This window comes from Paraburkholderia sp. C35 (genome assembly GCF_003121405.1).
GTDB lineage: Bacteria > Pseudomonadota > Gammaproteobacteria > Burkholderiales > Burkholderiaceae > Paraburkholderia.
In genome coordinates this window covers 1-57,671 of sequence record NZ_QBUY01000050.1, presented here as the reverse complement: position 1 = coordinate 57,671, position 57,671 = coordinate 1, and the positions used below count along the sequence as shown (strand labels likewise).

Here is a 57,671-nt window from a genome sequence, read left to right as displayed (position 1 = left end):
GTCCACGGATTCCAGCCGCTCGTATGGGTGACGGTGCCCTGTCCCCAGCGCCCGTAGAAGTTGGCCTGGTTGATGTTGACATTGTTCCAGCCCGCGTAGCCGCCGCCCCAGTACGGTCCCCAGTATGGCGACGCGCAGCCCCAGATAGCGCCCGCCGCGAAGCCGAATGCGAAGCCTTCGACTGCACCCAGCGCGAAACTCGCGCCATAGCCATAGGTCTGCGGATAGCCGTAGTAGTACGCGCCGACGTAAGGCGGATAGACGTAACCCGTGCCGTAGACGACGGTGCCTTCCGGATCGATCACCACACCGAGATAGCCAGGCGTATAGCCGACGACGACCGCATCCGGCGTGACCGAGTAGATGCGTACGTATGTCACGTAGTGAAGCGGCGCATCGGCGGGGATCGTGTAGATCGCGGCGGGCACCTCCGTCGCGACCTTCCAGCTGCCCGTTGGTGAGGACGCCACAAACCAGACGCCGTTGGCGACCGCGTAAAAATGGCGCGCGTCGAGTTCGATGACAGGCGTAGCGGTGTTGATGGCGTATCGAAGCGAAGTTCCGGGGATGGGCTCGAAGCGCGGCGCGCCGTCGTACGAAACGGTGAGGTGCGCCTGCTGGCGTGACACCGTGGCCGTCTGCGGGATGGTCGCTGCGATCGCAGCTTCTTTCGCTTGCGGCGTACCCGGCACGGATACCAGCACATTGGCCTTCGGATCGTTCGCCGGAATCTTCGCGAAGTCGGCGGGGAGCTGGCTGCCCGGAACGTAGCGCCATGGTCCGTTCGTCGTCGCGGACTGAAACCAGCGGCCCGAGACGAGCACGTAATAGACGTTCGTGGTGGGATCCACGAACACCGCGTGATCGGTATTGGCAACGGTCAGCAACCCCGTGCCATCGACAGGTTTCAGCTGTGCCGGGCCTTGCGTCACGATCAGTTCCGTCGGGTGGGTCGCGACCAGCAGGGCGGGTGCCTGTGCAGCGCGCTTGCCGTTGGACGGCAGCATCGGATCCGCTGGATGTGCCGAAGCCGATTGCTGCGCGGCCTGCGTCAGCGATTGCGGCGGTGTTGCGAGTGCTTGCCACGGGCCCTGGGTGGCTTGCGCGCTGAACCAGAATCCTGCTGCCTGAACATACAGTGTGCCGTCGGTGTCGCGTAGCAGCAGTGCGCGGCTGTTGAGCGCGCGCTGGACGCCCGTTCCTCCGACGGGTTGCCACGCGGGCGCACCGTCGATCAGTACCAGCACGGTAGGCTGTGCGGCGAACACGATCTGCGGCGGATCGTTGTTGACGACCACGCTCATCGTGTTCGACAGACCTTGCGAGGCCGCGTAGCTCGTCTGCAGTTCGTCGAGCGATACGTCCAGGCCCGTCGCGGGCAAGCGTGCGATCAGCGACTGGCGCACGCTGTCGGCGAGACCGGCGTTCGTCGGCACATCGACACTGTCGATTGCGATGCTGGTCAGGCGAACCCGCGCTCGCTTCGTGTCGATTTTTGCAGTCGCCGAGAAATGCGCCACACCGAACGTGGGCGAGCCGTCGATCGCGCCAACGGCAACGGCCGCACGCCCCGCGATGTGATTTCCATCCCACGTTTCGATCTGCGGCTGATACATCTCGACCCGTTCACCACTCGCCTGAAAACTGCGAGGCCACTCAGCCTGTGTTGATGCCGATACCGCGGGCGCCGCCGCATACGATTGAGGAACCTCCCATGCCAGCGCCGTGAGCGCCAGTATCGAAGCCACGAGGTGCGGCCATGGCAACCTGGCGCCGTGCCCGCTTTGAATCATTGCAACCATCTTCGATACCCCCCATCAAGGCAGCGCGACGTGCGCTCAAAGAAAAAAAGCCGCCCCCGAAGGGGCGGTGAAAGCTGGCGGAGACCAGAGAAGACCGATGAAGAAAGTGAGACGATCAGAAGCGGTGACGGATGCCTGCGGAGACGACGTACTGGCTCTTGCTCGTCGACGGCGTTGCCGTGCCGTTGACCTGCGTCAGATTCGTGCCGACCTGGTTATCTGCGCCGATCTGCATGACGCTTTCCGCGTAGAGGTCGGTGCGCTTGGACATCGCATAGTCGGCCAGAACGCCGAACTGATTCCAGTGCGCCGCGCGGTTACCCGTCGGCGAGGTTCCCGGGGTGTTGCGCAAGCCTTGCGTGTACGTGTACGCAGCGCCGAGGCTCATGGCGGGAGTCAGGTTGTATTTCGCGTTGACTTCGTAATTGTTGTAGCGCACCGAGCTGTCGGCGATGTTGTCCTGATAGCGGGTTTGCGTATAAACCGCACCCAACGTCGCCGGTCCGATCGCGTAGCTGGCGCCGAGACCCCACGTGCGCTGGTTCTCGATACCCGGCAGATTCGTCATGGCGAACGTCGGCAGGTTCTGGACTGCGCCCGAGCTATTGGCGGCGTTCAGCCCTTGAATCTGCAGATAGGCTGTCGCGAATTGCAGACCTGCGTACTGATAGCCCGCACCGACGCTATAGGCGCGATTGTTCGTGAAGCCGCCCGCCTGGTTGGAGAAGCCGTACAGGGCGTTGAGCGAGAAGCCCATATAGTTCGGGCTCTGATACTTGACCGAGTTGCTGATGCTGAACGTGCTGTTCAGATTGTCGTTGTCGCCACGGTGTGCGAAGTACGTGCCGCCCCAGGAGCCGGTGGCGGAGATCGGGCCGAGATAATCGGCGACTGAATCGTACTGGCGACCCAAGGTCAGCGTGCCGTAATCGGCGGATGCCAGTCCGACGTACGCCTGGCGATTGAAGAAGCTGCTGCTGGCGAGGCTGCCATTGGTCACGTTAAAGCCGCTTTCGAGGTTGAAGACGGTCTTGATGCCGCCACCCAGATCCTCCGTGCCGCGCAGACCCCAGCGGCTTTGCTGGAGATTGCCGCCCGTCATCCCGAACATCGCCTTGCCGTCCGTCAGGCCATTCGGCGACGTGGGCGAATTGCGCGTGGCTTCGTTGCTCACGTATGTCAGGCCGACGTCGACGATGCCATACAGCGTGACGCTGTTCTGTGCGTGTGCGCTGCCCGCAAAGGCTGCCGATGCAGCCGCGAAAATCAAGGTGGTTTTTTTCATGTGGATGTTCAGTGTGGAGCCTGCCAGTTCGATGGGATTGCCATGTCAGCGATGTGCGAGAGGCCGCTGTGTTACCGGCAGACTCGCGGCCTGAATCGCTCATGCCGGATGAACTATAGGGCGGCGATTTCCGTTCAACTACGGCGATTGTTTGAAAACAGATTTTTAGTAATTCGAATTAAATTGTTTTTAAAATTTAAGTTGATGTATTTTCAAATAAAAGTTATCTCTTTATTTAATGTAATTGATGAATGAACGTTATTTAATGTTGTGGTAGCGCAACATCCGCTAGGCTGATGGTTGATAATTGATTTAATGAGGTAGATTTTGTTTGTTTCATGAAATAAGGCATCCGAAGTTATTTTTTATTGGTGTGAATATGTTGAACCAGTTGCAGGCAATACGAATATTCCTAAGAGTGGCTGAAAACAATTCATTCAGCCGCGCGGCAACGAGTCTTAATCTTTCCAATGCCGTTGTGACGCGCTACGTCGCATTGCTTGAGGCGCATCTCAACGCCCGCCTGGTCAATCGCACGACCCGCAGCGTCTCGCTGACGGAAGCGGGGCGAGTCTATGCGCGCGGTTGCAGGCAACTGCTGGATCTGGTCGATTCGATGGAGTCAGCGGTAACCGACGGCGAGGGCGAGCCGACAGGCACGCTCAAGCTGGCGGCCACGGCATCGTTCTCGGTGGCGGCGCTCGCGCCGTTGCTGCACCGCTACCGGTTGCGACATCCGAAAGTGAAGCTGGATCTCACGCTGCTCCACCAGACGGTCGATTTCGTCGAGGAAGGGTTCGATGTCGGCATCGTCGCGTCGTGGCAGGTGAACGGCAGCACGGTGGTGAAGCGGCCGTTGCTGTCTGTCGGTCCTGTGGTGGTGGCTTCGCCCGGCTATGTGGAGCGGTACGGCGTGCCCGCTTCGCTCGACCAGCTCGCGTCGCACAGTTTCCTCGGGCCTTCGCGCGAGATGCACGGCACCGACTGGACCTTCGCAGCCACCGACGGCAGCGAGGAAACGCTGAATCTCGATGCGGTGTGCACGGTCAACAGCATGATCATGCTTCGGCAACTGGCGCTCGCCGATATGGGCATCGCAATCCTGCCCGAAGACTACGTGGTGGGCGACATCGCTCACGGCACGCTGCTGAGAATGCTGTCCCAGTATCGCGTCACCACCGGCACCAAGGAGCTTTCGCTCGTGTATCCGGGGCGGCGTCACGTGTCGGCCAAGGTGCGCAGCTTCGTCGACTTTACCGTCGAGTACTTCCGCCGCGGTTTTGTCACCCGCACGCCGCACGTCGTCGCCTTGCCGAACTGATCGGCGCGGTGCCTGTCTGGCATGTGCATGGGCATTCATGCGTTGCAGCATCAGCACGTCCGCACGCAGGAAGGGCTTGCCAGGTTGATTTTGCTTCGGTATGGTCGCACTGTTCCACAACGCAGCACGGGAGAGATCGTCCACCGCGACGACGCCGACGGAGCAACCGCCCCGGAAACTCTCAGGCAAAAGGACCGTGCAGCTGGAACATCTGGAGAGCGGCGCCACGCGCGCCCACCGAAGGGGAGCCTCCGCCGTTTGCGGCGCGCAGGCGAAACTCTCAGGTACATGGACAGATGGGGCATCGGCGCCGGCAGCGGTATCTGCACGAAGCGCGGCCGGCGATGCTCAACGAACACTGGACCATGTCATGTCACGAATCGCCATCATCGGCGCCGGGATCACCGGCGTCACGACTGCTTACGCCCTTGCGCAGCGCGGCCATCGCGTCACCGTCTTCGAGCGTCACCGCTATGCGGCCATGGAAACCTCGTTTGCGAACGGCGGGCAACTGTCGGCGAGCAACGCGGAAGTCTGGAACAGCCGCGCCACGATCATCAAGGGGCTGCGCTGGATGTTCACGCGCGATGCGCCGCTCCTGATGAACCCGCGCCCCAACTGGCACAAGTACAGCTGGATCGGCGAGTTCATGCGGCAGATTCCGCACTATCGCGCCAACACTATCGAAACGGTGCGCCTCGCGATTGCGGCGCGCGAGCATCTGTTCGGCATTGCTGCGCGCGAAGGTATCGACTTCGATCTCGAACAGCGCGGCATCCTGCACTTCTACGCGTCGCGCAAGGAGTACGAGTCTGCGCTGAAGGTCAACGCGCTGCTGCGCGAAGGCGGACTCGAACGGCACGCCGTCACGCCGGCTGAAATCCGTTCGATCGAACCGTCGCTGCATGGCGAATTTCATGGCGGCTTTTTCACGCCATCGGATTCGACGGGTGATATCCACATGTTCACGCGCGGTCTCGCCGACGCGTGCGCGCGGCACGGCGTCGAGTTCCGTTACGAGTGCAGTGTGCAATCGATTCAGGAGGATCGCACCGGGCGCCTCGTCATCGCCAGCGAGACGCAGGGGCAGCGCGACGCAGCCGCGTTCGACAGCCTCGTGATCTGCGCGGGTGTCGGCAGTCGCGCGTTTGCTTCGATGGTGGGCGATCACGTGAACGTGTATCCCGTGAAGGGCTATTCGATCACCGTGTGTCTCGACGATGCGAACAGCCAGCAGCACGCGCCTTGGGTCAGTCTGCTCGATGATAGCGCGAAGATCGTCACGAGCCGGCTCGGTGCCGACCGGTTTCGTGTGGCCGGCACGGCCGAACTGAACGGCTTCAATCGCGATATCCGCTCGGACCGGATCGAGCCGCTGATCAGATGGACCCGCGAGCATTTTCCTGGTGTATCGACGGCGCGCATCGTGCCGTGGGCAGGACTGCGCCCGATGATGCCGGGCATGCTGCCGAAGGTGGGACGCGGCAGGCGTCACGGCGTGTTCTACAACACGGGGCACGGCCATCTTGGCTGGACGCTCTCGGCTGCCACGGCGGAAGGCGTCGCTCAGGCCGTGACGGCGGCTTCGGCGTAATGCACAGATCGCTGACAATAGACGCATAACTGTCACAAACACGGGCGACGCGCGTTGCATGACATCGGCATTCCGCGCTCGCCCGATCAGACTCCCAGCGTACCGGCAGTGCCATCGTCGATGCACGCCAGGATTTGTACTCGCTGCAATTTTCCCGCTGCTTTTCTATAAATGAATCAGGACGAACGGGTCATCCGTTCGCGTCCCTGATTGTCCATTGCGGGCAAACATGCAACTCGTTCTCACGTCGACTTCGATCCATCCCAACAAGCATAACGGGTCGATTCCATCCGTCCGCGCGCGCGGCTGGATCGCCATGTCACATGCTGTGCGTCGACGCTCCCGGTTCTGTTTCTTTTCGGATTCTTCGGTGTGCTACGTCACAGTCGCCGGCTGCTGCGCGCGAGATTATTTCTTCACAGTGCCAGGCATCACGAACGCCATGGAGGTGCGCTGTGTCTCACTCGATCCCAACCCGCACACGGTTTTGCACGGCCGTGACGACGGCGTATCTCATCGCCGGCATCACTGCCTGTTTCTGCAGCGAAGCTCACGCGATTGCCGCGTCTGCTGCCGCGGCTTCGACGCCTTCGCCGCCATCGTCACCTGCGAAAGACAAGCGCATGCCGGCGACCAACGCCAGCACGCCGATGGACTTTCCGGCCATCGTCGAGCGTTACGGCCCGGCTGTGGTGAACATCCGGGCGATCGTGCCGGACAGGCCGCAGGCGCCGTCGGCTGCTTCATCGACATCGGCGCCGAGTACGGGCTCGGAATTCATCGACGCTGACGATCCGCTGTTCGCATTCGTCAAGGAAGCGCTGCCACCGTCGAAAGATGGGCAGGGCAGTACGGCGCGCGCGGTATCGGGTGTCGGCTCGGGTTTCATCGTTAGCGCGAACGGATTGATCCTGACGACGGCGCACGTGGTAGATGGCTCCGATGACGTGACGGTGCGTCTGACCGACCGGCGCGAGTTCAAGGCGCATGTGATTGCCGTCGATGCGCAAAGCGACGTCGCCGTGATCCAGATCGACGCGACGAAACTGCCGGTGGTCAAGCTGGGCGATTCGTCGCGCGTCAGGGTCGGCGAGCAGTTGTTGACGATCGGCTCGCCGGACAGTTACCAGAACACGGTGACAGCGGGCATCGTCAGTGCGACGTCGCGCACGCTGTCCGACGGCACGACGTTTCCGTTCTTCCAGACCAACGGCGCGTTGAATCCCGACAACTCGGGTGGCCCGGTGTTCAACCGTGCGGGCGAGGTGGTCGGCATTCACGTTCAGGTGTACGCCGACGGCGACCGCTTCCAGAGTCTCACGTTCGCGATTCCGATCAGCATGGCGAACAAGGTGCGTGCGCAGTTGCAGGCGCAGCATGCTGCTCCTGATGGCGACGCGCACGGCGCATTTGGGATGCAGGTGCAGGACGTCGATCCCGGTCTTGCGGGCGCGTTCGGCTTGCCACGTGCGGCGGGTGCGCTGGTGATCGCCGTCGAGCCTGGCAGCCCGGCTGCTACCAGCCGACTCAAACCGGGCGACGTGATCGTGCAGATCGGCGACAGGCCGGTCGAGCACGGCGCGGACCTCGCCGATCAGGATGACGCGGTGCCGATGGGCACGAAAGTGCCGGTGAAGCTGATTCGCAATCGCAGGCAGATGACGGTGATGGTTAGCGTGACGGCGTCGGGGCAATATGCGAGTAACAGTGTGAGCGACGTGGGTCCGCTCGATCATCTTGGTTTGAGCATGCATGCTCTGACTGACGAGGAGCGACGTACGACGGGTTTAGCCGAGGGCTTGATGGTCGACGATGTGTCAGGGACGGCGGGGCACGCGGGCATCAAACCGGGCGATGTGGTGTTATCGTTGAATGGGACGCTGGTCGCGTCGCAGGATGAGCTTGCTGCGCTTGCCGGGAAGGCTGGGAGGAAGGCTGCGTTGTTGATTCAGCGGGATCATGTGAGGAGTTTTGTTACTGTTGAGTTGAGGTAGGTGTTTTGTTTTCTGGCTTTTGGGCTTTTATTTTGTGGTGGCGTCCGCTCTTTGTTAGTGGTCCGCCTGGGTTGCCCCTGTGCGGGGCAGCACCTACTTTTCTTTGCCGCGGCAAAGAAAAGTAGGCAAAAGAAAGCCGCTGAACACCACCCGCTACGGTCCTTGCCTGCGGGTCCCCAGCCGGTCCTATCCCTCATGCGGCATCGATTCTCTTGATGCCCGCCGCCAGCGCTCTTTAAGAGCGCCTCACCCGCTTTACACTCCCGCGTCTCAGCGGGCTTTACCAGTGAGTCCCAAGCCGCCCAGGTGGCAAACGGTGTGTTGGCCGTCGCGCCTTATACGCTCCACTCCGGACTGAAAAGCAAAGGCGGTGTCTCTTGTAGGATCGCCGACGCATAAGGTACGACAACCTACACACCGTTTGCCACCTAGGCTGCAGTGACGGGTCGCTGCCGCTGGTTGCGCTACGGGTGATTGAAGCGGGGGAGGCGCTTACTCGAAGCGTCAGCAACGAGGATGAAGAAGGGAGATGTCGTGTGAGGGATAGGACCGGTTGGGGGCCCGCAGGCAGCAACTAGCATTGGCGGTGTTAGCCCGCTTTCTTTTGCCTACTTTTCTTTGCGGCGGCAAAGAAAAGTAGGTGCCGCCCCGCACAGGGGCGACGCCTGAAGCACGAAGGCAAATCGCGGATGCCAGCAAACGAAAGAAGAAAAACCAAAAAACCAAAAAACCAAAACCAAAAAACCAAAAAACCAAAACCTCAAAACGAAGTCCCAATCTGAAACTGAAAAACCTGATACTTATCATCCGCATGTCGAACAATCGGAAACCCAACCGACAACTTCAACGGCCCGATCGGCGAAATCCATTCAAGCCCAGCCCCATAGCTATACCGCAACCCATTAGCCCCGGTACTACTTCCTTCATTCCCCCAAACATTCCCCGCATCGACAAACGTAAACACCCGCAACGTACGATCCCACCCAGTCCCCGGCAACGGGAAAGTCATCTCCACATTCGCCACAACCATCTTCGATCCACCGATCGAATCCCCCGTCGACGAATCTCGCGGACCCAGCGAACTCGACTCATAGCCGCGCACCGATCCAATCCCGCCCGCGTAGTAGTTCTTGAAGATCGGATATGCCTTGCCCGCAAAGCCATTACCGTAACCCGCCTGCAGGTTCATCCCGAGAATGAAGCCGCGCGCGAACGAATAGTAGTACTGGCTCTGCACGTCGGTCTTGTAGTACTCGGTTTCACCCGCAGGCGTGCCCACTTCACCATTCACCTGCAACATATAACCACGGCTCGGCACGAGTGCACTGTCACGCGCATCGCGTGACCAGGCCGCTGTCAACGGCACGTTGTTGACGACACGGCCAAACTCGCTGACATAGTCGAGATAGGCTTGCGGCGTCGATGAATCGGTATTGAAACGGTCCTGCTCGATGCCAAGACCAAAGTACACCGTATCGACTTCAGAAAACGGAATGCCGAACTTCAGATCCGCACCAAGCGAGACAATGCGAAAGCTCTCGTCATTGCTGTAGTACAGCGGATAGTTGGTGCGGTAATAGACATCGGAAATGCGCTTGATGCCATCCACCGTGAAATACGGGTCCGTCTGCGTGACGGACAACGTGCGATACGTTTTCGCCGTGTTCACGTTGACGCCGAGACTCGTGCCTGAACCGAATACATTGTCCTGCGTGACACCCGCCGACAACACCACCTTGTCCGATGAAGAAAAGCCCGCGCCAAGCGTGATCGCGCCCGTCGGCTTTTCCGTGACCTTGACATCGACATCCACCTGATCGTTCGAACCAGGCACGGGCACGGTCGTCACGTCCACATCGGTGAAATAGCCGAGACGGTTCACGCGCTCCTTCGACAGCGCAAGCCGGTTCGAGTCGAACCACGCGCTTTCCAGCTGGCGCATCTCTCGCCGTATCACTTCGTCGCGCGTGCGCGTGTTGCCTTCCACATTCACCTGGCGCACATACACGCGCCGGCCGGGATCGACTTGCAGCGTGAGATCGACGGTGTGTTTGTCCGAATCGATTTGCGGCACGGCATTTACCGTCGCGAACGCGTAACCATATTCGCCGAGCCGGTCCACCACTGCTTTTGTCGTTGCGCGCAGTTTGTCTTCGGAGAACTTGTCGCCGGGCTTGATGCCGACCAGTGGTTTCAATTCCGCTTCGCGATCGAGCAGATTGCCCGCGAGCCGGATGCCCGTAATCGTATAAGGCTCGCCCTCGTGCACGTTGAGCGTCAGATACATCTCCTTCTTGTCGGGCGTCAGCGAAACCTGTGTCGAGTCGATCCTGAACTCCAGATAACCGCGATTCAGGTAGTACGAACGCAAGCGGTCGAGATCGGCACCCAGCTTCTCTTTCGAATACAGATCGTTCTTCGTGTACCAGGAAAACCAGTTCGGCGTCGACAATTCCATTTCGTCGCGCAGCGTGCTTTCCGAAAACACGTGATTGCCGATGAAATTGATCTGCCTGATCTTCGCATTCGGACCTTCAATGACGGAGAAGAGTACCGATACGCGTCCGCTATCCACAGGCGTGGTCGTGGTTTGTACTTCTGCAGCGTAATAGCCGCGCGTCAGGTACTGACGCTTGAGTTCCTGTTCGGCCTTGTCGATCAGCGCCTTGTCGAAAGGGCGGCCGCGCGAGAGGCCGACTGCTTTCAGCGCCTTGACGAGGGTGTCTTTCTCGAACTCGTGAATACCGGCGAAATCGATGTCCGCAATCGCAGGCCGCTCGATGACGTGCACGACTACGACATCGCCATCCAGCGATACCTTCACGTCATTGAAAAGGCCCGTATCGTAGACCGCGCGCACGGCCTGCGAGGCCTTGTCGTCCGTGAACACATCGCCGCGTTTGATCGGCAGATTCGCGAGCAGCGTTCCCGCTTCAATGCGCTTCAGGCCGTCGAGCCGGATGTCCTTGACGATCACGGAATCGTCCGCATGCGCGATCGATGGCGTCAGCGTCGTCGCGCACAGGGTGAGTGCGCTGGCGAGACAGATAGTTGATGCTCTTTGTTTCATCGAAGATCTTGTTGGAGGCGGAACGCGACTGACTACGAAAAGCCGCGAGTATAGGAATGCGCCTCTTGCTCAGGGTTACTTCAAACTTTCTGAATATTTGTTGCCGCTTGAAAGGAACAGCATGGCAATGCGCAGCGGCGCGTGCTGCCGTGGCGACAGCGCGAAAGGCGGGAAAGGTGCAGCTAAGAATCGGTAGGGCTGTGGTAACGCGTCGAGAGCGAAGGTGGCGTTATCGTGCCGACTCCAACTACCTGAGTCCTCCGCCATGCTCGAACATATCGATCCCGTCGTACTGGTTGCTGTGTTGCGCGCCAGTTCCTCGCCGCTCTTCTCCGGCTGGCTCGCCAGAGCGTCTTCCTATGAACCGTGGGTCGAAGACACGCGAGTGCATCGTCTGAGCGAGACGGGCGTGAAGATTGGGACGCATGCAGGCACGGGCGAGGTGCGCCATGTCTGAGCCGACAACCCATGTGGTCAATTCGATCGCCGATCTGCAGATGACGGAAGACGGCATGTATCTGCTGATACATGGCAATCAGCCCGCGACAGCCATTCACCGTTCCGTGCTCGATCAGTTGCTGGTCGCACTGCCGAATGCGATCGAGCACTCGGATCGCATTATCAATGGCAACGCGCATACGGCGTTTGCGTATCAGAGTTACGGCTGGGAGATCGGACGGTTGAACGGTACGCAGACGGCTGTGATCCGTTTCAGGCTCGCGGGCAACATGGGCATTTCTTTCTCGCTGCCATGTGAGCAGATTGCTCCGCTAATCGAGGCCTTGAACGGTGTGGCCGCCTCTGTGGGCGCCACCGTTGCGCCAGTCAGAAGCGACGCCGTGACGTTGCAGTAAGACGCTCTGGACGCATCTTCATTCGGGCCGGCGTCCGCCCGTCAATCAGACGCCACGATTCCGCTTTGATATTCCGTCGAGAAGTCCAGGGCCTTGTTATCAGGCCCATTGCTGCATGGGTGCTTTGCCTGCTCGCGCCGATGCACGCGTACGCACAGCTTGCAGGCGATGCCGCTAACGCCGAACGTCTCACCGATGCATGGAGCTTGCGCCTCGCGCCGCAACTCGCCGAAACATCGAATCCACCTGACACCAGACCCGCGACCATTGCACTGGGGAACGCCGTCACAGGCACCGTCGATACCGACATCTCGCTCAAGGGCGCAGCCGAGTTGCGCCGCTATGGTTTCGTAGTGAAAGGCGACGCACTGCATTACGACGTCGATAGCGATATGGCAGATGCTTATGGCCGCGTGGTGATCATTTCGAAAGGCGATGTATTTACCGGGCCTTTCAGCCAGTTGCGCGTGAATGCGAACGAGGGCTTCATTGCACAGCCCAAATACCGGTTCTATCTGAACGGCGGATGGGGCAGCGGCAAGCGCGCAGATCTGCTCGATAACGAGCGTTCGAAGATCGTGGACGGCACGTACAGTACCTGCGCATGCGAGACGAACCCCGCTTGGTATATCCGCGCATCGCAGTTCACGATGGACAGTGGCGCAGACGAAGGCGTTGCGCACAATGGCGTGCTGTACTTTCAGAACATTCCATTGCTCGCAAGCCCGTGGCTGTCGTTTCCACTTGACGGCGCACGACGCAGCGGCCTGCTGTCGCCGACGTGGTCGATAAGTTCGAAGAACGGCGTGGACATCACGGTCCCTTACTACTTCAACATCGCGCCTAACTACGATCTGACCATTGCACCGCGTTACATGTCGAAGCGCGGTGAAATGCTGAGCGCGGACTACCGGTATCTGACCGACAACTCATCCGGTTCGCTGTCGGTTGCTTACCTGCCTGACGACATCACGACCCACGAGCGCCGTTATTCGATCGATTTCGATCATACGTGGCGTATCGGTTCGGGCTTTGCTGCGTATGTGAACTACAACCGGGTATCGGATGCGAATGTATCCACCGACCTCGGCTCGGGTAGCGCATTTCCGACCAGTTCGACCACGCTGTACCAGCAGGAAGCGGGGCTCACGTACAACGACGGCCCGTGGTCCGTGCTCGCGCGCGAGCAGCACTGGCAGTCGTTTTCCAGCGACACGACGTATAACCGCGAGCCGCAGGTCAACGTGCGCTACAACCGCTACAACGTCGGCGGGTTCGATTACGGTTTCGAAGCGGACGCGACACGCTTTACGCTTTCATCTGAAGATGCGACGCAAGGTACGCGTTTTGTTTTCAATCCTTTTGTCAGCTATCCGATCGTGCGGCCAGGCTGGTTCTTCACGCCGAAGATCAAATGGCATTTCGCTTCGTACGATCTCACGTCGATTGCATCCGATGCGCCCGCTGGACAGCCGCGCAACGTGAATGTCAACGTGCCGACCTTGAGTCTCGACTCGGGCATGACGTTCGAGCGCGCGGTGCGTCTCTGGGGCGGATCGTATATCCAGACGCTCGAGCCACGGCTCTATTACGTCTATACGCCTTATCGCAATCAGACTTACGCACCGCTCTTCGATACGACAGAAGCCGATTTCGGCCTCGGTGAGCTGTTCACCGATAACGCGTTTGCAGGTAACGACCGTGTATCGGATGAAAGCCGCGTGACGGCTGCACTGACGTCGCGGCTGATCGACGCTGCAACGGGTGACGAGCGCGCGCGCTTCGTGATTGCGCAGCGTTACGATTTCGTGCAACCGCGTGTCACGCTCTACGACACGGAAAGCACGGCCAACGTCGCGCGGACCAGCCTGATAGTGGGCAGCTCGATCAAAGTCGGTCCCGATCTCAATCTGCAGAATGCGCTGCAGTACAGCCAGGCGAACAACTATCTGACGCAAGGCTCGATCGGCTTCGCGTGGTCCCCGGCGAAGGCGCACGTGCTCAATGTTGCGTACCGTTACACGCGTGCCAACACGACGCTGGATTTTGAGCCTGTGAACCAGTTCATCGTGTCGGGGCAATGGCCGCTCGCGAAGAACATTGCCAGCGTCGCACGCATCAATTACGACATGAGCACGCATCGTCTGATTGCGGGCCTGCTCGGGCTGCAATACGACGCGCAATGCTGGTCGCTTGCGCTTGGCATGGAGAAGTACACGAATGCGACGGGCAGCACGTCGCCGAGCACAGGGACACGCGTGTTGATGCAGCTTCAGCTGAAAGGGCTGTCACGCGACGATCGCGGGTTGCTCGATCAGTTCAAGGCGGACGTGCCCGGCTATTCGTCGCCGGGAGAGGAAGAGCCGCCTGTGTCGCGGTTTAGCGAATATCAATAACGGAGCGTGAGCCAGGAAATATCGTGTAAGACACAGCCAAACCGCAAACCCGAAATGCGACCTGAATTTGATGCAGTATGTGACGCTTCGTGAAGACGTCATCCCATCATGCAAGTTGTCGTTTGCCTGACCTCGTTCAATCGCACCGATTGCGCGCGTATTTCGATGGAGATCATCAAGCTGAACTGGCCACGCAAGTGGCCAGTCGTGCATGCGTGCGCGGATTCCGGCTATGCACGTTACATCGAGGACATTCTGGTGAGGCGCGAGCCGAAGCCACTTACGCGTGGCGCGCACGATCTGCTCGCCGCATCGATTGAAGCAGCCGTCTCGCAACTCAACGCGGATTACGTCGTTCACCTCGAAGCCGATACGTGGATTTTTGACCAGAACGTCATCGTGCGATATCTGGAAAGGCTCGAGAAGTCGCCGCATGCGCTCATTGCGGCGTCATCGTGGAGCGCCGATCGCATACCCGAGTGGGCGCGCTCGCATGACCCGCGCAAGCGAATACGGGCGCGCCTCGCGCCGTGGTTGAGGCGTTGCGGATTGCGCTACGGCATACGCGACGGGCACTCGCTATCGACGCAGTTCTTCATTGCGAAGTGCTCGCCCGTGATGATCGACGTGATACGCTCGTTGCGACCTTCTGACGGCGACATCCTCGAGAAACTGCTGTACGAAGGCGTGGTTCGCCGCGTCGGACGCCGGGCTGTACTCGGCATGAACGAGCGCGAACCCGTGCATCCGAATTTCAGGGATGTGTGCGAGCCGTTGAGCCTCGTATGCCATCACTGGCCAAGTGCCGCCGATGCGCCGCACCGCGATCCTTTCGACCGGTTGCAGGGCAAGAAGGAATGGTTGCAAGCCGCGTGTCTGCGCACGCATGGGCCGCACATGAAGCGTCTTTTGACGGAGACCGATTTGAGTTACTACAACGGCGCTGCGAAACGTGCGGGATAAACGTGCACGACGCGCCGATGGACCGCACAGGCTTTCGGATTCTTTATTGCGTAAGGCATTCGTGTGGCGCGAGCGCGCCGATCACGCGCTGCCGGTATCGTCGGGACACGCACTGCTTCCCGCGTAATAGTCGGAAAGATTACGCAAATCCTGCGTGACAAGCCCAAACCTATAATCGCGCTGCGATCGCATAAGTCGGTGCGCGACGCCAGATTCACGTCATTCAGCGAGAGCAACAGACATGCAGCACGCCCAGGAGTCGGCTTTGAACGTAGCGGTGATCACGTCGCCGGCGTTAGGAGACTCGCTGCTGCTGATGACCGTCGCGCGCAATCTGCATTTGAGCGGCAGGACTGTCACGGTGTTCAGCGAGCAGATGCGGGCACTGCGCGAATGGTTTCCAGGCATCGACATTCGTCCCGCACCCTGCGAAGACGAAACGGATGCGCAATTGCGTGCATTCGATACCGTCATCCAGCTTCACGCCAATCGCCCTGTCATGAACGTTGCGCAGCGCCATCCCCATGCGATGGTGCTCGAGCATCTATGTCGTGTACGTTCGACGCAAGCGCTGGCGGGACGTCTTGCACAATTCTGTCGCGAGTCGCTGCAGCTCTCTCATGCTGAAACGGCGAATGGCCTGACTGCGCCCGCAGGGTTGATTCATCGCCGGCATCGTATGCGCGTGGCGATCCATCCAGGTGCGAGCACACCGGACAAGCGCTGGCTCGCCGCGCGTTTTGTGCGCCTCGCGCTGGCGCTGAAAGCAAAGGGCTTCGATCCGCATTTCATCGTCACGGACGAAGAACGCGCCGGCTGGGAGCATGTGCAAAAGCATGGCATTGGCCTGCCGCGTCTCGGCACGCTCGATAACGTCGCTGCGTTTCTGGTCGAAAGCGGCTGGTTTATCGGCAACGATTCGGGCATCGGCCATCTGGCGTCGTGTCTGCGGATTCCCACGTTGTCGCTGTTCATGCGCAACGGCATCGCACGCACGTGGCGTCCGGGCTGGGGCGTGGGCAAGGTGCTGGTCGGCGGCACGTGGCTGCCGACGGGCCGCCTCAAGGAGCGCTGCTGGAAGTACGCGCTCTCGGTGCGCCAGGTGTTGCGTGCATTCGAGCAACTTCAGCGCGAGGCGGCCTGACGTGGACGCGACCTTGCCGGAAAGCGTGCGCGTCGCGTCGATCAGGCGCGTCGCATTCGTGATGTCGAATGCCATCGGCGACTCGCTGATTTCGATGGTGATCGTGCGAAACCTGCGCGCGAGCGGTATCGAGGTATGCGTGTTCGGCACGCCGATCTTCGCGCTGCGGCACTGGTTTCCACACGTGCCGATTTATCCGCTGCCGCGCGAGACGGATTGCGAGTCTCGCTTCGAAGCGTTCGACGCCGTGTTGCAGATGCATCGGCATCAGCCGTTTGCGAATCTCTCAGGTGCACACAGACAGGTGATCGATCTGCACGACGTCGAGTACAGCGACGCATCCGGCTGCATGGCCGAGCGCTTTGCGCAGTTCTGCCGCACGCGCTTTGGTGTCGCAGCGGAGACGATCAGCAACGGCATCACTGCGCCTGCGAATCTGAAGCATCGGCTGCACCGGCATCGCGTCGTGATTCATCCGGAGGCGAGCACCGACGACAAGCGCTGGCCGCGTGCGCGTTTCATCACGCTGGCAAAGCGTCTGCAGGCGCTGGGCTACGAAGTGTGCTTCGTGATCGCGCCGGGTGAGCGTGAGCGCTGGCGCGATCTCGATCAACACGGCATCGCCGCGCCCGCATTCGACGATCTGCATGCGCTTGCTTGCTGGATCTATGAATCTGGCTGGTTCATCGGCAACGATTCGGGCATCGGTCATCTGGCGTCGAATCTGTCGATTCCCACCATCAGCCTGTTTCGCCGCCGCGCATCGGCTGAACGCTGGCGACCGGCGTGGGGCACGGTACGGGTCGTGTTGCCGTGGCAGTGGGTTCCGACTGCGCGGTTGAAGGAAAGGTTCTGGCGTGAGGCGCTGACGTGTCGACGCGTTGTCGCCGAGTTCAGGCAATTGGCGGAGCAGGGCTAAAGAACGCGTGATGTGTCCTGACATCGAAAGCGCGATGACTTGCCAGTGCCGTTTGGTGATCGAATAAAAAGCATGAAAATCGGATTGTCGTGCAATGCACTGAAGTACAGCGGCGGACTCGAACGCTATGCGATCGAAGTGACGCGGGGACTCGTCGCAGCCGGCATCAAGCTGGCTGTGTTCGGCCGCGCGTTCGATCCGAAGCTGCCTGAAAGCCGCCTCGTCGCACCGCACCTGATCAACGTGTCGTTTTTGCCGGGCAAATGGCGGGACGAATGGTTTTCGCGGCGCCTGAGCGCACTGCGGCGCGATGCGAAAGTGGATGTGCTGAGCGGCTGCAATCGCGTCGAGGCCTCGGAAATTGCCATTTGCGGCGGCACGCATCTGGGCTTTCTCAGCGCGACGGGGCGCAAGCCGTCGTTCTTCGACCGTCGTCAGATTGCGCTGGAGCGCCGCCAGTACCGTCGCGCGCGCTTCGTGGTCGCGCATTCGCCGCAAATGCGCGAGGAGTTGCGCTGCCTCTACGGTGTCGACGATGCGAAGATCCGCGTGCTGTATCCGCCCGTCGACAATGGCCGTTTCTCGCCCGTCGCCGATGATGAGCGGCGCGCGTTGCGCAAACGTTTCGGTTTCGCCGATGACGAAGTCGTGCTGCTGTTTCCGTCGAGCAGTCACGAGCGCAAGGGATTGCCGCTGATCGAAGCCGCGTTGCGCGATCTCGATCTTCCTATCGTGGTTGCGGTGGCGGGGCGTCCGCCCGAGCGCACGTCGAAGCGGCTGCGCTACATCGGCTATGTGAATGCGATCGAAGACGGCTACCGCGCGGCGGACTACACGATACTCGCGTCGAGTTACGAGCCGTTCGGTCTGGTCGGCGTGGAATCGGCAATGTGCGGCACGCCGGTGATTCTCTCGCCGAACATCGGCTGCCACGATGTGATCGCGCCGCATGCGAAGCTCGCGTTCGCGCCGAACGATGTCGAGAGCCTGCGCCGTGTGCTCGCGCACGCCGTGCGCGGCGCGCGGGACATGCCGCCGTCGCCGCATGAGGTGGCGAGCGAGGCCGTGCTTTACGATCCCGCCATCGCGCGTCATGTGTCAGACCTGCTCGAACTCGCGGATCAGGTGGGCGCGGCGCGGCCGTAGCGCGCCGCGTCATGCCAGGCGCAGACTCAGCGTGCGTCGGCAACGCGCGGCGCTGGCGCCTTCATGCGCAAGCTGCGCAACGTCAGCACGGCAAGCACGCCCATCACGAGAGCCGTGAACAGATATAACCCGGCAGGCCCGGCGAACGCCATCATCGCGGAGGCCAGCGTCGGGCCGCCGCTCGCACCGAGCGAGAAGATCAGCAGCAGTCCGGCGCTCACGGCGATCCGTTCGTCGGCGGGAATGCAGTCGTTCACGTAGGACGTGACGACGCCATACATCGAGAACGCGACGGCCACATACACGTAGCCGAGTGCTTCGATCAGCGCGCCATCGCGCAGCATGAAAAGCACCACACTCAGCGACCCGGCGATGGCGGCGAGGCACAGCAGTACCTTGCGGCGGTCGAACAGATCGGCGAGCCGCGCGACGGGCCATTGCGGCACCAGCGCCGCGAGCAGCGCGAAGCCCATGAAGTGCGACACGTCCGGCACCGAATAGCCGAAGCGCCGCATGAACACGGGCTGCATCGTGTAGAACGCGCTGTTGAGCAGGCCCGCCGCGAGGCAGGCGGCAACGCCGAGCGGCGCCCATCGGTAGATGGTCTGCAAGCCCGACAGCCCGCGTGCCAGCCGCGAACTGCCTGACGCGCCCGCGTGCGTGTCGTGGGCACTGTGCGCGACGGCGGGGCCGGGCGCCGTGCCCGCCAGTGCGACGGGAATCAGCGACGCACTGAACAGCGCGGCGACGACGCTGAACAGTTCGAAGCTGGCCGGGTCGGCGAGGCCGATCAGAAACTGGCCGGTGCCGACGCCAAGATAGTTGGTGATCAGGTAGGCCGAGAACACACGTCCGCGCTGGGCATTGCTCGCCACTTGATGCAGCCAGCTTTCCACCACGGTAAAGATGCCGACGAGGCAAAAGCCTGTGATGAAGCGTAGCGTGGCCCACACGGCGGCGGCGTTCCACACCGCGTAGCCGAGCGCGCAACACGCGGACGCCGCTGCAAACGTGACGAAGGCGCGGTGATGACCGACGCGCCCGATCAGCGAGCCGCCGTACAGCGCGCCCAGCATGAAGCCGATGTAGTACGACGACTGCACGAAGCCGACCACGATCGAAGGCGCCTGCTGCTGGATCAGCCGCAGCGAGATCAGCGTGCCGAGCAGGCCGTTGCCCGTGATGAGAATGGCGTAACCGAGCAGCAGGATGGCCGTGGCCTGCAGGCTGCTGAAAGGCGGTGGCGGCGCAGGAACGGGCGCGGCGGTGGTGCTGACGGACGGATTAAGCGAAGCAGCGCCGTCGACGAAATCGGCGAGCGGTTGCGGAGTGTGCACAGAAAATACGCCGCACGGCGTGGTCGCCGGATCGTGTGCCTGTTTCATTCGTGCTCGGTGTGGTTCGTCTCTTGCGGCACCCGGATAGCGGCGTTGCGCGGGCTTTGTCTGGTTGAATGTAGCGGGCGGCCGAACGGCTGGCATGGCACGAATGCGACATTGGTTTGCAGTATAGCGACTTTCCTTTCGTCCTCGCATGGCTTGCGTCGCGGGTGCCCAACAGCCTGCGCGATCGGCGGGAGGGCGCTACCATGAATGCCCGATGTTTCCCGAACCTGAGCGAAATATGCGCGCTTGCCGCGCTGCAATCGCTTGTACCAAGGAGCCGTCCGTCATGCTGAAGCACGCGAGCACCGAACTGCTGGACATCGCCTACGAAGAGTCCGGTCATCCCGACGGCTGGCCGGTGGTGTTGCTGCACGGCTTTCCCTATGACATCCACGCCTACGACGAGGTCGCGCCGCTACTCGCTGCGCAAGGCGCGCGCGTGATCGTGCCGTATTTGCGCGGCTACGGGCCGACGCGCTTCCTGTCAGCCGATACGCCGCGCTCCGGCCAGCAGGCCGCACTCGCCGCCGATCTGCTCGCGCTGCTCGATGCGCTGCAGATCCCGCGCGCGCTGCTGGGCGGTTACGACTGGGGCGGCCGGGCCGCGTGCATTGTCGCGGTCCTGTATCCGCAGCGCGTGCAGGGGCTGGTGACGGTCAACGGCTACAACATCCAGAACATCGCCGAGTCGGGCAAGCCGGCGATCCCGGAAAACGAACTGCGCCACTGGTATCAATACTATTTTCATGGCGAGCGCGGCCGGGCCGGGTTGACTGAAAATCGGCGCGCACTGTGCCGTCTGCTGTGGACGCTCTGGTCGCCCACATGGCATTTCGATGACGCGTGCTACGCGCAAACGGCAGCCTCCTTCGATCACCCCGATTTCGTCGATGTCGTAATTCATTCGTATCGTCACCGCTATGCACTGGTGGCGGGCGATCCGCGCTACGACGCGATGGAGCGGCAGCTCGCCGCGCAGCCGCCCATCACCGTGCCGGCGATTTCGCTGGATGGCAGCGCGGACGGCGTGATGGGCATCGGCGGGACGGCGCATCATGCGTCGCATTTCACGGGGCCGTACGAGCACCGCGTGATCGACAACGCGGGCCATAACTTGCCGCAGGAAGCGCCCGCAGCTTTCGCGACTGCGCTGCTCGATGTACGAGCGCATGCGTGACGCGGCTGCCGTCGATCCACCCGCGCGCAGCGTGTGGTAAGTTTTGACGCTTCAACTCCAGACAGAAGAGCGTTGCCTATGAAAGTCGCAGTGATGGGCGCGGGCGCGGTGGGCTGCTACTACGGCGGCATGCTGGCGCGCGCAGGACACGAGGTGGTATTGATCGGCCGATCGCAGCACGTCGAGGCGATCCGGCAGCGCGGCTTGCGCCTCGAAACGCAATCGTTCGATGAGTACATTCCGCTTGCCGCGAGTACCGAAGCCAACGCGGTGCAGGGCGCGCACCTGGTGCTGTTCTGCGTGAAATCGACGGATACGCAAAGCGCGGCGCTGGAAATCAGGCCTTTTCTCGCGCCCGATACGCTGGTGCTGTCGCTGCAGAACGGCGTCGAGAACGCAGATGAAGTGCGCAAGGTGCTGCCACAGCCGGTCGCGGCTGCCGTCGTCTATGTCGCGACGGAGATGGCCGGGCCGGGACATGTGCGTCATCACGGACGCGGCGAACTGGTGATCGAGCCGTCCAGCGCGAGCGCCGAGGTTGCGCAGGCGCTGATCGCAGCGAACGTGCCCACCGAAATCTCCGACAACGTGCGTGGCGCGCTCTGGGCCAAGCTGATCCTCAATTGCGCGTACAACGCGCTGTCGGCGATCACGCAATTGCCTTATGGCCAGCTCGTGAAGGGCGAAGGAGTGACGACTGTCATGCGCGATATCGTCGATGAATGTCTGGCCGTGGCGAAAGCCGATGGCGTGACCATTCCCGGCGACGTCGACAAGTCCGTACGGATGATCGCAGAGACGATGCCCGGACAATTTTCATCCACCGCGCAAGACCTGTCGCGAGGCAAGCGCAGCGAGATCGATCACCTGAACGGGCTGATCGTGCGCCGTGGCGAGGCGCTCGGCATTGCCACGCCATCGAACCGCTTGCTGCATACACTCGTCAAGCTGATCGAAAGCAAGTAGCGCGGAATGGGCGCGCGCCTCGCACGTCCATCGCTTACTGAAGTGCCTGTTCTTCGCGATACAGCGCCATCTCTTCGTTCAATGCTTTCGCCACCTGCGGGCGCTGCGCGATGCGATGGTAGTACGCATCGACGGCAGGCCATTGGGTGAGATCGACGTTGCAGTACTTGGCCCAGTTCAATACGGTGGCGAGATAGGCATCGGCGACGGTAAAGCTGTCCACCAGATAGTTGTGCGCCGATAGATGTGTTTGCAAATAGTCGAGCCGCCGCGCAACCTTTTGACGCGGATATTCATGCGGTGCAGTGGGATCGAGCAATGGCACAAACACGGCCTTGTGCAGTTCCGTGCTGATAAAACCGAGCCATTGCTGAAGCTTCGCGCGCTGTGCCGTACCAACTGGCGGCGCCAGCTTCGCCTCGGGAAACTGATCGGCGACGTACGGCAGGATAGCCGTGTTCTCCGTGAGCAACCAGCCTTCGTCGGTGCGCAATACGGGCACCTGTCCCAGCGCGTTGATCGGATAAAAATCCGAGCCGTCGCGCAGTTGTTTCTTTTTCGTGTCCACCTGTATGAAGCCGGCTTGCGCGCCGGCTTCATACAGCGTGATGCGCGTGGCAAGCGAGCACGCGAGCGGCGAGAAATACAGATCCATGGCGCTTGTCTCCTGATCGCTGGATTGTTTTTGTACTATAGTGAACAAAAATCGGCGATGTCAAATATTTATATGCGAGACAGTACAAAATTGGAAAAGCGTGCACGCGGACGTCCACGCGCATACGACGCAGACGATGCGCTCGATCACGCCACCGATGCATTCTGGCTTTGCGGTTATTCGGGTACGTCGCTCGATGCATTGAGCGATGCGACAGGGATGAACCGTCCAAGCCTCTACGCCGCATTCGGCGACAAGCATGGGTTGTATCTGAGCACACTGGCGCGTTATGTCGAAGGCGGCGTGCAGGCCATGCAGCATGCGTTGCGTGAGGACATACCGCTTGCGCAAGCATTACAACGTGTCTACGACAGTGCGCTCGCGTTGTATTTACCGGCGGGCAGCGAGCCGCGTGGCTGCTTTCTGATCGGCACGGCCGTGGTCGAAGCCAAGACGGATGACGACGTGCGCACCACATTGGCGCAAGGGCTCAAATCATTCGACCGCGCCTTCGAGCAGCGCATGCGCCGCGCGCAGGCAGACGGCGAGCTTTCAGAAGATGTGGATGCGGCGGTGCTCGCGCGCGTTGCATCGGCGATTCTGCACAGCCTTGCGTTGCGCTCGCGTGCCGGTGATTCGCGTGCGTCATTGCGTGCAACCGCGGCAGAAGGCGTCATGCTGATTTGTGGTGCACGCAACGACAGTCCATCAAAAATGGCATCAATGACAGGTGTGCGAAAACAGTCGAAGAAGTAATCGATGAGTGTGTTCTTCATGAAAGCTTTCGGGTACAGCGTTTGCGCTATAGAACGTGTATTACCTACTTCATGGAGGAAGTCATGAAACTGCTCAAGCAAGCTGCCATTCTTGGCGCCGTCATGGGTATCTCGGCGACGGCTTTTGCACAAACGGCTATTCCGCAGAACCAGCCCGCCACGCGCGCCGAAGTGAGACAGGATCTGATGAACGTCGAAAGCGAAGGCTATCGTCCGGGCGATGGTGACCGCACGAATTATCCCGCCAACGTGCAGGCCGCCGAAAGCCGGTTGTCCAGTCAGCAAGGCGAGGGCTATGGTGGCGTGGTGAATGGTACGTCGGCATCGGGCATCGCTGCGCAACAGCCGATGCGAAGCCCTAACGACGGTACGAAGGGTGTCTACTTCGGCCAGTAACACTCGCTGTGTAAAGACGTAGCGCAAGCGTTGTTCGATAGCAGGCGGGGCGCATGCCAGTGCGCCCCGCCTCTTCTGTTGCGCGAACGGCTATGTGGTCAGTTGGCGGGAATCGTCACGACGGGCGCTTTGCTATTCGTGTCCGCTTCGGCGAGTGCCATCAGATTCTGCACAACCGTGAATGCATATTTCGAGTCAAAGTCTGAGCGGTCCACCCAATACGTTGCTGCACCATAACGCACGCTGACGTAGGCATCGGCGGGCGGCTTGCTGCCGTTCTTCACGATGATGGTCGGGCGCGTTTCGCCGCCCACCAGTGTCACGGTAGCTTTGGTGGCGCCATTGCTGATGGTGTCGTCGGGCACTTGCACTTGCGCGCCGAGGTCGGTGAGGATACCCAGCACCGAGCGTGTGAGGATGGCGATCTGATCGCCGCCGCGCGACGATTGTCCATAGACGATTTCGAAGTTACCCGCATTGCCCTTTAGATGAAGGAGCTTGCGCACGCGTATCAGATCGGGTGTGGCCTTGGCTGCGTCCGTCGTGGTTGCTGTGCCGAGGATCAGATAGACATGTTGCTCATTGTTCTCGGTGCGCGACTCGACATTCAGTTCGCCGGCCATTTGCAGACGGCGTAGCGCCTGGATCAGCTCGAAGAACTGCGGAGAGCCTGCGCTGTCTTCACCGCCTAATGCTGTGCCGTTTTGCAGGCCGCCTATCGATTGTGCGGAGATGCGTAAGAGCAGATCGATGGGAATGCCGCCTTCGGCGAGCGGCAGCACGAGTGACGGCGCGAGCGGACGAATATAGGCTTGCGCATACGCTTCGCCTGTAGTCGGCGTGAAGGTGAAAGTGGGATGGTTCGAGTACGACATCGTGCCCGTCGCGGCTGCATAGTTGGGCATGCTGCCCGAGCCTGCATTGAGTGTCGATGATGCAGACGCGTCGACGTTGTAGGCCGCGATGATCTGGCTGACCGTGAGGAAAGAGGGCGAATCGGCATAACGCAGGCCGACGACAGCAGCGAGTATTTCCCGTTTCTTTGCTTCGCCGAGTGCGCGGGCGTAGTCGACCTGATCGGCTTTGAGGCGCGTTGGACCGACGTTCGTGCATCCCGCGAATAGCGTAAGCGCGCAGCAGCAGGCATAGAGGCCAGGAAGTCTTTTCATCGGAGTAGAAAAATGTGCAAGGAGGCAGAGAAGGTTTCTCGGGTCCGGTAAAGATGTTCGTGGCTTGGCAGCAGGATGCGTGCCGCGGTGAGGACCGTTTGCTTTTCTATGCGGCAAGGATAAAAAAAGCCCGCTCGAAAGCGGGCTCAAAATGCGCCTGACGCGGGGATCGCGTCCGGTTTCCTGCAACCGATAACAGCTCAACGCTCGTCGCGCGGCGCCTTCAATCAGGCGGCCTGTGAGCCATTCGACACATGGCGTGTCATCACTTCAACATTCGTCTCGGCGGTTTCAACCGCCTGTCGCACCGTTTTCCAGACACTTTCGTAGAATGCATTGGCGGCCGTGATTGCCGAGTTCATAGCTGTCGCGGCGACGTCTGCGCCGACAGGCGCACGCTGCACAGCTTCGTTCAGATCTGCCTTCACAGCGCCGATCTGCGTCTCGTACTGCGCCGTAGCATGCCTGACGATTGCGGCTTGCGTGCCCGCAACAATATCGAACACCTGCCGGTTGTACAGCGCGGCGCGTTCGATCACGGAAAGATCGCCACTATGTGCAGCCGCAACGCCGGGCACTTCGCCGCGAGCGAGCGTGTCCATTGCGCGCTGCATGCTTTCGCGCATCACGCGCATATTCAGTTGCACCAGCTTCTCGTAGCCGCTTACCGCTTCATTCGTGATGTTGAAAAACGTTTGAACGCTGGCTCTCTGTGTAGCAGTCAGTTCGTCGATGGTCGTGAGCATCGAATGGCCTCTCTCAGGTTGAATGCACGAACGGGCCGGCCTGGCGCGATGCGATCGGAATCGACGCCGGCCGGTCGAATGGAAGCGATGTCTGACGCGTACCTGTTAACAGTGCGCCGCGCCACCCAGACGGGCGAGCAACGCATGGCCACGTTCCGTAAGACGCGGCGGCGTGCTGGCAGGACACAGCGCAACGGTGATGAAGTCGCGGTCGGCAAGCGCGATCAGATCAGCTTTGTCGAAGTCGGACTGAGACGTCGCGTCCTTGATTAGCATGAGCGTCGAAAATTCGTGTGGGCTCAGCACATGTATCTCCTGAAGGGCGCAGCGCAAGCGCCTGCGATCATTAATGAAAGGCAAATGGATTCGCAAGCGGTAAATATATTATGGAAGTCTCCAGCCCAATCAATGCTTATGGCATCGATGGGGCTCCCATCCTAATGCGGTGATTTTTAAATTTCAATCGGAATTAACAGCGCGTTGCAAAGTATTTTTGTCGGAGGGATGCGCGGCAACTATTTCATGCGTGCGGCAGCCGCTTCGGAAAATGCTGCTGCGCCAATCCGACAGCTTTGGCGAAATCGAGCTAGTCCTTTGCTGACAAGGGCTTGCAAGGCTTTCCGGAGACTTTCAGACGTCTAATGAACGTACGATCATGCTTTAAACGAGCTTTAAAAAACCAGGCCTGCCGCGCAAATCATAGATAAAGGCCCGCTTTAATGATGAACGGACAACCGTGCGTTTTGAATAAATAATATTAATCGTACATCGGTCTGAACATATTGGTCCGGTCCATCAATTCGATGCATTTTTGCCCGTTCAAAGAGCGCAATTTCATCGATCGATAGTGGTTGGATTTCGCCCGGATGCGTGGCGAATGTGCTGCTAAAGCCCCGCCGTTCGCGCCCCTTCTCGACCAAAGCGATTTTCTCCGTGCTATTTTCTACCCGTCAGGCCGCGCGGGAGATGCGGCCGGCCGACGGAACGTGCTCGCGCCGTTCCGTTCGACTGGGCAACCTCTGCCACAGCAGAGGTCTTGCCGCCAAACAATGACAGGGCACAGGAAATGGATCGCTTCGAGGCAATGGAGATCTTCACTCGCGTGGTGGACGCGAACAGCTTCTCAAAGGTATCGGAAATGCTCGACTTGCCGCGCGCAAAGGTGAGCAGGACGATTCAGGCATTGGAAGAACATGTCGGCGTGCGCCTTCTGAACCGCTCGACGCGTCAGGTGAGCGTCACGGAAGACGGCGCGCTGTTTTACGAGCGGTGCGTGCGCATTCTCGCGGAAGTCGCCGACGCGGAATCGTCGCTGTCGAACAAACGCGAGAGTCCGGCCGGCACGATTCGCGTCGATACGTCGGGCACGCTTGCACGCGCGCTGTTGCTGCCGTCGCTCGACGGCTTTTATGCGCGCTTCCCGGACATCGACGTGCGTCTCGGCCTCGCGGACCGCAACATCGATCTGATCCAGGACGGCGTGGATTGCGTGATCCGCATGGGCATGCTCGAGGAATCGAGCCTCGTGGCGAAGCGCATTGGCAGCGCCCGTATCGTCACGTGCGCATCGCCCGCTTATCTCGAGCGTCACGGCACGCCGAAGACGCTCGAAGAACTCAGCGAGCACCAGGCCGTGAATTATGTGTCGGCGCGCTCGGGTCGAACCTTTCCGTTCGAGTACAACGTCGGCGGCGAGGTCGTGAAGGTGCAGATGAAAAGCGTGCTGGCCGTCAACGACGGCTCGGTCTATATCAACGCGGGAGCATTGGGGCACGGCATCATCCAGCCGTCGCGCTTCATGGTGTCCGAGCTGATCAGGCAGGGCGCACTGACCGAAATCCTCACCGATTACGACAGCCCGTCGACGCCGTTGTCGGTTGTTTATCCGCATCGGCGCAATCTCAGTTCGCGGCTGCGTGCGTTTGTCGATTGGGTTTCGGAGATCGCGCACGAGAATCCGGACCTGAAGGAGTAAAGCGCGCGCTTGCCTGCTGCGTCATCCACACTGATGCATGCAGCAGGCGCCTGCGTTCAAACGTTTTTCATTGGCTCGGCGGGATGCGGTGCGTCTTCATACGCGCCCCAGATCGACTGGTCGAAGTTCACGACCGAGCCGGTCATCAAGCCCGATTCACTGCTTGCCAGAAACGCGACGGCACGCGCAGCTTCGGCGGGTGCGATCAGACGGCCGAACGGTTGAGAGGCGGCAGCCTGTTGCAGCCAGTCTGCAGCAGCGCCATGAAACTCGCGCTGGATGCGGTCTTCGCCATCCGATGCCATCCAGCCCAGGTTCAGTTGATTCACGCGTATGCGGTTGCGTAGCAGCGCATAGGCGGTGTTTTGCGTCAGCGTGCCGAGTGCGCCCTTGGATGCGCAATACGCGGAGATGAACGGCTGCCCGGCCATCGCCGACATCGAACCAATATTGACGATGGTGCCTTCCGTTTTCTCGCGCAGCATCACGCGTAACGTCTCCTGCATCAGAAAGAACGGGGCGCGCACATTGGTCGCGAACATGCGGTCGAACAGCGCGGGATCGGTGTCGAGTATCGTGCCGCGATCGGTGAGGGCGGCGGCATTCACCAGCACGTCGACGCGCCCAAAGTGCTCATCGGCAGCCGCGACCACCTGACGGCAATCATCGACGTCCGCAAGATCCGCCTGCACGAACACCACCTTCGCGCCGTGTGCTTCACCCAGCCTGCTCAACTCGCGCGCTTTCGCTTCGCCTTTCTCTTTGGCACGCCCGCAAATCACCACGCCATGCGCGCCGCGCTCGACGAACAATGCCGCGATCGCCGCGCCTAGCCCCTGCGATCCGCCCGTGACGATCGCGATCTTCGAATCGAATTGCGCCATGCACTGTCTCCTTCAAGAGTGTGTGTTGCGATGGATAGTGGATATCTCAACTTGCCGCACGCGCGGCGTCGATGCGATGATTGCGCGTATTCCGATCACAATGAAGCCGACCATGTCCGAGACGCGCCGCCGCAAGACGAGCATGACTGACATTGCCCGCGCAGCGGGTGTCAGCGAGGCGACAGTCGATCGGGTATTGAACGGGCGCGGTGGCGTGTCGCGCGACAAGGAAACGCGTGTGCTCGAATGGGCGCGCAAGCTGAAGATCGATCGCGCGCTCGAAGCGGTGTCGGTGCGTTGGCTGCGCATCGCGATCCTGTTGCAGCAGCCTGTTGCGCAGTACTACGTGCATCTGAAGCAAGGCTTCGAGCTTGCGCAAAAGACCTTCGAAACGCAGCGCGTGATCTGTGCCGTCACGTACTTCGACAGCCTCGATCCGCAAGCTGTCGTCGGGGCGATCGAGCGCGCAACGCGCAAGGCCGATGCCCTCGTGATCGTCGCGTATGAGCATCCCGACATCACGGCGGCGCTGCGTCACGTGAGTCATCGCATGCCTGTGGTCACGCTGGCCAGCGATCTGCCCGGCACGGGTCGGCTTGCCTATGTCGGCATCGACAATCGCTGTGCCGGACGCGTGGCGGGCGAACTGATGGGCCGCTTTCTCGGCGACGCGGGCGGCAAGGTGCTCGTGATGACGGGCATGCATGACTTTCTCGGCCATGAAGAACGCGAAAGCGGTTTTCGCTCCGTGCTGCGCCGGCGCTTTCCGAATTGCGACATCGTCGAAACGGTGGAAAGCCGCGAGCAATCGTCGATGACGGAGAGCCTCACGCGCGACGCGTTTCGCCGCTATCCCGATCTGCGCGGCATCTACAACATCTCTGTTGGCGATGAAGGCATCGGCAGCGCGCTGCGTGCGCTCGACCGCGTGCACAAGACGATGCTGATCGGCCATGAATTGAACGACACGTCGCGGCGCCTGCTGATCGAAGGCGTGCTCGATGCCGTGCTCGATCAGAACCCCATCGGCGAAGCGCTGCATTCGATCGAAGTGATCCTGCGTCACTATCATCGCGATCCCGGCGTGACGTTGGCGCAGCAGATTCCCGTGACGGTGTTGCTGCGCGAGAACCTGCCGCTGACGGATTAGTTTGCGAACTAGCTGGCGTCGAGAGCGGCGGCTTCTTCCTGCGCGACGTCATGCCATAGATCGCGTATCCAGTCGCGCATCAGCAGCGATTCCGCCCAGCGGTCCGTTGTATCGTTACCGTCGCGTCCAATGATCGCGTACGGCTTCGGCCCGAGTTCGCAGGTGAAGACGAGTGTGTCGTCGGGGCCGGCGCGCTTGCGCCACGACACGAATCCGTCACGCCACCATTGCAGAAAAAGATCGACCCACATTCGATGCGGCTCGAACGAGATTTCGATCTGCACCTGCTCGCGGCTCGCGACGCGTCCATGGAACGCCCATGAATGCGCAATGATGCGCTGCATGGCCGCTTCGTTCTCTTCATTCACGGGCCACGCGAACTCGCGTCCGACGAGGTAATGCGACAGATCGCCGAGCAGGCGCAGATCGGGCCGGGCATCGAGCAGGTCGAGCGTGAAATGCAGGTCCGTCGTCATGCGGTCACGGTGTGTTTCGATGTAGACGGGAATGTCCACCTGTTCCGCGAGACGTTGCCAGCCGTCGATCAATTCGAGTGCATCGGCAAGACGGCGAGGTCGCACGTCCGGTTGCAGATCGATATGATGTGCGCCGAACTCGACGGCGTGTTCGAGTATCGGGCGCAGATCGTCGACCGTGCGCGGAAAGCATTGCGCCTCTGCCTGCAGGCCGTATTGTCCGAGTACTTGTGAAAGTCGCCGCACGATATCGCGCGATTCGTACGACGTGCTCACACCTTCGAAACCCGCCTGCGCGATCATCGCGACGTTCTCTTCGAGCGGGCGCTCGAATCCATCCGTATGACGCCGCTCCATCGCCCACAGCGACTGATACACCGCCAGCCGTTGCGTCATAGCGCCTCCGCCGCGACGAGTCCCTTCAGCTTCACGTTGCGATCTTCGAGCAAGGCAGGATCGATGCATGCGCGCTGTCCGATCAGGGTCTGCGCAATGCGCACGTCGCGTGCGATCTCACTGACCTTGCCGACGCCGCTGGCGCCGACCAGCACGCCGTCGCGATCGAGTGCAAAGAAAATGCGCGACGTGTCGCCTGTTTCGCGCACGACGCCCTGCACGCCGAACGCGGGCATGCCGGCAATCTGGATTGTCATGTCGTACTGGTTCGACCAGAACCACGGCACTTCGGAATACGTCTCGCCGCGCTCCAGCATGTTGCGTGCGACGATGCGCGCGTGGTCTTCGGCGTTTTTCCAGCATTCGAGCCGCATGCGCCGCCTGAACAGACGATGCGGAAACGAGCATACGTCGCCTGCTGCGAAGATATGCGGGTCGTTGGTGCGCAAGGTGTCGTCGACGGCAATGCCGTCCGCGACGTCGATGCCTGCCGCTTCTGCCAGTTCCGTGCGCGGCTTCACACCGATGCCGACCACGACGCAATCGCAATCGATCTGCGTGCCGTCCTTGAGTTTGATGCCCGTCACATGCGTGCTGCCGAGCAGCCGTTCGATCTGCGCGCCGAAGTGGATGGTCACGCCCATCTGCCGATGCCTGTCGATCAGATAGCCCGCGACCACTTCAGGCACGGCGCGCATCAACGCACGTGCGCCCGCTTCGATCACCGTGACTTCGCAGCCGCGCGTCACGGCAGAGGCCGCGACTTCGAGGCCGATAAAACCCGCACCGACGATCACGATACGCCGTGACGGTTGCAAGGCTTCTGCAAGTGCGTTCGCATCGCTTGCCGTGCGCAGCAGATGCACGCCTGCGAGATGGGCACCAGGCACGTCGAGCCGTCTCGGTTCAGCACCCGTTGCGATCAGTAGACGCTGATAGTCGATCGTGCGGCCATCGTTCAACACGACCTTGCGCGCAGCGCGATCGATCTGCTGCACGCCTGCATCGACGCGCAGGTCGATGCGTTTGTCGTGATAGAAGGCGTCGTCATAGAACGCACATTGTGCAGTGGCGCGCTCGCCGAGCAGCACGGCTTTCGACAATGGCGGCCTGTCATATGGCGCAGCACCTTCATTGCCGAGCAGCGTGATTTCGCCTTCCCAGCCGTTCTCGCGCAGCGCCGCGGCCGTGCGCACACCGCACTGGCCCGCACCGATAATCACCATCGCAGGCTGCGTGCTCATGATGCATCCGCCACAGGAAGGCCGAGCAGCACTTCGCCATTCTCGACTCGTACCGGATAGGTTTTCAGATGCACGCAAACAGGGGCGCTTTTCGCCTTGCCGCTGGGAATGTCGAAACGCCCTTGATGCAACGGACATTCGATTTCACGATTGACGACAAAGCCATCGGCGAGATGCGCATGTTCATGCGTGCACCAGCCATCGGATGCGTAGTAGCCGTCCTCGATCCGGTACACCGCGTAGCTCGCGCCATCGTGATCGAAACGCATCACGTCTTCTTCGTCGATATCGTCGGGTGCGCAGGCGGCTATCCAGTGGATCTTTGCGTTCGTTTCGACGCTCATCGCGTGTCTCCCTGAATGTTCTGTTTCGATCGCTCTGGCGGCACTTAGGCAGTGGGCACGATCCGCTCGATCACATGCGCGGGGTCCGTGCGCTGTTTCCATAGCGCGGGCAGCATCTCGCGGTATGCGGCATAGACGCTCGGATACGCGGGCGGCAACTGATCCTTGATCGCTGCGTGAAGGCGCGGCAGCGCGTAGAACGGCACCATCGGCAGCAGATGATGTTCGAGGTGATAGTTCATGTTCAGATACAGGAAGCGGAACACGAAGTTGGTATGCACGGTGCGCGTATTGAGCCGGTGATCTTTTACGTTCACGGCCAGGCCGGCATGCTGTGTGAGACCAAGCAGCTGATGCAGCCAGCCACCGTAGAAACGCGGCGTCCACACGAACATCAGCGGCAGGAAGCTGTGTATCGCGATAGCGAGTGCAATCGTGCCGATCACGACGGCGAGATAGATGCGGCACGACCAGATCATTTTCGGCTTTTCACTGGCGGGCAGAAATGCATCGGTTGCGGCGTCGACGCGCCCGAATGCATGGCGCACGACCTTGTTGATTTCCAGCGTGCAGCCAACCAGTCCGAGGAAGTCGGCGATGATGGGCAGTACTTTGGTCGGGCGCGTCACCTGAATCTCAGGGTCGCGCGTCTGAAAGTACGTGTGCGTGTGATGACGCGCATGGCTCCAGCGCCACCAGTAGCCTTCGCGGATCGTCATGAACGACGACAGGTGATAGAACGCGTCGTTGATCCAGCGCGTCTTGAAGGGCGTGCCGTGGGACAGTTCATGCCAGCGTGCATCGCTGGATGAATAGATCGTGCCGTACACGAAGAATGCAGGTACGGCCCACCATGTGCCCCACGTGAAGGCCGCGACGGCCCCCGATGCGACCAGCAGCACGAACCACGGAACGAAGTTGCGCAAGCCGGCCGCGTCGTCGCGCTTCATCAGTTCCTTGAGTACCGCGCGCGGAATGCGCGGCTGATACCACTGCTCGGCGATGCGGGCGTCGAAAGCGGGGTCGTTGGGGCGGGGTGCAGAAGTGCTGTCGACGGCCGTGGGCGCGGACATGGAGGTGTCTCCGTATCTTGGTTTGCTTGCGGGATTTCCGTCAGCCAGCGGCTTCAGGAACAGATTCCGTTTGCACAAAGATAGTTGAAGGAGAGCAAACCCTCACGCCGGAAAATGATGGCTTTCCATCAAGCCATGCCGAGCGGGCGGCGGCACATAGCCAAAAGGAAACGTAAAGGGACCTAAGGGCGCAACAGATCGAATCCGCCGAACACCACGACGCCGCTCAAGGCAATGAGCGCGACCGAGTGCTGGCCGAAATAAAGGCGCGCGGCGGCGGACCACGTCGTCAGACAAAAGGCGGCAATGCGTTTCATGCGGGTACTGCTCGACAAAAGAGAACAGCTTTAATTTACGGGTTTTCCCTGTATATCACAGTTGGGCGGAACGCACGTTCCGCGCTGCCGGAAATGAAAAAGGGCGGCATGGCTCGTTGCAGCCTTGCCGCCCGTCAGTGACTATGACGCGCGCTGTAGAGCGCGCATATCGTCAAATCAGAAGATATTGCGGATACCCACCGACACGCCCGTCTGGTTCGACGAACCCGGCAGTTCCACCGTCGCCGCGCCCGTGACCTTGTTGAAGTCGACGGTGCCATACACTTCCGTGCGCTTCGACAGCGAGTATTCCGCCACGGCCACGCCCGTGTAGCGGTTGCCGCTGCCCAGCGCGCCGCCGCCGATCGCAGCGTTCTTCATGTGGTCGTAGTAAAACGCGCCCGTCAGCAGCAGCGCAGGAGTCGCCTGCCACGTCACGCCTGCAAACGGACCGTCGTCCTTACGGCCTGAGCCCTTCAGGATATCGACGCCGAGCGTCAGGTCGCGCTGCGACAGCGTGCTGTCGACAAAGCCCGTGTCATCCTTCGAATGCAGATAGCCGACATAGATCTTTGTCGTGCTGAATGCATAGACGGCATTCGCGTTGTAAATGGTCTGCTTGTGATTCGAGTTGTCGCTGTTCTGCTGCACACCAGCGCCCACGCTCAGCGCGCCGAACGAATACGACGCCGTGAAGCCGTACATATTGCCTGCTCCGAGGTGACCCGGAACCTGGCCGGAGAAGCCGTCTGCACCCGTCGAGGTCGAGTTCGTGCCGAACGAGTACATTGCCTTGACGTTCAACCCGCCGAACTTGCCGTCGTATTTCACGGCATTGTCTGCATAGAGACCTGCGCCAAGCGCGACGGGCAGCCATGCGTTCTCGAAGTAGTTGCCGACGGTCAGAGGATCGTATGTATCGCCGAGCAGCTCGAACAGCGGCGTCTTCTGACGGCCGAGCGTGATCGTGCCGTAGTTGCTCGACAGACCGACATACGCTGCGCGATTGAACAGGCGCTTGCTATCGGATTGCGCGCCGCTTTGCAGATCGATGCCGCTTTCCAATTGGAAGATTGCCTTCAGGCCATTGCCGAGATCTTCCGAACCCTTGATGCCGAAACGGCTATTCGTGATGGCGCCGTTGGTCATGAAGAGCTTGCCATCGTTATTCGCATTCGCATGCGTGAGATAACGAATGCCAACGTCAGCGACGCCGTAAAGCGTCACCGAGCTTTGCGCGAATGCGCTTTGGCAAGCGAGTGCGATGGCCGTTGTGCCGAGCGCGATAACTGTCCGATTGAGTTGCCTGGTCATGGGTATTTGTCTTTTCATGTGTTGAGAACCCTGCACGAGCAAATTATTTTTTATGCGCTGCGGGTGGCGTTAAGGCATACGCTTTTAAGTGTTAAATCAGGCGTACTGCATCACGCTCATTGGAGTCTTTTAAATCCGCGCGCACCTTGTCTCATACAGGCCCGCGGACTTTTATCACATCAATTTCGGCTACGCCTTGAACATGACAAGAGTGTTGCATTCACGCCAAAAGCGAACGTATTGGATTGCAAACAACGAAAAAGGGCGGCCCTAAGGCCGCCCTTTGATCACTTCGTTTGATTGTCGCGTTGATTATGCGCGATCGATCGAGTACTTGCCCGGACCCGTCACGAACAACAACAGCAAGCCACCGATGATGCTGATGTTCTTGTAGAAGTTGATCATGTTGATGTACTGCTCCATCCCCGTTTGCGTCCAGAAGTGATGGCCGATAAACGCGGTGGCGAGCGTATAGAGCGCCAGCAGCAGTGCAAGTGCACGCGTCTTGAAGCCCACGGCAATGACGATGCCGACAACCACTTCCATTACCACCGCAATCACGGCAGCGAGTGCCGGGACAGGCGCGCCCGTCGATGCCATGTACTGCTCGGTGCCCGAGAAACCCGTGAGCTTGCTCCAGCCGAATAGTACGAAAAGCACCACCAGCAGCACGCGTGCGACGAGCAGCAGTGCATCCTTGCGTTGTTCGATAAAGGCGTTCATGTTCAATCCTCTTTCAATCTGATCAGGTCTCTGGCGTCAGCCGATTACGACCACAATTCCGATACTTCGTTATTGCGCAGGTCGAATACGAGTACTTCCGCATCGTTACCTTCCGTGAAGTCGAGGTGGCGCTCATTGCGGATGCGTGCGCCGTCGCCTTCGTTCAGTTCGACGCCATTCAGCTTCACGCTGCCGCGTGCCACGTGCACATACGCATAGCGGTCGGCGGCAATATCGACGCCTGCCGTTTCATTGCCATCGAACAGACCGGCATACACACGCGCGTCCTGGCGCAGTTCGAGCGAGCCATCCGTGCCTTCGGGCGACAAGATCAGACGCAAGGTGCCGCGCTTGTCCTGCGCCGAAAAGTTCTGCTGCTGATAACGCGGCGTTGCGTTCTTCACCGACGGCGCAATCCAGATTTGCAGGAAGTGCACGGGATCGCTCGCCGAGTGATTGAACTCGCTGTGTGCGACACCCGTACCTGCGCTCATCAGTTGCACGTCGCCGGGGACGATGACCGAACCCGTGCCCATCGAATCCTTGTGCTCGAGCGCGCCTTCCAGCACGTACGAGAAGATTTCCATGTCGCGGTGCGGATGCTTGCCGAAGCCGCGGCCGGGTGCGACGCGGTCGTCGTTGATCACCAGCAGGTCGGAGAAGCCGATCTGCTTCGGATCGTAGTAGTTCGCGAAAGAAAACGTATGACGCGAGCTAAGCCAGCCGTGTTCGGCGCGGCCGCGTTCATTGGCGTGTCTGATGTCGATCATTTTCCTTCTCCGTTATCTGATTGCCTTTTGCCTCTCGCGACACCGGCGGCGCCGTTGTCTGAAGCAGTGATGAAAGTGTAGGTCAATCAGAGTGGCTATAATCGACGTCAAAAGAGAATCACTGTCACAATGAAGTGGACAATACTCGCGCAGCCCGACAGGACAAGCCATGCAGCTAGACGATCTGAAGATCTTCGTCGCCACCGTCGACGCGCGCAATTTCACGGCGGCCGCCGTCCGCCTGCAACTGTCGAAGCAGTTCGTTAGCCGCCGGGTAATGGCGCTCGAAGCCAGCCTCGGCGTGCGGCTGCTGGTGCGGAACACGCGCAAGCTCGCCGTGACGGATCTTGGCTACGAGTTCTATCAGCGCGCCGCGCGCATTCTCGGCGAGGTCGAAGATGCCGAACAGGCGATGACGTCGGGCCGCTCCGATCCGCGCGGACTATTGCGCGTCAGTGCGCCGATGTCGTTCGGCATGATCCATCTGTCGCCGCTCGTAGCCGCGTTCCTGCGCGCGAACGCCGACGTGCGCATCGACATGGAACTGAGCGACCGCGTGGTCGATGTGGTCGGCGAAGGGTTCGATATGGCGCTGCGCATCGGCACGCTAGCCGATTCGACGCTGATCGCGCAAAAGCTCGCCGAAATGCGCATGGTTGCGTGCTGCAGCCCGGCGTATCGCAAGTCGCGGCGTCCGCCCGCGACACCGGAAGATCTCGCGCGTCATGCGTGTCTGCTCTATGGACAGGAAGCGCGCAGCGGCTGGGAGTACATCGTCGATGGTGCGACTCGAACCATCGAAGTGCATGGTCCGCTGCGCGTGAACAACGGCGAAGTGGTGCGCGATGCAGCGATTGCCGGACTCGGCATTGCGCGTCTGCCAGAGTTCATCGTGGCTGAGGCATTGGCGAGCGGCAAACTCGTCGAAGTACTCGCCGATTTCGTCTCGCCACCGTTGACGCTATATGCGGTTTATCCGCAGCACCGTCAGGCATCGGTGACGATCCGCGCATTTACACAGTTCTTGCGCGACCGTTTCGACAAGCCCACGCGTAAATAACACCGTGTTTTAAAGGTAATTGAAAGCTTTGCGCGAATTAGATCACTGCTTGTTACGCTGCAAGCAACAATAAAGCTTTTCGCAGATAATGCGCGTACCTTCGCGGGCGCCCGAGTGAATATGCACGCTCTCGTATGTATTTCGGGCGCATCAGCGAGGTGGATTCAATCAGATAGACCAAAGAGGGACATACGTGGAACCTACCGAACCGGCCGGCCGTTCATGGCTCTGGCTCATCTTGCTGATCCCCTATATCGCGCTGTTGTGGCTGCCTTTCTATAACGACACACGCCCTTCATTCGCAGGCTTTCCTTTCTTCTACTGGTATCAGTTTCTGTGGGTTCCGCTCACGTCGCTGCTGATCTATGTCGTGTACCGGGGCATTAAAAAATGAGTGAACTGAACCCTGTGAACCCGGTAGCGATGACCGTCTTCATCGCATTCTTTCTTCTCGTCACGGTACTCGGCTTCGTCGCTGCGCGCTGGAAAGCGGGCGATCTCACGCAATTGCACGAGTGGGGTCTGGGTGGCCGGCAATTCGGCACGATCATTTCGTGGTTCCTCGTAGGCGGCGATTTCTACACGGCCTACACCGTGATCGCCGTGCCCGCGCTGGTCTATTCCGTCGGCGCGTATGGTTTCTTCGCGCTGCCTTATACGATCATCGTGTATCCGTTCGTGTTCGCGGTGATGCCGAAGCTGTGGAAAATCGCGCATGCGAAGAACCACATTACGGCTGCGGACTACGTGCAGGGCGAGTACGGCGGCAAGTGGTTCCCGGCAGCCGTCGCGCTGACGGGCATCGTCGCGACGATGCCGTATATCGCGCTGCAGCTGGTGGGCATGCAGGTCGTGATCAAGGGTCTTGGCGTGTCGGGCGAAGCACCGCTCGTGATTGCGTTCATCATCCTCGCGCTCTATACGTACACCAGCGGCCTGCGCGCGCCGGCGATGATCGCGTTCGTCAAGGACATCATGATCTATATCGTCGTGATTGCGGCGGTCTGGCTGATTCCGGTGAAGCTCGGCGGCTACGCGCACGTGTTCGATGCGGCTGACCAGTTCTTCCAGGCGAAGGGTGGTGCAACGGGCATCATCCTGAAGCCGACGCAATTCACCGCGTATGCATCGCTTGCGCTCGGCTCGGCGCTCGCGGCGTTCATGTATCCGCACACGATGACGGCTGTGCTGTCTTCGTCGTCGATGCAGACCGTGCGCAAGAACGCGATTTTCCTGCCTGCATACACGCTGCTGCTCGGCCTGATCGCCTTGCTCGGCTATATGGCGATTGCTGCTGGCATTCACGTGAAATCGGCATCCGACGTCGTGCCCGCGCTGTTCGGCACGCTGTTCCCGTCGTGGTTCGTCGGCTTCGCAGCGGCGGCCATTGCGATCAGCGCACTCGTGCCCGCAGCCATCATGTCGATTGGCGCCGCGAACCTGTTCACGCGTAACCTGTGGCGCCCGCTGGTGTCGCCGAACATGGCGCCTGCTCAGGAAGCATCGACGGCGAAGATCGTGTCGCTGGTCGTCAAGTTCGGTGCGCTGCTGTTCATCGTGTTCCTGCCGACGCAATACGCCATCGACCTGCAACTGCTGGGTGGCGTATGGATTCTGCAGATCTTCCCAGCGATCGTGTTCTCGCTGTACACGCGCCGCCTCAACACGCCGGGCCTGTTCCTCGGCTGGCTGGTGGGCATCGTGGTCGGCACGGGTCTGGCGATCTCGCAGGGCCTCAAGCCGGTGTTTGCGCTGCATGTCGGCGGTTCGACGTGGCCGCTCTATATCGGCCTGATCGCGCTCGTGCTGAACGTGATCGTGACGTTTATCGTTTCGATGGTGTCGCCTAAGCGCGCTGCTGTCTGATTTAAAAGCGCTAGCTAGATAAAAGCCTCGGCCGGACCCCACTGCGCAAGCGGTGCGGTCCGGCCGATGTCTTTTCCAGCACCGCATCGCGCTGCCAATTCTTGCAAAACGCCTGGACGTTCGCGCTGTTTTGGTAGGATGCAGCCTTTTCAGCCGATGGTGCGTTAGCGTGGGACGGTCGATACTGTCGTTTCTCCGGGAAATATCCGTCTGGGCGTGGGCCCTTGCCAAACCTCTCCTGATGCGTGTGGTGCAACGTTTGCGCCATCCGACATGGCGCGGCGTGGGTTTGACAATTGCCGCCATTCCCGCACTCGTCGTGCTCTATGTGCTGATCCTGATTCCGTTCACGCCCGGCATCGGCGATATTCGCAAGGCAAAGATCGAGCAGCCCGCGCAGATCTATTCCGCCGATGGCAAACTGCTCGCCGAGTTCAAGCCGACCAACCGCGTGTGGATGAGGCTCTCCGACATCTCCCCGCATGTCGTCGATGCCCTGATTACCACCGAAGATCACCGTTTCTACGAACATCACGGCATCGACTTTCGACGCACGGCGGGTGCAGCACTGCATACGTTCTCCGGCGACCGCCAGGGCGGCTCGACCATCACGCAGCAGCTCGCGCGCAATCTCTATCCTGACGACATCGGCCGCGCGCCGACGCTTACGCGCAAGATCAAGGAAGCGATCACCGCCTTCAAGATCGAAGCCGTCTATACAAAGAGCGAGATTCTCGAAACGTATCTGAATACGGTGCCATTCCTGTACAACGCGTACGGCATCGAAATGGCGGCGCGCACCTATTTCGACAAGTCCGCCGACAACCTCACCGTGCTCGAAAGCGCGACGCTGATCGGCATGCTGAAGGGCAACAGCTACTACAACCCGGTGATCAATCCCGAGCGTGCACTGGACCGGCGCAATATCGTGCTGGGTCAGATGGTGAAGTATGGCCGGCTGACCCAGGTGCAATTCAATTCGCTCAAAGGGCGGCCGCTGCGCGTCGATTTCGAGCGTCAGATGGAGGCGCCCGGTCCTGCGCCACATTTCGCGCAGCAATTGAAGAAGTGGTTGATCGCATGGGCTGACGCGAACGACTACAACATCTATTCCGATGGGCTCGTCGTGCGCACGACCATCGATTCGCGTCTGCAGACCATGGCGACCCAGGCGTTGACCTTCCAGGGCAACCGGCTGCAATCGATCGCTAACGCAGCGTGGAATGCGCGCGGCACGTGCACGGGCCATAAAGATGTGTTCGACGCGTTCATCCGTGAGACGCCGGAATATCACAGCGCGAAAGACTCAGGCATGAGCGATGACGATGCGCTCAAGCATCTGTCGGCGGATCGCACGTTCATGAAGGCCCTGTGCGACAGCAAGACGCGCGTGCAGGCCGCCTTCATCGCGATGGACCCGCGTACGGGCGAGATCAAGGCATGGGTGGGCAGCCGCGACTTCACGCAGGATCAGTACGATCACGTTTCGCAGGCGCGCCGTCAGCCGGGTTCGACGTTCAAGCCGTTCGTGTACGGCGCGGCCTTCGAGCAAGGCGCGAAGCCCGACGATACGTATCCTGATCAGGCCGTCGAAATTCCGCTGGCAGGCGGCGAAATCTGGCGTCCAAGCGACGAAGACGCGCCGAGCGGCCGACCCATCACATTGCGCGACGGTCTCGCGTATTCGCGCAACCGCATTACAGCGCAACTGATGGAATCGGTCGGTCCTGCGAAGGTGGCGCGGCTCGCGCGCGCAATGGGTGTGCGCGACAGCCAGCTCGACGCGGTGCCGTCTTTGGCATTGGGCACGAGCCCAGTCACGCTGAAGGAAATGGTGTCGGCGTACGGCACGATTGCCAATGAAGGCGCGTATGTCGCGCCGATGATGGTCACGCGCATCGAAGATCGCAAGGGCGAAGTACTTGCCGAATTCCAGCCGTCGCGCGCCGATCGTGTGATGCCGCTCGCGAGCGCGCAGACCTTGATCGACGTGATGCGCTCGGTCGTCAACAAGGGCACGGGTTCGGCAATTCGCACGCGCTTCGGCATTCGCGCCGATGTCGCGGGCAAGACGGGGACGACGCAGGACAACGCGGACGGCTGGTTCATCCTGATGAATCCGCAGCTTGTTGCGGGCGCATGGGTTGGCTTCAACGATAGCCGCGTGACGCTGCGCAGCGATTACTGGGGGCAGGGCGCGCATAGCGCGTTGCCGATCGTCGGAGATTTTTTCCAGCGCTCGCTGCGCTCACGTTTGATCGATCCGCGTGCGAAGTTTGCTGAAGAGCCGCCGCCTGGAATCTTCGATACCTTCCGCATGAAACTGCATGCGTGGATGCAGTATCTGTTTTCCTCTTCGTCATCCGCGAAGACGGAGACGACTGCGCCTGCGGCACGGCCGAAACCTCGTCCGGCGCCCGCTGCGCCTGTGGTGCAGAATGCGTCGCCTGTGGTCGAGGCTTCTGCGCCGACGGATATCGAGCCGCCGCAGATCATCTCGCCTGCTGCATCCCAGCCGCCTATTTTGCCGTCGCCGGGTGAAGCGAGTGGGGCGGTGGCGGCTTCTGGCGCGGCTGCTGGTGTGAACGGCGCTGCGCAGGCGCCTGCGTTTGCGTCGACGCCTGCTGCAAGCCCTGCCAGCGCAGCGGTGTCGCAGCCTTAAGCCAACGATTGCCTTCGACGCGACGTGGGGGAATGTCGTGTTTAACGGCGCCCAATTCACGAAAATGGTTTTTTCAGGTTTGCAGAGAGCAAGCTGACGGTCGCAAAGACCGCCACTTCGATTGACGCAGCTCAGAACTTTTGCTGCAGACCTGCCATCACGCCAAGCTGATTCATACCTGTTCCCACAGTGCCGCCAGCGGCAACTGCGTTGGCTGCCTGTGCGCTGTTGAACATATATCCAACCGATGTGTACACCATCGTTCGCTTCGAAAGCAGATAGTTCGCGCGTCCGATGAGTAGCGTCGAGTTCGCATCCTTCTTACCATCCGATCCGCGCTGCAGGAAGCGGACGCCTTGCCCATCGAAGAACAGCGCCGGTGTAGCGTAGTACGTCGCTCCTGCGAAGAAGATATCGGTCTGCAGATGCGTTGCCGTTGCCAGATTGTTTCTGATCCAGCCAAAGCCGATCTTTGTCGAACCCAACACTACATAGCCGTCCACGATGTTATGTGTATCGGTGTAGTTGCTGCTGTTGAGAGGCTGTGTGGCGCCCGGCCCGCCACGCAGCACATCGTAAGACGCTGCGACGCCGAAGATCGCCGAGTCATAAGCCAGCAGCGCGGTATATTGCCGGCATGCAAGCATGTTGCCTGGTACTTGCCCCGGACAATTGGTCGCCCCTGGGCCTGCCGGACCCGCAGCATCCCGTCCGAAACTGTACGTGCCGCCAATCGTGAAGCCGCGGAATTTCCCCATATAGCCAATTGCGTTGTCGCTGCGCGCGTTCGGAAGATACGAATCGAAGACGCTGAGCGAATGTATCGACGGGCCGATCACGTCAGCGTTGAACAACGCATACATCGTCATGCCCATTTGCCGGCCGAGCGTAATGGCACCGTAGTCACTGCTGATTCCGACATTGGACTGAATGCCGAAAAGACGGCCACCGTAATTTAGCAAGCCATTGCTGGGTTGAAAGCCGTTTTCCAGCACGAAGAACGTTTTAAAGCCGTTACCGAGATCTTCGCTGCCTTTCAGACCCCATCGGGACGGCAGCCGTCCCGTCAGTGAAGCCATGCCGACTGACGTTCCCCCGTTTGCAGTAGCGTGGTTGTAATACGATATTCCCGTGTCGACGATCCCATATAGCGTAACGCTGCTCTGGCTGTGGGCGAGCTGCGTCGCAGCGACGAGCAATGCCGCGCTCCATCTCATCTTCATGACGAACTTGTCTCCGTGACTTGCGGGACGATGCCTGATTGATTGAATTCTTCTTTTCGGCTTCGCATGAAGCGCCAGGCACAGCACCCAATTCGACTGGTGGTGATGCTTTGTCTCTTTCGATACCTATCGGCCTTTACGCTTCTGATTCCGCGTCGCTCGTCGCGACATGGATCAGATCGGCGAAATGCATCGTCAGCCGTTGCGTGCTGTCGAATGTTGGCCAGCACGGCAAGTCATCTCCGTTCGGATTTCCCGACTCGACGAAATTGAGGACATACTCCTGAATGCGTGTCGACAGACCGCGAGCCGCTGTCATGTCGAGTCCGTCCAGCATGGGTGCCTCGACCCATTTTTCGAAGTTGCCGAACAGGAATGGCAATTCGAAGCAGTGACATGCACCAACTGCATCCTGAGGTGATGGATAGTCGAACTGATAAGCAAACACGCTACTTCCCGCTGCCTGCATCTTCTTTGCAAACTCAACCGAAGGTAGCCTGATGAGCTTGTCCGAACCCAGATCGACGAGTGCCGTATAAGGTCGACCGTCGATGCGACGCTTGAGCGCCCGTTCATAACGTTGCTTGCCGGATTCGCCAAATTCGTCGATGTATTTATTCAACGCCTGTTCTTCTGTCGCTTCGAGTAGCGCGGCGTTGCTGGCAAAGAAACTGCCTGATTCTTCTCGCGTCCAGCCGATCATGAGCGGCTTGCCCGCGAAGCGATCCTTCGCCTGAGCGCCTGGATTGGCGGGAACATCAGCGTCACACACGGAGCGGAACAACACCGGCACCTCTGCATACACGCTTTGCGCGCGCAACATCGCAGACTGCAGTTCCAGAATGCGTTCGACAGGCATCGTTAGCAATGCTTCGCCGGATGGATCGATCTCCGCCATCTGGCAGAACTGCCCTGCGAGCGTCTGCGCGGCGTCCGGTTCGAGTGGCAAAACACCGGGATAGCTGAGCATGATGCCCGCTTTGACCAGTCCACTCGTCGATTCCATTGCCGCCAGCAATTGCGTGAACCACGCGCCCGCAGACTGCCCAGCGAGAACAATGGAATCCGGGTCGCCGCCGAAGTTCGCGATGTTCGACTTGACCCAACGCAGTGCCATTTCCAGATCACGGACGGCCAGGTTTCCGGGCGAGAGTCCCTTCATGTAGAGATTGCCGAGCAGGCCTAGCCGATAGTTCACGGTCACGACGACGGCCCGCCCTGTCCTGGCGAGTTCGTCGCCAAAGTAGCATTGAAGCGCGCCTCCACCTGTCAAGAATCCGCCGCCGTGAATCCAGAAAATGACAGGCAGTTTTCCTGATAGCGTGGGCGTGAAGACATTCACGCGAAAGGCGTCCTCCGACATTTCCGCCCCTCGGCACGTCGGCCCCATCACAAAGTCGAGCCGGCTCGGCAACTGCGGAAAGATCGGCCCGGGGCGCGTGCAATCGCGCTCGCCATCCCACGCGGGCGCAGCAACTGCCGCGCGAAATCGACCTGCGTCGCTGGCATAAGGAATATCGAAGAAGGTATGGACGCCGTCGTCCAGATTTCCTTTGAGGATGCCTTGCGCGCAACGCGTAAAGGTTGTCATGTTCATTGTTGTCGACTCGTTGAGGGTTTCCAGAAATCAGTATTACGATTACGCGCTATGGAGGCTCAGCGCTTCCTGCAACGCGTTTTCTTCACGCTGCACCTCGCTCTGCCTGTTTTTCCCGATACTCACGGTTCTTCAAGCCAGGTATGGTGTGCCGTGTCGGGATCGATGTTCGCGTAGGTGCTGTGGAAACAAAACGGAAAGTTTCGACGTCCCCCCTTGAACAAATTTCATGTGCTAACGACCATGACTTCACTACAGCAGCGCCTGAAGCTTCGTCACGTTTCTGTCGTGCTGGAAATCGCGCGGTGCGGAAGTTTGCAGAAGGCAGCGGAGACACTCATGGTGAGTCAATCCGCGATATCGAAGGCGTTGGCGGAAGTGGAGTCGATCGCAGAAGCGCAGCTGTTCGAACGGACTCCGTCAGGCATGCGCCCGACTATCTACGGCGAAGCGCTCGTGCGTCATGGCCATTTGATCGCCAGCGACGTGCAGCGTGCTGAAGCGGAACTCGACGCCTTGCGTATCGGCGAGATCGGAACTTTGTCGATTGGGGTTTTTTTTCCACTCAACTGGTGGGACGTGCTTGCCGATAGCGTGGTGGAATTCCGGTCGCAGTCGCCGAAGATTCGCCTGGCCGTGCGCGAGGATTCAATGGAGACGCTTCTTGAACTGCTCGATCACGATCTGCTCGATATCGTCATCGGACGCCTTGCGAGCGGCTATGGCAGCGACCATTACTCACAACAGCTGCTTCGTGAAGATCATCCAGTTTTCGTCGCCAGGCAGGGACATCCGCTGACGCAGAAGCCGGTCACGCTGGAAGATCTCCTGGGCTTCACCTGGGTCTTGCCTGAACAACCTAATATCATCAGGCAGCAACTGGAGTTTGCCGTGCGCGATATGGGCTTGCGCTTTGGCGCGGAAGTCATTTCATCGCAGGTTTCACCGTTGACGTTCAGGCTCGCGAGCGGAAGCGATACGCTTGTGCTTGCGTCACAGTGCATTGTGGAAGAATTGCACGCGTTGTATCGACTGCAACCGGTTCTCTGCGACTTGCCGCTTCATCTCGGCCCGCTTGTCGCCGTTACGCGCAGCGACAAGGCGCTTGGCAAGGCTGCCACTGCGTTTCTGGATCAACTAACAGGTGCGATCAGCGCGCGTTGACGTGTTGCGTTATCGAGCGTCAAGCGGCGCGCCTGCGTCCCCATACGGCAATATTGGCGCCGCCGAAAGCCCAGAGATCTGGCGATTTCAGCAACTGCAGCGCCTCTTCGAGCAGGGGCTGCGCCAACGCGGACGACGCGATCATCTGATCGCGCATCTGCACGGCAGTCAGTTCAAAGAACTCCGCCGCTGGCGAACCGCCCTGTATCACGGGAAACTCGCCTTCACCGCCAACCTGCTCCAGTCCCATTGCCGCCACGATCTCGGGAAGGATGCGAGCCCAGAAGCAGTCACGACCTGACGCTTTTACGACGGTGTTGACGAGGGCCACCATAAATTCGCGAAACAACGCGGACGATGATGCATGCACTGGGAAGAAGTCGACTTCCTCCAGCAACAGCCATCCGGAAGGGCGAAGTGCGCCGATCATCCGGTGAATCGCGCGTTCGGGTTCGCGCAGATGGTGGAGTATCCATCGTGCGTGGACGAAATCGAATGCCGAATCTGGAAGCTCGGAGTTGAGGATGTCATGTTGCTGGACCTCGAGGTTCGGAAGATGAATCTGATCGAGCAATGTGGTGTTGATGTCGGTTGCCGCTACGCTGCCGGTTTGCCCCACCTGCTCGCAAAGCCATTTTGCAATCGATCCGCTACCTGCCGCGACCTCAAGACAACGCGCCCCTTGACCGACGCCAAGCATATTGAAGCGGCGCTGGGTCATCGGATCGAGCATCTGTTCCAGCAATGCCAGACGGCGATTGGCATGCTTCCAGGAGTTATCCAATGCGTAGTTAGACATGAGTACCTCGCACGTCGTATAGCAGTGTGATGCAAGCTCTTGGGCGCGACCATACTGGCCCGACTCCGAAGATAATTTATTGTAGGCCAGCGATGAATCATGCGAGACGGCATTTGCTTCTGGCCTTTTTGTACATTCCGATTATTTAGTGCTTCAACGCCTTGATCGATTCAGCGAGATTCGAGAACGAGAATAGATCGTGCGCCTCAGAGACAACGAGATCTTATTAAGCCTTTGATAACACGTTCGCTTCCGACTGTAGCGTTTCATTACCGTAGTGCTTTCGGGCTTGCAGTGGATCACGATGACGTCGTGCTTGCGGGCGGCTTGCATTTATATGCATTCCGTCTATGCTGAATCGTGTCGTGACTCAGCCCACGATCAATAACGAAAAACGTGGTTGCGTCAGACACACTTTCGGGAAGGCAGCAGCCTTTTCGAATTTCAATAGCGCGAAGCCAGATCAGGCGCGGCTACTTATTGTCTTTTATTTTTATTGTTGGAGCGTGTGCTCCTGCGATGTAGTTGTGTGCGCCTCAACTTAATGAAATTTCAGGCGTCAGAGTTTTCTTCTCCTAATGCCGCAGTTATCTCGTTGCAATCAAAGCTACATAAATGAGTATGTGAGTCGTGTTCGAGTTTTATGCTAATGGACCATCTCGCGCGCACGCTCGGAGCCGAACCAAAGACGTATAACCCGATGGAGACAGGCGATGACTTCAGAAAGGTATTCACGCATCGACGAAGAACGACGCGCAAGGTGTACGCGGGATCTGACCAGAGCGATGCTAGCGGGCATCGCTATTGTGATCAGTGTTGTTCTGACGGTTCCAGTTGCCCGGGCAGATGACATTTTCATCGGCGACGCTGGCGATAACACCGTCAAGCGGGTTGACGCAACAACAGGTGCATATCGAGGGACATTCGCCGTGCAGCAGGGTCTCAACGGTCCGGTCGGAATGATTTTTACCGATGGAGAACTGTTGGTCGTCAATCAGAACAAGTCGGAGGGGATTAACCAGCCCAACGGAGAAGTTTTCCGCTTTGACGAAAGAACGGGACTGTTCCTTGGCAAGCTCTTTTCTTCAACAGACCGTGGTGCAGCATTCGCACCGCAAGGGATAGTTCTCGGAGACGAAGACGATAAGTTCTACGTTGCAGATCTAGGCGTTCGCGATGATGACTGCGTCAATCAGGGTGACATCAAGGTGTACAGCCATCGGGGCGCCTTCCTTGGTAATCTGGACCGGCGAGGTTTCAAGCCAGCATTCTATCCACGCGGTGTTGTCTTTGGACCCGACGGATTGTTGTATGTGTCGGCCAGAGGTTGTCCTCTGAACGCTGGTGACTCGCAAATTGCCTACGTCCTGCGCTTCAACCCGCACTCGAGAAAGTTTGTTGATGTGTTCGCATCCGACGCGACCGTCGCCGGTTTCCATCGGCCAGAAGGCCTGGTGTTCGACGACAGAGGTAATCTTTGGATTACGAGCTTCCGGGATAACACCAAAGACGGCGACGTAGACAGGATCCTGAAACTGGACGGAAGAACCGGCCGGCTTCTCGACTCGCTGCCGCTTTGGACAGCGGGACATCCCAGAGCTTTCGCGCAGACGATCCTGTTCGGTCCAGACGGCAAACTTTTTGTTCCTATTTTTGGTGATGCGGATGAAACGACCGGCCAGCTTCGACGCTGCGATACGAAAACAAAGCATTGCGTCAATCTGGTGGAAGCAGGGGGACCGCTCCAGATGCCTTTGTTCGTGATTTTTCGCCGCAGCGACCCTTCGACATTGCGCTATCGAGGACGATAGATAGTGCGGACCACACGATGGTTAAAGCGCGCAAGGCACTTCCGGCGGCAGGACGACTGCATTAACGCGACTTCTATGCAAACCGCTCCTGCTGCAAAATCCTGATCATCGAATGTGCATTTCGTTGCGCCGCATCTTCAAAGCAGTTGTTGAAGATCACATGTGTCCGGCCAGCGCGTTTTGCAATCTCTCGCACAGGCACCGCGATTTCCTCCAGTTCCTGCTCCGTATAGTCGTAATTGAAGCGTCCCGCCGCTGTCGTGCTGCCGCTCCAGGTTTCTGCATTGCGCCCATGCAGCCGCACGATCGCCAGTTCCGGCGACGTCGCTTCCCACACGGTATGCGCACGGTTCGACACGCCTTCGGGCGCATCCATGATCACATGCACGAGACCATGCTCGCGTTCGAACGCGAGCGTCGATTCGCGGTGCCGCTCGTCGAGCCAGCTGGCATTGCGAAATTCGAATGCGGTCAGATACGGCGTCATCCGGTCCGCGCAGTGCCGCACGTGCGCGACATCGCGCGGCGCACTCGAAATCCACGGCGCGAACTGGAACAGCACTGCGCCGAGTTTGCCGCTGAGACGCAGCGGTTCGAGTGCCTCGAAAAAGCGCCGCCACATTTCATCGACGATATCGGGCGGCACGTCGCGGTAGTAGAGATTGCGTTTATCGTTTTGTGGCAACAGCGGCTGGATATCCGATGGGAAAAACTTGCGCTCCGTCTGATGCCCGGTAAATAGCCGGAACGCCTTCACATTGAACGTAAAGTGCTGCGGCGTGCGCTCGGCCCATAGCGTGCTGGTGGCGGCATTGGGCATCGCGTAGTACGACGCGTCCACTTCAACCATTGGAAACTGGCTCGAATAGAAGCGCAGGCGCGCCTCGGCGCTCGTGCAGCCCTTCGGGTAGAAGCGGCCGGACTTGATGAGCGTGGCGTCCGTCCATGACGCCGTCCCGACTTCGATCGACATGGTGTGTCTTCCGTGCAGGTCATTGCGGCCATCGTACTGCATGTGCGCTTGCGCGATAGGCAGACGCTTATGCAGCACAGATCTCCCGGTGCGGCGCGCCGCATTGGTGCAAACCCGCGTTCAGAACAATTTGCGCACGACCGTTATACAAACTGGAAGCCATTCGAAGATGCAGTCATTCCGTGCACTGAGGCTGTCACGCGGCGGTCGGCGCCGCAGAGTACATCCGGGCAGTAGCCGTGACACGGGACGTTTGCCTTCGAATGGGTCCATTCCGCACGAAAGCCACGGTGACGCGTGCGTGCTTCGTCTGGCCAGACATAAGTGCTACGATGCCTGGGTGACGACGATGGAGGTGGAAATGGCAACCTATGCTATCGATGCCGTACGCATTAACCCTACGACTGACCGCGTCACCCACGTCCGTTGGGCTCTCGTCAATCCAAAAACCAATGAATGGCTGTCGCCGCATGAAATCGTCGAAGTCGCGGACGTCGTGACGGCGATCCACGCCGGCAACGCCGTATGGTCGCTCTTCACGCTGGGCGGCATGAATCTGCTGGGCCCCAAGATCAAAACGGTTGCACACACCGATGGCCACGACGGCATCGATACCGACGTGCCGGACGGCCACGTCGAAAAATTCATCGACGATTTACCACGCGTCTGAGTCCTTCGGCGCCTGATGCAAACAGGGCGCCAGCCTGATTCCGTTTTGCCTGACTTAGCCGCGTTCTGGCGCGGCTAATGCGCGTGCCGCTTCGCATTGCGGCTTTGCACAAACGCCGCGTTCCGGCACTACATTCCCATACGGCGCCCAATACCCTACGATGCGTATTGGGCTGATGCCGTTCAGATCAAATCGCGGTATCCATTTCCAGAAAATAATTGAATCGACGCACACGCACGCTGCGCAGGAGACACAGCCATGACGCATATGTATGACGCGGGACTCGAACGCCGCGAGGCCAACCATGTTCCGTTGACGCCCATCGATTTCATCGCGCGTGCCGGCGAGGTCTACGGCGACCGGCTCGCCGTCGTGCATGGCGACATACGCCGCACATGGCGCGAAACCTATGAGCGCACACGGCGGCTCGCGAGCGCGCTGCAACGCGCCGGCATCGCGCGCGGCGATACCGTCGCTGCGCTGCTGCCCAATATTCCGCCGATGATCGAAGCGCATTTCGGCGTGCCGATGGCGGGCGCAGTGCTTAACACGCTGAATACACGGCTCGATATCGCATCGATTCTCTACATGCTGCGACATGGGGAGGCGAAGGCGCTGATCGTCGATAGCGAATATGGCGAGCTGGCGCTGCGCGCGGCGCGCGAGTTGCCGCAACTGCGCATCATCAGCGTCAGCGATGCGATGCCTGCCGAGCCGCATCATTTTCCGAACGCGACCGATTACGAAGCGTTCCTGCAGGAAGGCGATCCGCAATTCATGTGGACGCCGCCCGCCGACGAGTGGGACGCGATCGCCCTCAACTACACTTCGGGCACGACGGGTGAGCCGAAGGGCGTGGTCTACCATCATCGCGGTGCGTATCTGAATGCGCTGAGCAATATCCTCGAGTGGGATATGCCGAAGCATGCCGTGTATCTATGGACCTTGCCGCTTTTTCACTGCAATGGCTGGTGTTTTCCATGGACGGTTGCGGCGCGTGCGGGCGTCAACGTATGTCTGCGCAAATTCGATCCGAAGCTTGTATTCGAGCTGATTCGCCGCGAGCGCATTACGCACTATTGCGGCGCACCGATCGTGCAAAGCGCGCTGGCGAATGCGCCTGCCGAATGGCGCGAAGGCATCGGGCATCGCGTGTCGACGATGGTGGCCGGCGCGGCGCCGTCGCCGGCGGTGATCGCGCGCATGAAGTCGATTGGTTTCGACCTGACGCACGTGTATGGACTCACCGAGGTGTACGGCCCGGCATCCGTGTGCGCGAAGCAGGACGCCTGGGACGCACTCGACGATGACGAACGGGCGCGGCTCAACGCGCGCCAGGGCGTGCGTTATCACCTGCAGGCGGCCGTCGACGTGCGCGATCCGGATACGCTCGAAGCCGTGCCGCGCGACGGCGAAACCATCGGCGAACTCATGTTTCGCGGCAATATCTGCATGAAGGGCTATCTGAAGAACGAACGCGCGACGCTGGCCGCATTCCGCGGCGGCTGGTTTCACACGGGCGATCTCGGCGTCATCACGGAAGATGGCTATGTGCGCATCAAGGACCGCAGCAAGGACATCATCATTTCGGGCGGTGAGAACATTTCGAGCATCGAGATCGAAGATGCGCTGTACCGCCATCCTGCAGTTTCTGTGGCCGCGGTGGTGGCGATGCCGGATGCGAAATGGGGTGAAGTGCGTTGCGCATTCGTCGAACTGAAAGAGGGCGCGGAGGCGAGCGCCGATGAAATCATCGCGCATTGCCGGCAATTGCTCGCTGCATTCAAATTGCCTAAAGCAGTCTTCTTCGGCGAATTACCAAAAACATCGACGGGTAAGATCCAGAAATTCGAATTGCGCGCGCGCGTGAAGTCGTCGAGCGCGATCGATCAGGAGCAGCAAAAAACCTAGCATGCTTACGATGTGCCTGTCGCAAACGTAGAGCCAGTGCCGCTTTCCGCACATATCAGAGCACGGCCTCTGACGCGCGAACGCGGCAATGGATGCTAGAATCAAAGGAAATCAGGGAAGCGACCTTGGTTCTCAAAGTTCATGGCGATATTCCAGTACGCATCGTACGGGTTTTCGCCACCATTCAATCTGTCGAATCGCGCTGACATCTTCCGTCGGCAGAACCGGGTGGGTTCGTATTTAGGCTTCGCTGCAAGTGCGAAGCCTTTAATCTATTTAACGCGCGCTAATTGGCCGCGTAATTCGCAATTCGATACGATATCGACACGTTATGAAAGAGCGAGAGGAACATCGGACGCTCGACCTCGACGGTCAAGCGCGTGAGCGGCTGATCATGTGGATCCGCCGCCGTATGGAGGAATTCGGCATTACGCTGGAAGCGCTCGAAGAAGCGCTGATCGCCGACGCCGCCATGCCGAAGTACCGCGACGCTTTCGGGCACGAATGGGACGGCACGGGCGATCGTCCGGACTGGCTCACGCGTGCGATCAACGCCGGTCAGGATATCGAGCACTTCCGCGTCTGAGTGCTGGAATCGCGGGCGTTTTCACTAACGTCAGTCGTCGCTGCAAGTCGCTTTAACGATTTCATTCCGGCTTTCCATTCAGGCGCAGTGCGACGCTTTTCATGGAGTTTCCGCCATGTCCGGCACGACCTCACTACAGGTTGAATACAGCAGCGAAGAATGGACTACGCGTTGCGAGCTTGCCGCGTTGTATCGGCTGGCCGCGCATTTCCGCATGACCGATCTGATCGACACGCATATCACCGCGCGCGTGCCCGGTCCCGAACATCACTTCCTGATCAACCGCTATGGCGTGCTCTTTCACGAGATGCGTGCGTCGGATCTTGTGAAGATCGACCGCGATGGGCGCGTCGTCGAGGCGGCCGATAAAGTCGCGGCCGATCCGAAACGTTATCGGGTGAATGCGGCGGGCTTTACGATCCATTCCGCCGTGCATACCGCGCGTCCCGATCTGCGCTTCGTGATTCATACGCATACCTCGGCGGGTTCGGCCGTGTCGGCGCAAAAGCAGGGCTTGTTGCCTATCAGCCAGCACGCGTTGAAGTTCTATGGCGTGCTCGCGTATCACGACTATGAAGGCATTGCGCTCGATCTTGGCGAACGTGAACGGCTGGTTGCCGATCTGGGATCGTGCAACGCGATGATCCTGCGCAATCATGGTCTGCTCGCGGGCGGCAAGTCGGCGGCGACGGCGTTTCAGGAGATCTATTTTCTCGAGCGTGCGTGCCAGATTCAGATCGATGCGCTAGCGGGCAATGCGGAGTTGACGCTGCCGCCCGAACACGTGCGCAAGCTCACGGCCAGCCAGTTTGCGCGCGATGATGAAGAGGGCATTGCGGAACTGGCGTGGGAAGCGGCGTTGCGGCTGATCGATAATCCGGTTTCGGATTACCGCAGTTAATCAGGCACGGCATGCGCGCACGACGAAAAAAAGCCCGCATCAAAGCGGGCATCTAAAACTGCTCGGAGTTTCGTGCGCGATTGGACTCGCGCACAACGAATCTTAGCGATCATTTATGAACAGGCGATGAACCTTGCATCAAATGCATTCAGGGTTCTGTAGCCGTGCATCGCATCACAGATCACAGATCGAAGAACACCGTTTCGTTCGCGCCTTGCATGCGGATGTCGAAGCGATAGACCGCCTTGCCACCTTGCGACTCACGCTTTGCAACCAGCGTCGCACGGCGTTCGGCGGGCACGCTTGCCAGCACTGGGTCTTTCTCGTTGGCAGCCGCTTCGTCGTCGAAATAGACGCGTGTGAACGTATGCAGCAGCATGCCGCGCATCGTCACGATCACGTTCAGATGCGGCGCTTCATCGGGCGATGCGCGGCCCGGCTTCACGGTTTCGATGATGAAACGCTTCTGCGGGTCCGTGCCCGTGCCGAAGCGCGCAAAACCACGAAAGCCCGTCTTCGCGACTTCTTCACGCGATGCCGGATAGCGGCCTTCGCTGTCCACCTGCTGTACTTCGATCATCGCGTCGCCGATCACCGCGCCGTCGCCGTCGAACACCTGGCCGACCAGCGTGATGTGCTCGCCTGCCGCTTCGCGGTCCGCGAGAACGTTCGTGAAGAGGCTCTTCAGGTCGAAGTTGTACTGCTCGGGGCACAGGCCATAGGCGAAGTACGGTCCGACGGTCTGCGAAGGGGTTTGCTTAAGCGTCGTCATGATCAGCGCTCCATCGGGGTTTCGTTCGGGCCGCGCAGCACGATGTCGAATTCATAGCCGAGCGCGTAGTTTTCTTGCGTGACATCGAGCGTAAAGCGCGAGACCAGACGGTCGCGGGCGCCTTCCGGCGTGCCCTGGAAGATCGGGTCGTACTGCAGCAGCGGATCGCCGGGGAAGTACATCTGCGTGACCAGACGCGAGCCGAAATAGTCGCCGAACAGCGAGAAGTGGATGTGGTTCGGGCGCCATGCGTTCGGGTGATTGCCCCAGGGATAGGCACCCGGCTTGATCGTCATGAAGCGATAACGGCCTTCGTTGTCGGTCAGGCAACGGCCTGCGCCGAGGAAGTTCGGATCGAGCGGCGCGTCGTGCTGGTCGTTCTTGTGCACGTAGCGGCCAGCGGCGTTCGCCTGCCACACTTCGACGAGCGTATTGCGCACCGGGCGGCCGCCTTCGTCGAGCACGCGGCCCGTGACGATGATGCGCTCGCCGAGCGGTTCGCCATTGCGTGCCGCGTTGCGCGTCAGGTCGTTATCGAGCGCGCCGAGATCTTCCGCGCCGTACACGGGCACGCGCTGGTCGCGCAGGCGTTCCTTCAGCGGAATCAGCGGACGCGTCGGGCCGCGCTTGACGGACGAACCATACGGCGAGTGGACGTAGGCGGGATGCGAAGGGAAGTCGCGCGGACTCAGAATGGAATCGTCCATCAGATGTCTCCTTGGGGGATTCGTTTTGGCTAGTGGATGACGTGACTTTATAGAAGCCAAGAAGTTATGCAAAATGACGTTTTTTCCCATCTCGTATAACGAACCGTTATGCAACGCAGCCTCGCGGACAGTCGCGTCAAATTCCGGCACCTGCAATGCTTTCTTGCCGTCGCGCAGTTCGGCGGCGTGCAGAAGGCGGCCGAGAGCCTGTCGATCACGCAGCCGGCCGTGTCGAAAACGGTGGCCGAGCTGGAGGAGATTCTCGGTGTGCGCCTGTTCGAGCGCGGCAGGCATGGCGCGGTGCCGACGCGCGAAGGACAGCTTTTCATGCCACACGCGAGCGCCTGCGTGAGCGCGCTGCGGCAGGGCGTCGATCTGCTCGCGCGGGCCGAAGGCGAGGCCGCCGCGACGCTCGATATCGGCGTGCTGCCGACTGTTGCCACCTCGCTGGTGCCGCCTGTGATGCGCCAGTTCGCCGAGCAATGGCCGAACGCGATCGTGCGGCTGAAGACGGGATCGAACACCGAGTTGCTGGAGCAGTTGAAAGCGGGCGCAATCGAATTCGCCGTCGGCAGGCTGGCCGATCCCGAGCGCATGGTCGGACTCACATTCGAACAGTTGTATAGCGAACCGCTGATTGCCGTGGTCCGTACCGGACACGTGCTGGCGTCGGGCGCGTTATCGTCGGCGACGCGGCTGCTGGAGTTTCCTGTCGTGGTGCCGCCGTATGGGACGTTGATCCGGCAATCGGCGGAAAGCCTGTTGCGCGCGTGGGCCGTGCCGCCGCTGTCGTCGTTCGTCGAGGTGCTGTCGGTGTCGGTGGGGCGCGCGCTCGCGCTGGAAAACGATGCGGTCTGGTTCGTGCCGCGCAGCGCCATCGAATTCGAACTGGCGCATGGCTTGCTGGTCCCAATACCATTGCCCGTCGCGGGTACGGAAGAACCCGTCGGCCTGATTCTGCGCTCGGATACCCAGCCGACCCCCGTCGGCCGCACGCTCATCGATGCCGTGCGCAAGGTGGCGCGCGAGCGGCTCGCACGCGACGTGCAGGCGCGCGGCGAAGAGGGGCAGGGTCGGCCGCCCGCACAGCGCCGTGCGAAGCCGCAAGCCAGCAAGGCTGCCGTAACGTCGCGCAAGAAAGCCCGTCTTTGAACTGATTAGTACAAAATCGAGGTTGCACGGAAGGCGCTGTGCGGTGTAAAACACGGTGCGCGGCGCCCTGATCAGACGGGATGATCCGCCTGCAACGACGAACCCGCACGATTCATGGAGATGCACATGCCCAGCGACCTGCCGACCCCTACCGACGCGCTCCAGGCCGTCGCGGACCCGGAGCACAATCCGCTCGGCACGGCCGGCATCGAATTTGTCGAATTTGCCGCGCGCCATCCACAGATTCTCGCCGATACCTTCGTGAAGCTCGGCTTCAAGCCGATAGCGCGTCACATCAGCAAGGACGTGACGCTGTTCCGCCAGGCCGACATGAATTTTCTGCTCAATGCCGAGCCGGATTCGTTCGCCGAGCGTTATGCGGAGGAATATGGCGTGGGCATCTGCGCGATCGGCATTCGCGTTGCGGATGCGCAGCGTGCTTATGATCGCGCAACCGAACTGGGCGCGTGGTCGTTCGAAGGCGAGCGCGTGGGCAAGGGCGAACTGACGATTCCCGCGATTCAGGGCATTGGCGATTCACACATCTATTTCGTCGACCGCTGGCGGGGACGTGGCGGCCAGCAGGGCGGCCTCGGCGACATCTCGATCTTCGACATCGACTTTCGTCCCATCGAGCCAAGCACGGCGCAAGCGGATCTGAGCCATGCGGGCACGGGCCTGATTGCCGTCGATCATCTGACGCAAACGGTCGGTGCGGGGCGCATGCAGGAGTGGATCGATTTTTATCGCGAGTTGCTCAACTTCCGCGAGATTCACGAGTTGCATGCGAACTGGCATGTGTCGGCGGAGTCGCGGGTGATGGTGTCGCCGTGTGGTGCGATCCGGATTCCGTTGTATGAGGAAGGCACGCGGCGTACCAGTTTGATGCATGAGTATCTGCCTGATCATCCGGGTGAAGGTGTGCAGCACATCGCGCTGGCTACTGACGATATTTTTGGCTGCGTCGAGCAGTTGCTGGCGAATGGTATTGAACTGGTTGAGCCGCCGCTTGCTTATTATGATCAGATCGATGCGCGGTTACCGGGGCATGGATTGGATATCGAGCGGCTGAAACGCGGCAGGATTCTTGTTGATGGCGAGATCGGGGCTGATGGTGTGCCGCTGCTGTTTTTTCAGACTTTCGTGCGGCGGCGTGAAGGGGAGATCTTCTTCGAGATCGTGCAGAGGAAGGGGCATCATGGGTTTGGGGAAGGGAATTTGGGTGCGCTGGCGCAGGCTAGAGGGTGATTGAGGGGCGTTGTTGTGGAGGGTTTGGGTTTTGCTTTTGTTGGCATCCGCGTTTTCGTGTCGGTCCGCATGCGTCGCCCCTGTGCGGGGCAGCACCTACTTTTCTTTGCCGCGGCAAAGAAAAGTAGGCAAAAGAAAGCCGCTG

51 protein-coding genes and 1 riboswitch (1 of these 52 running past the window's edge) are annotated in these 57,671 nt (G+C 60.0%); of the genes, 28 read left to right on the top strand and 23 right to left on the bottom strand.

What is annotated here, in order from left to right; genetic code table 11:
- Together DK391_RS25755 and DK391_RS25750 are read right to left on the bottom strand one after the other, a co-directional pair.
- Positions 1-1,802, bottom strand: partial view of a carbohydrate-binding family V/XII gene (locus tag DK391_RS25755; RefSeq protein WP_109480826.1) — the 5' portion only. It extends 598 nt beyond the left edge of the window; 1,802 of the gene's 2,400 nt are visible here — the first part of the coding sequence; its start codon is at positions 1,800-1,802; its stop codon lies off the left edge, out of view.
- 115 nt (positions 1,803-1,917) lie between these two features.
- Entirely contained in the window at positions 1,918-3,087 is a 1,170-nt protein-coding gene (locus tag DK391_RS25750) for a porin (RefSeq protein WP_109480825.1), read from the bottom strand.
- Between the two features lie 379 nt (positions 3,088-3,466).
- Here DK391_RS25750 and DK391_RS25745 point away from each other — a divergent pair, with 379 nt between their 5' ends.
- The 3 genes from DK391_RS25745 (at position 3,467) to DK391_RS25735 (ending at position 7,996) form a co-directional block, all read left to right on the top strand.
- Entirely contained in the window at positions 3,467-4,408 is a 942-nt protein-coding gene (locus DK391_RS25745; RefSeq protein WP_109480824.1) for a LysR family transcriptional regulator, read from the top strand.
- Between the two features lie 117 nt (positions 4,409-4,525).
- Positions 4,526-4,615, top strand: a riboswitch (glycine riboswitch).
- Positions 4,616-4,778: 163 nt separating this feature from the next.
- Positions 4,779-6,002, top strand: coding sequence for a D-amino acid dehydrogenase (locus tag DK391_RS25740; RefSeq protein WP_109480823.1), 1,224 nt, complete (start codon positions 4,779-4,781; stop codon positions 6,000-6,002).
- 623 nt (positions 6,003-6,625) lie between these two features.
- Entirely contained in the window at positions 6,626-7,996 is a 1,371-nt protein-coding gene (locus DK391_RS25735) for a trypsin-like peptidase domain-containing protein (protein WP_109480832.1), read from the top strand.
- Between the two features lie 760 nt (positions 7,997-8,756).
- On the opposite strand, the gene bamA is transcribed toward DK391_RS25735, so the two are convergent.
- Positions 8,757-11,066 carry an outer membrane protein assembly factor BamA gene (gene bamA, locus DK391_RS25725; protein WP_109480822.1) on the bottom strand — a complete coding sequence of 770 codons (2,310 nt, stop codon included), beginning with the start codon at positions 11,064-11,066 and terminating at the stop codon, positions 8,757-8,759.
- A gap of 265 nt (positions 11,067-11,331) precedes the next feature.
- Between bamA and DK391_RS25720 the strand changes: the two genes are divergently transcribed.
- The 7 genes from DK391_RS25720 (at position 11,332) to DK391_RS25690 (ending at position 18,488) form a co-directional block, all read left to right on the top strand.
- Positions 11,332-11,523, top strand: a complete 192-nt coding sequence (locus DK391_RS25720) for a hypothetical protein (RefSeq protein WP_109480821.1) — start codon at positions 11,332-11,334, stop codon at positions 11,521-11,523.
- Positions 11,516-11,920 carry a hypothetical protein gene (locus DK391_RS25715; protein WP_109480820.1) on the top strand — a complete coding sequence of 135 codons (405 nt, stop codon included), beginning with the start codon at positions 11,516-11,518 and terminating at the stop codon, positions 11,918-11,920. The genes DK391_RS25720 and DK391_RS25715 overlap by 8 nt, the downstream gene beginning before the upstream one ends.
- A gap of 140 nt (positions 11,921-12,060) precedes the next feature.
- The gene (locus DK391_RS25710) at positions 12,061-14,316 is read left to right on the top strand and encodes an LPS-assembly protein LptD (RefSeq protein ID WP_109480831.1); all 2,256 of its coding nucleotides are present in this window, start codon (positions 12,061-12,063) and stop codon (positions 14,314-14,316) included.
- Positions 14,317-14,424: 108 nt separating this feature from the next.
- A complete protein-coding gene (locus tag DK391_RS25705) occupies positions 14,425-15,279 on the top strand; it encodes a hypothetical protein (protein ID WP_109480819.1) in 855 nt (284 codons plus the stop codon).
- Positions 15,280-15,520: 241 nt separating this feature from the next.
- Positions 15,521-16,423 carry a glycosyltransferase family 9 protein gene (locus DK391_RS25700; RefSeq protein ID WP_109480818.1) on the top strand — a complete coding sequence of 301 codons (903 nt, stop codon included), beginning with the start codon at positions 15,521-15,523 and terminating at the stop codon, positions 16,421-16,423.
- A 1-nt stretch (position 16,424) separates the two neighbouring features.
- Positions 16,425-17,342, top strand: a complete 918-nt coding sequence (locus tag DK391_RS25695; protein ID WP_109480817.1) for a glycosyltransferase family 9 protein — start codon at positions 16,425-16,427, stop codon at positions 17,340-17,342.
- 72 nt (positions 17,343-17,414) lie between these two features.
- The gene (locus DK391_RS25690) at positions 17,415-18,488 is read left to right on the top strand and encodes a glycosyltransferase (protein ID WP_109480816.1); all 1,074 of its coding nucleotides are present in this window, start codon (positions 17,415-17,417) and stop codon (positions 18,486-18,488) included.
- A 26-nt stretch (positions 18,489-18,514) separates the two neighbouring features.
- Here DK391_RS25690 and DK391_RS25685 read toward each other — a convergent pair whose 3' ends face one another.
- Positions 18,515-19,873, bottom strand: coding sequence for an MFS transporter (locus DK391_RS25685; protein ID WP_109480815.1), 1,359 nt, complete (start codon positions 19,871-19,873; stop codon positions 18,515-18,517).
- A 286-nt stretch (positions 19,874-20,159) separates the two neighbouring features.
- On the opposite strand from DK391_RS25685, the gene DK391_RS25680 reads away from it, so the two are divergent.
- Positions 20,160-21,050, top strand: a complete 891-nt coding sequence (locus DK391_RS25680) for an alpha/beta hydrolase (protein ID WP_109480814.1) — start codon at positions 20,160-20,162, stop codon at positions 21,048-21,050.
- A gap of 78 nt (positions 21,051-21,128) precedes the next feature.
- Positions 21,129-22,016 carry a 2-dehydropantoate 2-reductase gene (locus DK391_RS25675; protein WP_109480813.1) on the top strand — a complete coding sequence of 296 codons (888 nt, stop codon included), beginning with the start codon at positions 21,129-21,131 and terminating at the stop codon, positions 22,014-22,016.
- Between the two features lie 34 nt (positions 22,017-22,050).
- On the opposite strand, the gene DK391_RS25670 is transcribed toward DK391_RS25675, so the two are convergent.
- A complete protein-coding gene (locus DK391_RS25670; protein ID WP_109480812.1) occupies positions 22,051-22,671 on the bottom strand; it encodes a glutathione binding-like protein in 621 nt (206 codons plus the stop codon).
- Here DK391_RS25670 and DK391_RS25665 point away from each other — a divergent pair.
- Together DK391_RS25665 and DK391_RS25660 are read left to right on the top strand one after the other, a co-directional pair.
- Positions 22,600-23,427 carry a TetR/AcrR family transcriptional regulator gene (locus tag DK391_RS25665; RefSeq protein WP_239482949.1) on the top strand — a complete coding sequence of 276 codons (828 nt, stop codon included), beginning with the start codon at positions 22,600-22,602 and terminating at the stop codon, positions 23,425-23,427. The genes DK391_RS25670 and DK391_RS25665 overlap by 72 nt on opposite strands.
- 83 nt (positions 23,428-23,510) lie before the next feature.
- Positions 23,511-23,843, top strand: a complete 333-nt coding sequence (locus DK391_RS25660; protein WP_109480811.1) for a DUF4148 domain-containing protein — start codon at positions 23,511-23,513, stop codon at positions 23,841-23,843.
- Positions 23,844-23,941: 98 nt separating this feature from the next.
- Here DK391_RS25660 and DK391_RS25655 read toward each other — a convergent pair whose 3' ends face one another.
- From DK391_RS25655 to DK391_RS25645, 3 genes are all read right to left on the bottom strand, one after another.
- Positions 23,942-25,012, bottom strand: coding sequence for a hypothetical protein (locus DK391_RS25655; RefSeq protein ID WP_109480810.1), 1,071 nt, complete (start codon positions 25,010-25,012; stop codon positions 23,942-23,944).
- A gap of 227 nt (positions 25,013-25,239) precedes the next feature.
- Positions 25,240-25,758 (bottom strand): phasin family protein, encoded by a 519-nt coding sequence (locus tag DK391_RS25650; protein ID WP_109480809.1) that lies wholly within the window; start codon positions 25,756-25,758, stop codon positions 25,240-25,242.
- Positions 25,759-25,863: 105 nt separating this feature from the next.
- Positions 25,864-26,064, bottom strand: coding sequence for a hypothetical protein (locus DK391_RS25645; RefSeq protein ID WP_109480808.1), 201 nt, complete (start codon positions 26,062-26,064; stop codon positions 25,864-25,866).
- Between the two features lie 760 nt (positions 26,065-26,824).
- Between DK391_RS25645 and DK391_RS25640 the strand changes: the two genes are divergently transcribed.
- A complete protein-coding gene (locus DK391_RS25640; RefSeq protein WP_109480807.1) occupies positions 26,825-27,733 on the top strand; it encodes a LysR family transcriptional regulator in 909 nt (302 codons plus the stop codon).
- Between the two features lie 56 nt (positions 27,734-27,789).
- Here the strand turns inward: DK391_RS25640 and DK391_RS25635 are convergent, their stop codons facing one another.
- Complete coding sequence (locus tag DK391_RS25635) at positions 27,790-28,617, bottom strand: SDR family oxidoreductase (protein WP_109480806.1); 828 nt, start codon at positions 28,615-28,617, stop codon at positions 27,790-27,792.
- A 112-nt stretch (positions 28,618-28,729) separates the two neighbouring features.
- Here DK391_RS25635 and DK391_RS25630 point away from each other — a divergent pair, with 112 nt between their 5' ends.
- On the top strand, positions 28,730-29,767 hold the full coding sequence (locus DK391_RS25630; RefSeq protein WP_109480829.1) for a LacI family DNA-binding transcriptional regulator: 1,038 nt from the start codon (positions 28,730-28,732) through the stop codon (positions 29,765-29,767).
- Between the two features lie 8 nt (positions 29,768-29,775).
- Here DK391_RS25630 and DK391_RS25625 read toward each other — a convergent pair whose 3' ends face one another.
- From DK391_RS25625 to DK391_RS25595, 8 genes are all read right to left on the bottom strand, one after another.
- On the bottom strand, positions 29,776-30,639 hold the full coding sequence (locus DK391_RS25625) for a xylose isomerase (protein ID WP_109480805.1): 864 nt from the start codon (positions 30,637-30,639) through the stop codon (positions 29,776-29,778).
- Entirely contained in the window at positions 30,636-31,883 is a 1,248-nt protein-coding gene (locus DK391_RS25620; protein WP_109480804.1) for an FAD-dependent oxidoreductase, read from the bottom strand. The genes DK391_RS25625 and DK391_RS25620 overlap by 4 nt, the downstream gene beginning before the upstream one ends.
- A complete protein-coding gene (locus tag DK391_RS25615) occupies positions 31,880-32,227 on the bottom strand; it encodes a non-heme iron oxygenase ferredoxin subunit (RefSeq protein WP_109480803.1) in 348 nt (115 codons plus the stop codon). The genes DK391_RS25620 and DK391_RS25615 overlap by 4 nt, the downstream gene beginning before the upstream one ends.
- Before the next feature lie 44 nt (positions 32,228-32,271).
- On the bottom strand, positions 32,272-33,300 hold the full coding sequence (locus DK391_RS25610) for a fatty acid desaturase (RefSeq protein ID WP_109480802.1): 1,029 nt from the start codon (positions 33,298-33,300) through the stop codon (positions 32,272-32,274).
- A 182-nt stretch (positions 33,301-33,482) separates the two neighbouring features.
- The gene (locus tag DK391_RS45620; protein WP_275426832.1) at positions 33,483-33,617 is read right to left on the bottom strand and encodes a hypothetical protein; all 135 of its coding nucleotides are present in this window, start codon (positions 33,615-33,617) and stop codon (positions 33,483-33,485) included.
- Between the two features lie 177 nt (positions 33,618-33,794).
- A complete protein-coding gene (locus DK391_RS25605) occupies positions 33,795-34,931 on the bottom strand; it encodes a porin (RefSeq protein WP_109480801.1) in 1,137 nt (378 codons plus the stop codon).
- A gap of 312 nt (positions 34,932-35,243) precedes the next feature.
- A complete protein-coding gene (locus DK391_RS25600; RefSeq protein WP_109480800.1) occupies positions 35,244-35,654 on the bottom strand; it encodes a DoxX family protein in 411 nt (136 codons plus the stop codon).
- A gap of 44 nt (positions 35,655-35,698) precedes the next feature.
- Positions 35,699-36,424, bottom strand: coding sequence for a pirin family protein (locus DK391_RS25595; RefSeq protein ID WP_109480799.1), 726 nt, complete (start codon positions 36,422-36,424; stop codon positions 35,699-35,701).
- Between the two features lie 169 nt (positions 36,425-36,593).
- Here DK391_RS25595 and DK391_RS25590 point away from each other — a divergent pair, with 169 nt between their 5' ends.
- The 4 genes from DK391_RS25590 (at position 36,594) to DK391_RS25575 (ending at position 42,012) form a co-directional block, all read left to right on the top strand.
- Positions 36,594-37,484, top strand: coding sequence for a LysR family transcriptional regulator (locus DK391_RS25590; RefSeq protein ID WP_109480798.1), 891 nt, complete (start codon positions 36,594-36,596; stop codon positions 37,482-37,484).
- Between the two features lie 193 nt (positions 37,485-37,677).
- Positions 37,678-37,878, top strand: a complete 201-nt coding sequence (locus DK391_RS25585) for a DUF3311 domain-containing protein (RefSeq protein WP_109480797.1) — start codon at positions 37,678-37,680, stop codon at positions 37,876-37,878.
- Complete coding sequence (locus DK391_RS25580) at positions 37,875-39,350, top strand: sodium:solute symporter (RefSeq protein WP_109480796.1); 1,476 nt, start codon at positions 37,875-37,877, stop codon at positions 39,348-39,350. Before DK391_RS25585 ends, DK391_RS25580 begins: the two co-directional genes overlap by 4 nt.
- A gap of 241 nt (positions 39,351-39,591) precedes the next feature.
- On the top strand, positions 39,592-42,012 hold the full coding sequence (locus DK391_RS25575; protein WP_239482950.1) for a transglycosylase domain-containing protein: 2,421 nt from the start codon (positions 39,592-39,594) through the stop codon (positions 42,010-42,012).
- A gap of 131 nt (positions 42,013-42,143) precedes the next feature.
- Here the strand turns inward: DK391_RS25575 and DK391_RS25570 are convergent, their stop codons facing one another.
- Both DK391_RS25570 and DK391_RS25565 read right to left on the bottom strand, forming a co-directional pair.
- Positions 42,144-43,235, bottom strand: a complete 1,092-nt coding sequence (locus DK391_RS25570; protein WP_109480794.1) for a porin — start codon at positions 43,233-43,235, stop codon at positions 42,144-42,146.
- Positions 43,236-43,371: 136 nt separating this feature from the next.
- A complete protein-coding gene (locus DK391_RS25565; protein ID WP_109480793.1) occupies positions 43,372-44,832 on the bottom strand; it encodes a carboxylesterase family protein in 1,461 nt (486 codons plus the stop codon).
- Between the two features lie 243 nt (positions 44,833-45,075).
- On the opposite strand from DK391_RS25565, the gene DK391_RS25560 reads away from it, so the two are divergent.
- The gene (locus tag DK391_RS25560) at positions 45,076-45,996 is read left to right on the top strand and encodes a LysR substrate-binding domain-containing protein (RefSeq protein ID WP_109480792.1); all 921 of its coding nucleotides are present in this window, start codon (positions 45,076-45,078) and stop codon (positions 45,994-45,996) included.
- A 19-nt stretch (positions 45,997-46,015) separates the two neighbouring features.
- On the opposite strand, the gene DK391_RS25555 is transcribed toward DK391_RS25560, so the two are convergent.
- A complete protein-coding gene (locus DK391_RS25555) occupies positions 46,016-46,795 on the bottom strand; it encodes a methyltransferase domain-containing protein (protein WP_109480791.1) in 780 nt (259 codons plus the stop codon).
- Between the two features lie 713 nt (positions 46,796-47,508).
- On the opposite strand from DK391_RS25555, the gene DK391_RS25550 reads away from it, so the two are divergent.
- Positions 47,509-48,606, top strand: coding sequence for a hypothetical protein (locus DK391_RS25550; protein ID WP_109480790.1), 1,098 nt, complete (start codon positions 47,509-47,511; stop codon positions 48,604-48,606).
- Between the two features lie 73 nt (positions 48,607-48,679).
- Here the strand turns inward: DK391_RS25550 and DK391_RS25545 are convergent, their stop codons facing one another.
- The gene (locus DK391_RS25545; RefSeq protein ID WP_109480828.1) at positions 48,680-49,579 is read right to left on the bottom strand and encodes a DUF72 domain-containing protein; all 900 of its coding nucleotides are present in this window, start codon (positions 49,577-49,579) and stop codon (positions 48,680-48,682) included.
- A gap of 361 nt (positions 49,580-49,940) precedes the next feature.
- Here DK391_RS25545 and DK391_RS25540 point away from each other — a divergent pair, with 361 nt between their 5' ends.
- From DK391_RS25540 to DK391_RS25525, 4 genes are all read left to right on the top strand, one after another.
- A complete protein-coding gene (locus DK391_RS25540; protein WP_109480789.1) occupies positions 49,941-50,249 on the top strand; it encodes a hypothetical protein in 309 nt (102 codons plus the stop codon).
- A 258-nt stretch (positions 50,250-50,507) separates the two neighbouring features.
- Complete coding sequence (locus tag DK391_RS25535) at positions 50,508-52,160, top strand: acyl-CoA synthetase (protein ID WP_109480788.1); 1,653 nt, start codon at positions 50,508-50,510, stop codon at positions 52,158-52,160.
- 331 nt (positions 52,161-52,491) lie between these two features.
- A complete protein-coding gene (locus tag DK391_RS25530) occupies positions 52,492-52,746 on the top strand; it encodes an H-NS family nucleoid-associated regulatory protein (protein WP_109480787.1) in 255 nt (84 codons plus the stop codon).
- A 115-nt stretch (positions 52,747-52,861) separates the two neighbouring features.
- Positions 52,862-53,647 (top strand): class II aldolase/adducin family protein, encoded by a 786-nt coding sequence (locus DK391_RS25525; protein ID WP_109480786.1) that lies wholly within the window; start codon positions 52,862-52,864, stop codon positions 53,645-53,647.
- Between the two features lie 181 nt (positions 53,648-53,828).
- On the opposite strand, the gene pcaG is transcribed toward DK391_RS25525, so the two are convergent.
- Positions 53,829-54,419 carry a protocatechuate 3,4-dioxygenase subunit alpha gene (gene pcaG, locus DK391_RS25520; protein ID WP_109480785.1) on the bottom strand — a complete coding sequence of 197 codons (591 nt, stop codon included), beginning with the start codon at positions 54,417-54,419 and terminating at the stop codon, positions 53,829-53,831.
- 2 nt (positions 54,420-54,421) lie between these two features.
- Positions 54,422-55,126, bottom strand: a complete 705-nt coding sequence (pcaH, locus tag DK391_RS25515) for a protocatechuate 3,4-dioxygenase subunit beta (RefSeq protein ID WP_109480784.1) — start codon at positions 55,124-55,126, stop codon at positions 54,422-54,424.
- Between the two features lie 108 nt (positions 55,127-55,234).
- On the opposite strand from pcaH, the gene pcaQ reads away from it, so the two are divergent.
- Both pcaQ and DK391_RS25505 read left to right on the top strand, forming a co-directional pair.
- Positions 55,235-56,278 carry a pca operon transcription factor PcaQ gene (pcaQ, locus tag DK391_RS25510; RefSeq protein ID WP_239482948.1) on the top strand — a complete coding sequence of 348 codons (1,044 nt, stop codon included), beginning with the start codon at positions 55,235-55,237 and terminating at the stop codon, positions 56,276-56,278.
- A 126-nt stretch (positions 56,279-56,404) separates the two neighbouring features.
- Positions 56,405-57,526: a VOC family protein gene (locus DK391_RS25505; RefSeq protein WP_109480783.1), complete on the top strand. Its 1,122-nt coding sequence runs from the start codon at positions 56,405-56,407 to the stop codon at positions 57,524-57,526.
- Positions 57,527-57,671 lie beyond the last annotated feature (145 nt).

Excerpts from the sequence above, each read along its gene's own strand:
- DK391_RS25750 (WP_109480825.1), bottom strand. The coding sequence starts at position 3,087 with ATGAAAAAAACCACCTTGATTTTCGCGGCTGCATCGGCAGCCTTTGCG.
- DK391_RS25745 (WP_109480824.1), top strand. The coding sequence starts at position 3,467 with ATGTTGAACCAGTTGCAGGCAATACGAATATTCCTAAGAGTGGCTGAA.
- DK391_RS25740 (WP_109480823.1), top strand. The coding sequence starts at position 4,779 with ATGTCACGAATCGCCATCATCGGCGCCGGGATCACCGGCGTCACGACT.
- DK391_RS25735 (WP_109480832.1), top strand. The coding sequence starts at position 6,626 with ATGCCGGCGACCAACGCCAGCACGCCGATGGACTTTCCGGCCATCGTC.
- bamA (WP_109480822.1), bottom strand. The coding sequence starts at position 11,066 with ATGAAACAAAGAGCATCAACTATCTGTCTCGCCAGCGCACTCACCCTG.
- DK391_RS25720 (WP_109480821.1), top strand. The coding sequence starts at position 11,332 with ATGCTCGAACATATCGATCCCGTCGTACTGGTTGCTGTGTTGCGCGCC.
- DK391_RS25715 (WP_109480820.1), top strand. The coding sequence starts at position 11,516 with ATGTCTGAGCCGACAACCCATGTGGTCAATTCGATCGCCGATCTGCAG.
- DK391_RS25710 (WP_109480831.1), top strand. The coding sequence starts at position 12,061 with ATGCACGCGTACGCACAGCTTGCAGGCGATGCCGCTAACGCCGAACGT.
- DK391_RS25705 (WP_109480819.1), top strand. The coding sequence starts at position 14,425 with ATGCAAGTTGTCGTTTGCCTGACCTCGTTCAATCGCACCGATTGCGCG.
- DK391_RS25700 (WP_109480818.1), top strand. The coding sequence starts at position 15,521 with ATGCAGCACGCCCAGGAGTCGGCTTTGAACGTAGCGGTGATCACGTCG.
- DK391_RS25690 (WP_109480816.1), top strand. The coding sequence starts at position 17,415 with ATGAAAATCGGATTGTCGTGCAATGCACTGAAGTACAGCGGCGGACTC.
- DK391_RS25685 (WP_109480815.1), bottom strand. The coding sequence starts at position 19,873 with ATGAAACAGGCACACGATCCGGCGACCACGCCGTGCGGCGTATTTTCT.
- DK391_RS25680 (WP_109480814.1), top strand. The coding sequence starts at position 20,160 with ATGCTGAAGCACGCGAGCACCGAACTGCTGGACATCGCCTACGAAGAG.
- DK391_RS25675 (WP_109480813.1), top strand. The coding sequence starts at position 21,129 with ATGAAAGTCGCAGTGATGGGCGCGGGCGCGGTGGGCTGCTACTACGGC.
- DK391_RS25670 (WP_109480812.1), bottom strand. The coding sequence starts at position 22,671 with ATGGATCTGTATTTCTCGCCGCTCGCGTGCTCGCTTGCCACGCGCATC.
- DK391_RS25660 (WP_109480811.1), top strand. The coding sequence starts at position 23,511 with ATGAAACTGCTCAAGCAAGCTGCCATTCTTGGCGCCGTCATGGGTATC.
- DK391_RS25655 (WP_109480810.1), bottom strand. The coding sequence starts at position 25,012 with ATGAAAAGACTTCCTGGCCTCTATGCCTGCTGCTGCGCGCTTACGCTA.
- DK391_RS25650 (WP_109480809.1), bottom strand. The coding sequence starts at position 25,758 with ATGCTCACGACCATCGACGAACTGACTGCTACACAGAGAGCCAGCGTT.
- DK391_RS25640 (WP_109480807.1), top strand. The coding sequence starts at position 26,825 with ATGGATCGCTTCGAGGCAATGGAGATCTTCACTCGCGTGGTGGACGCG.
- DK391_RS25635 (WP_109480806.1), bottom strand. The coding sequence starts at position 28,617 with ATGGCGCAATTCGATTCGAAGATCGCGATCGTCACGGGCGGATCGCAG.
- DK391_RS25630 (WP_109480829.1), top strand. The coding sequence starts at position 28,730 with ATGTCCGAGACGCGCCGCCGCAAGACGAGCATGACTGACATTGCCCGC.
- DK391_RS25625 (WP_109480805.1), bottom strand. The coding sequence starts at position 30,639 with ATGACGCAACGGCTGGCGGTGTATCAGTCGCTGTGGGCGATGGAGCGG.
- DK391_RS25620 (WP_109480804.1), bottom strand. The coding sequence starts at position 31,883 with ATGAGCACGCAGCCTGCGATGGTGATTATCGGTGCGGGCCAGTGCGGT.
- DK391_RS25615 (WP_109480803.1), bottom strand. The coding sequence starts at position 32,227 with ATGAGCGTCGAAACGAACGCAAAGATCCACTGGATAGCCGCCTGCGCA.
- DK391_RS25610 (WP_109480802.1), bottom strand. The coding sequence starts at position 33,300 with ATGTCCGCGCCCACGGCCGTCGACAGCACTTCTGCACCCCGCCCCAAC.
- DK391_RS45620 (WP_275426832.1), bottom strand. The coding sequence starts at position 33,617 with ATGAAACGCATTGCCGCCTTTTGTCTGACGACGTGGTCCGCCGCCGCG.
- DK391_RS25605 (WP_109480801.1), bottom strand. The coding sequence starts at position 34,931 with ATGACCAGGCAACTCAATCGGACAGTTATCGCGCTCGGCACAACGGCC.
- DK391_RS25600 (WP_109480800.1), bottom strand. The coding sequence starts at position 35,654 with ATGAACGCCTTTATCGAACAACGCAAGGATGCACTGCTGCTCGTCGCA.
- DK391_RS25595 (WP_109480799.1), bottom strand. The coding sequence starts at position 36,424 with ATGATCGACATCAGACACGCCAATGAACGCGGCCGCGCCGAACACGGC.
- DK391_RS25590 (WP_109480798.1), top strand. The coding sequence starts at position 36,594 with ATGCAGCTAGACGATCTGAAGATCTTCGTCGCCACCGTCGACGCGCGC.
- DK391_RS25580 (WP_109480796.1), top strand. The coding sequence starts at position 37,875 with ATGAGTGAACTGAACCCTGTGAACCCGGTAGCGATGACCGTCTTCATC.
- DK391_RS25575 (WP_239482950.1), top strand. The coding sequence starts at position 39,592 with ATGCGTGTGGTGCAACGTTTGCGCCATCCGACATGGCGCGGCGTGGGT.
- DK391_RS25570 (WP_109480794.1), bottom strand. The coding sequence starts at position 43,235 with ATGAAGATGAGATGGAGCGCGGCATTGCTCGTCGCTGCGACGCAGCTC.
- DK391_RS25565 (WP_109480793.1), bottom strand. The coding sequence starts at position 44,832 with ATGAACATGACAACCTTTACGCGTTGCGCGCAAGGCATCCTCAAAGGA.
- DK391_RS25560 (WP_109480792.1), top strand. The coding sequence starts at position 45,076 with ATGACTTCACTACAGCAGCGCCTGAAGCTTCGTCACGTTTCTGTCGTG.
- DK391_RS25555 (WP_109480791.1), bottom strand. The coding sequence starts at position 46,795 with ATGTCTAACTACGCATTGGATAACTCCTGGAAGCATGCCAATCGCCGT.
- DK391_RS25550 (WP_109480790.1), top strand. The coding sequence starts at position 47,509 with ATGACTTCAGAAAGGTATTCACGCATCGACGAAGAACGACGCGCAAGG.
- DK391_RS25545 (WP_109480828.1), bottom strand. The coding sequence starts at position 49,579 with ATGTCGATCGAAGTCGGGACGGCGTCATGGACGGACGCCACGCTCATC.
- DK391_RS25540 (WP_109480789.1), top strand. The coding sequence starts at position 49,941 with ATGGCAACCTATGCTATCGATGCCGTACGCATTAACCCTACGACTGAC.
- DK391_RS25535 (WP_109480788.1), top strand. The coding sequence starts at position 50,508 with ATGACGCATATGTATGACGCGGGACTCGAACGCCGCGAGGCCAACCAT.
- DK391_RS25530 (WP_109480787.1), top strand. The coding sequence starts at position 52,492 with ATGAAAGAGCGAGAGGAACATCGGACGCTCGACCTCGACGGTCAAGCG.
- DK391_RS25525 (WP_109480786.1), top strand. The coding sequence starts at position 52,862 with ATGTCCGGCACGACCTCACTACAGGTTGAATACAGCAGCGAAGAATGG.
- pcaG (WP_109480785.1), bottom strand. The coding sequence starts at position 54,419 with ATGACGACGCTTAAGCAAACCCCTTCGCAGACCGTCGGACCGTACTTC.
- pcaH (WP_109480784.1), bottom strand. The coding sequence starts at position 55,126 with ATGGACGATTCCATTCTGAGTCCGCGCGACTTCCCTTCGCATCCCGCC.
- pcaQ (WP_239482948.1), top strand. The coding sequence starts at position 55,235 with ATGCAACGCAGCCTCGCGGACAGTCGCGTCAAATTCCGGCACCTGCAA.
- DK391_RS25505 (WP_109480783.1), top strand. The coding sequence starts at position 56,405 with ATGCCCAGCGACCTGCCGACCCCTACCGACGCGCTCCAGGCCGTCGCG.